The organism is Comamonas jiangduensis (assembly GCF_030162955.1).
GTDB lineage: Bacteria > Pseudomonadota > Gammaproteobacteria > Burkholderiales > Burkholderiaceae_C > Comamonas > Comamonas jiangduensis.
The window spans coordinates 1-56907 of the sequence record NZ_JARXOV010000005.1 but is presented as its reverse complement, the minus strand read 5'-3'; the positions used below and the strand labels follow the sequence as shown (position 1 = coordinate 56907).

Sequence of the window (56907 nt, the reverse complement as noted above, 5' to 3'; positions counted from 1 at the left end):
AGCCGGTAGGTGGTGCGCGCTTGCGAAGGCAGCTCTGCCAAAGACACCTCGGGAAGCGCTGTCGGCAACGGCCCCCGAGCCTGCAGTGCGGGAACAGCTGCCGCCAGTGCCACCCCCACCACCAGTGCACCCGCCGCCCGACATACCGGACGGACGATCACATTCCGCATCACGCAACACCTTTCAGAAATTCCGGATCAGCCCAGAAATTCGAGGAGCAAGTGTGACGCAGCGATATTCAAATTGCAAGAACAAAGGGCTGATCGCCATCAGCAACCAGCCCTTTTCTGCGATGGATTAACGACCGACGTTGGCGTCTGCAACCGTCAATGCCGTCATATTCACAATGCGACGCACCGTGGTGCTCGGGGTCAGCACATGCACGGGCTGGCTGGCACCCAGCAGCACTGGGCCAATCGCAATACCGCCACCCGCAGCTTCCTTGAGCAGGTTGTAGGAAATGTTGGCTGCGTCCATGTTGGGCAGCACCAACAGATTGGCTTCACCACTCAAGGTGCTGTTGGGCATCAACTTGCCACGCGCTTCGGCGTCCAGCGCCACGTCGCCGTGCATCTCGCCATCCACTTCCAGCCAAGGCGCTTGAATGCGCAGCAGCTCCAGGGTGGTGCGCATCTTCACCGCGCTGGGCTGGTTGCTGGAGCCAAAGTTCGAGTGACTCAGCAGCGCCACCTTGGGCTTGATGCCAAAGCGCATCATCTCTTCGGCCGCCATCATGGTGATCTCGGCCAGTTGCTCTGCAGTGGGGTCGTAGTTCACGTGCGTGTCCACCAGGAACACCTGGCGCTCGGGCAGCATCAAGCCATTCATGCAGGCGTACGTCGTCGCCCCCGCCTTCTTGCCAATCACCTGGTCGATGTAGTTCAGGTGCATATGGGTGTTGTGCCAGGTACCGCAGATCAGTCCATCCACTTCACCCTTGTGCAACAGCATGGAGCCAATCAGCGTCAGGCGGCGGCGCATTTCGATCTTGGCAATCGGCGCGGTAATGCCCTTGCGCTCCGTCATGCGGTGGTAGGTTTGCCAGAAGTCGCGGTAGCGGGGGTCGTCTTCCACATTCACCACATCGTAGTCTTTGCCTTGCTCCAGGCGCAGGCCAAACTTTTCAATGCGCTGGGCAATCACGGAGGGGCGGCCGATCAGGGTGGGGCGGGCAATGCGCTCATCCACCACGATCTGCACGGCACGCAGCACGCGCTCTTCTTCCCCTTCAGAGTAGGCCACGCGCTTCTTGGCGGCCTTTTTGGCCACCATAAAGATGGGCTTCATCACGGTGCCCGAGGCATACACAAAGGTCTTCAGGTGCTCGCGGTACGCATCCATGTCTTGGATGGGGCGCTTGGCCACACCGCTCTGGGCAGCTGCTTGCGCCACAGCTGGAGCCACGATCAGCATCAAGCGCGGGTCAAACGGCTTGGGAATCAGGTATTCCGGGCCAAAGCTCAGCGGCTGGCCCACATAGGCGGCTGCCACTTCTTCGGATTGCTCGGCCTCTGCCAGCGCTGCAATGGCGTGCACGGCGGCAATTTCCATCTCGGTCGTGATGGTGGTGGCGCCGCAGTCCAAGGCCCCACGGAAGATGTAGGGGAAGCACAGAACGTTGTTGACCTGGTTGGGGTAGTCCGTGCGGCCGGTGGCGATGATGGCATCGTCGCGCACAGCTTTCACGTCTTCCGGCAGGATTTCGGGGTTGGGGTTGGCCAGGGCAAAAATGATGGGCGTGGCCGCCATCTTGGCGACCATGTCTTTTTTCAGCACATTGCCCGCCGACAGGCCCAAGAACGCATCAGCGCCTTCGATCACTTGGCTCAGGGTGCGCAGGTCTGTCTTTTGCGCAAACTGGGCTTTGTCTTCGTCCATCAGCTCGGTGCGGCCTTCGTAGACCACGCCAGCGATGTCGGTCACAAACACGTTCTCGCGCTTCAGGCCCACTTTGAGCAGCAGGTTCAAACACGCCAGTGCAGCCGCCCCCGCGCCCGAGGCCACCAGCTTGATTTCTGCAATGTTTTTGCCCGCCACTTTCAGCGCATTGACCATGGCCGCAGCCACGGTGATGGCGGTGCCGTGCTGGTCGTCGTGGAAGACGGGAATGTTCATGCGTTTGCGCAACTCGCGCTCAACATAGAAGCACTCGGGCGCTTTGATGTCTTCCAAGTTGATGGCGCCAAAGGTGGGCTCCAGCGCGGCAATCACTTCCACCAGCTTTTGCGGGTCTTTTTCATCGATTTCGATGTCAAACACATCCACGCCGGCGAACTTCTTGAACAGCACGCCCTTGCCTTCCATGACCGGCTTGGAAGCCAGCGCGCCGATGTCGCCCAGGCCCAGCACAGCGGTGCCGTTGGAGATCACACCCACCAAGTTGCCACGGCTGGTGTACTTGAACGCGGCCGCAGGGTCTTTGACGATTTCTTCACAAGGCGCCGCGACGCCGGGCGAGTACGCCAGCGCCAAGTCGTGCTGGTTGGCCATGGGCTTGGTGGCAGCAATAGCAATCTTGCCGGGCTTGGGAAACTCGTGGTATTCCAGTGCAGACTGGCGCAGCAGTGCGCGTTTATCGGGCAAGGCGGGGGTGGTGTTCTCTGGCATATCGTCTCGTCTCCCAGGACGCAAAAGTGGTGATTGCACCAATCCATCTTTGCGGTGCAACCTTTGGAATTTATCGAGCCATTGTAGGTGGTTGCTATCAAAAACAGGGGGTGCTCAGGTGCTCCCTAGGGTCAAACACCTTCAACCCAGAGCACCTCAATCGTGGTTCACGAAATTCAGCAAACCGACAGCTTGCAAGTGCAGTGCCCGCATAGAAGCCGCTATGCTCGGCATCGTTAACACCACTAAACATTGATTAGGGAATCTAATGAAGCAGTCGGCACATTCTTCTGTTGCGATGTGGCGCGCCACTTTGGGCGCCGTGACTTTGGCTGCGGCCAGCCTCAGCGGCGGCGCCCACGCCGCCGACGCTTACCCCAGCAAGCCCATCACGCTGGTGATTCCTTTCTCGCCGGGCGGCTCGACCGACATCTTGGGCCGTTTGCTGGCACAAAAGCTGAGCGAAGGCATGAAGGCGAATGTGATCGTCGAAAACAAGCCTGGCGCGAACGGCACCATCGGTGTGGACCGCGTGGCCAAGTCGGCACCCGATGGCTACACCGTGGTGCTGGCCGACGTAGGTGGCATGGCGATTTCCACCAGCCTGTACCCCAAGCTGCCTTACCAGCCGCTGAAGGACTTGGTGCCCGTGAGCCTGGTGGGCCGCAGCCCCTTGGTGCTGACCGTGGGCACCAGCAGCCCGCTCAAGTCGCTGGCCGATTTGACGGCCAAGGCCAAGGCCAACCCCGCCAAGCTAAACTACCCCTCCTCGGGCACCGGCGGCCCCAACCACATGGGCAGCGAGTTGTACGCCATGCAAGCCAATGTGAAGGTGACCCATGTGCCTTACAAGGGCAGCGCGCCATCGGTGGTGTCGCTGGTGTCGGGTGAGACGGACTTCGGCTTTTTAACCGCCGTCACCATCAACGCCCAGCTCAAAGCCGGCAATCTGCGTGCACTGGCCGTAGCCCATGACAGCCGCCTGCCTGCCATGCCTGAAGTGCCCACCATGGACGAAGCGGGTCTGAAGGGCTTCACCGCCGATGCATGGTTTATGGCCGCCGTACCCGCAGGTACGCCCCAGCCCATCATTGACCGCCTGTACCAAGAGATTGCCAAGATCCTGCCGCAGGAAGACGTCAAGGCCAAGCTGGACGCCGTGGGCGTGCTGCCCGCAGGCCTGAGCCCCCAGGCGTCGAGCGAATTCCTGTCCAAGGAAATCGTCAAATGGCGTGAAGTGGTCAAGACCGCCAAGATCACGCTGGACTAAGCCTGCTGGCCAGCGGCCCAACCATCCCCTTGCCTTGCTGGGCAAGGGGATTTTTTTATGAGCATGCAGCGCTTTATCAACAAGCACTTGCAATACTTTTCACCTTCAAAGCTACGTATTACCAGCGCAAGCAGCTACTTTTTTAGATTTTTAGAGGTGACTTGGCGCCAGGCCTGCCAGCCGCTGCAGCAGCCACGATCCAAACCGCTTCCATGCTGTAGAGGTCATGCATAACTCCTTGGGCTTACGCACATCCAGCGGCAGGGCGCACGGCGCGCTGTGCCTTGTGCTCCCACAGCTTCTCGTGCACAAAGAAAAACAGCATCTGCACCGTAGGCTCCAGCAGACTCAGCGTCAGGGCCATCCACCAGTCACCCGTAACCGCATACGCCACACCCGCCGCCACCACCAGGTGCACCGCGTAGTAGCTGGCCATTTTGGCCAAGGTGCGCCAGCGCTGCAGCGGCACGCGCAGCCACGCGGTGTCATGCACAAAGTACGCCACGGCCTGCACGCTGGGCTCCAGCAGGCTCAGTGTCAGCGCAGCCAGCCAGTCGCCCGTCACGGCATACGCAACGCCTGCCGCCACCACCATGTGGACGACGTAGTAACTGCCGGTCTTGCGCAGTGCGCTTGCGTTCTTGTGCAGCAGATGATGGATGTGGGACATGGCGGGGGATGTACGAAAGAATGAGTTCAAATGATAGTTAATATCAATTCATATTTGAATTCGATAGTTTCTATACTCTGAATAATGACAAGCTATCCGCCGCAGCCGCTGCCACCGCGTGAAATTTTTTGACCCAGTCTTGATAAGTTGCAGGATTTGTCCTACGCACCGTGCTGGCAGGGCAAGATACGGCCCCCTCCTTTGCTCACGCTGGCTGCCATGTGGATCCGTTTTCTCTCTGACGACATCGCTTACGTGCCTATGCAGTGGGCATGGATGAACCCCACCTTGGTGGCCGTCAGCATTGCCGTGTCGGTGCTGACGGCCATGCTGGCACTGGGGCTGGCAGGTGCTGCGCGCCAAGGCCGCTACCGCCGCCTGTCACAGGCTGCGGGCACTGTCAGCCTGGGCGCGGGCGTATGGGCCATGCACTTTATCGGCATGCAGGCGTTCACGCCCTGCGGCTCCGGCAGCTTTGCACTGCTGCACAGCGCGCTGTCTTTGCTACCGAGCCTGCTGGCCGCAGGCTTTGTGCTGCACACCCTCACGCGCCCCGCGCTGCGCTGCAGGGATGTGATCCTCAGTGGCCTGGTGCTGGGCCTGGGCGTGGCCGCCATGCACTTTTGGGGCATGCGCGCTTCCGAGGCCACACACTACATGGACTACGCCCCCACGGGCCTGGTGCTGGCGCTGACACTGGGCATCGCCTTGGCGATTTTTTCCGTCACGGTGTACTGCCGCTTGCAGGAGATTGGCGCGAGCGCTATCACCACGGTGCTGCTCAGCGGCAGCGTCATGGGCCTGTCCACCGCCTGCCTGCACTACATCGCCATGGATGCCATCCACCTGCCCGTGGGCTTGGACCCCGCAGGCAGCGTGCCCCGTGAAAGCCCTTGGACACCGCTGACCATCGGCGCCAGCATTTGCCTGCTGCTGGGCTTTGCGCTGCTGGCGCTGAACATGGCTTTGCGCTGGCGCCAGCTTTTCTGGGACATCCGCCGCAGTGAGGCGCGATTGCGTGCCGTGGTCGACACGGCGGTGGACGGCATCATCATGATTGAAGGCGATGGCAGCATCGTGGCCTTCAACCCTGCGGCTGAACAATTGCTGGGCTGGAAAGCGGCAGACATCCTGGGCCGCAACGTCAGCATCCTGATGCCCGCGCCCCACCGCCAGGCGCACGATGGTTACCTGCGGCACCACCTGGCCACCGGCCACACCAACATCATTGGCTCGGGCCGGGAAGTGCAAGCCCTGCACCAAGACGGCAGCTTGATTGATGTGCGCCTGGCCGTCGGCCCGGTGGCACAGGCAGACAAACCCTTGTTCGTCGGCTTTTTGACCGACATGCGCCAGCGCAAAGCCATGGAATCTTCGTTGCTGCGCAGTGAAGAGCAGCACCGCACCCTGATCAGCAACATGCCCGGCGTCACCTTCCGCCGCGTTGCACAGCCGGCATGGCAGCCCCTGTTCCTCAGCACGCCGGTCGAGGCACTCACGGGCTGGCCTGCAGAAGCGCTGCTGGCACACACCCAACCGATGGAGCAACTGCTGCTGGAGAGCGACACCACCGCACTGCACCAGGCGGTCACCGAGGCGCTGCAAGCGGGCGTGTCCTACGCCTGCGAATACCGCCTGCGCCACCGCGATGGCGACATTCGCTGGGTCACCGAAAGTGGGCGCGGCGTTTACGACGCGCAAGGCCAGGTGCAGTGGATCGATGGCGTCTTGATTGACCACACCGAAGCCAAAGCGCGCAACGCCGAATTTGAAGGCACGGTGGCGGCCATCAACCGCGCCGTGGCCGTGGTCGAGTACAGCCTGGACGGGCATGTACTCACCGCCAACCAGAACTTTTTGAAGCTGTTTGGCTACACCCTGGATGAGGTGCAAGGCCAGCACTACCGCTTGCTGTACCCCCAAACCCCCGCCTTCCATGCGCAGGCTGCGCACATATGGAGCACGCTGCAGACCGGCGCTTTTGCCAGCATTGAATGCCAGGCGCTGCGCAAAGGCGGCAGCACTTTTTGGGTGCAAACCACCTTCAGCCCCATCTTGGATGCCAATGGCACCACCTTGCGCATCACCCAGTTGCTGAGCGACATCACCGCCAGCAAAACCCTGGCAGACGCCTTGCTGCAAGCCAAAGAAAAAGCCGAAGCCGCCGCTGCGGCGCGCAGCACATTTCTGGCCAATATGAGCCACGAAATCCGCACGCCCATGAATGCCATCATTGGTTTTTCAGAAGCGCTGCTGGACACGCCCTTGCGCCCCACCCAGCAACGCTATGTGGACACGGTGTACCGCTCGGCCCGTTCCATGCTGCGCCTGCTCAACGACATTCTGGACACCGCCAAGCTGGACAAAGGCGCCGTCGACCTGGAGATTACGGATTTCTCGGTGGCCGACGTCTGCAATCTGGTGATTGGTGCACAACGCATTCAGGCTGAGAAAAAAGGTCTGCAGCTGCTGCTGCACATACACCGCGAAGTGCCGCGCTACCTGCAAGGTGACGCGCTGCGCATCCAGCAAATCGTGACCAACCTGATGGGCAATGCCGTCAAGTTCACCGAGCGTGGCCATGTGCGCCTGGAAGTGGGTTATGGCCAAGGCACGCTGCACCTGCGCATCCAAGACACAGGCATCGGGATTACTGCCGACAAAATCGAACACATTTTTGCGCCTTTTGCGCAAGCTGATGCATCCACCACGCGCCGCTTTGGCGGCACGGGGCTAGGTACCACCATCTCGCGCCAATTGGCGCAGGTGATGGGCGGCGATATCCACATCCGCAGCACCCCGGGCCAAGGCACGGAATTTCATGTGCAGCTGCCGCTGCCGCAAGGCCAGGCGCCACACAACGTCGCCGCGCCCGCGCCCGCGCTCTTGACCCCCCTTCAAATTTTGGCAGTCGATGATGTACCGCAGAACCTGGAGCTGCTGCAACTGGTGCTGCGCCGCCACGGCCACACCGTGCATCTGGCCCCCGACGGCCAGGCAGCCGTGCGCATGCGCCAGACCCAGCCCTTCGACCTGATCTTGATGGATTTGCAGATGCCGCACATGGATGGCATGGAAGCCGCGCGTGCCATTCGTGCGTGGGAAGCGGACACCGGCACCGCCGCCATTCCCATCATCGCCCTGTCTGCCAGCGTGCTGGCGCAAGACCGCATCGCCTCTGACGCAGCGGGCATGAACGGTTTTGCAGCCAAGCCGCTGGAGCCCCACCAACTGATGCTGGAAATCGCCCGTGTGCTGCCGCGCCCCCCTGCCAGCCCCCCTGCTACTGCAGCTGCGCCCTTGCCTGCCGAGGCACCGCTGCCCCTGGATGGCATTGTGGCCGACTGGCACACCGGCATGCAGCTGTGGGGTGGGCAGGCCGCGCTGCGTGCGGCGTGGGCCCGCTTTATGGCAGAGCAGCACAACCGCATGCAAGAGCTGCGCACCTTGGTGCTGCACAACGATGCGGCCACGGCCGCCGCCATCGTGCACCGCATGCGGGGTGCCGCAGGCAATTTGGCGTTGCCGCAACTGCATGCGGTGCTGACCGCGCTGGAAAACGCAGCCCACCACCACGATGCGGCCGCGTTTGACCAGCAGTTGCCGGCCTTGGGCTCGGCACTGGCCCAGGTGGAGGCCTTGTTGCGCGCCACCGAAGCCAGCTTCAGCGCAGCCGCACACCCCAGCGCTTTGCCCACACCACCCCTGTCGCAAGCGGCCTTGGCCCCAGCGGAAGTGGTGCAACTGCAGGCGGCCTTGCAGGCCGTGGCCCAGTCGCTTCACAACGGCGAAATTGACAGCGCATCACTGCAGTGCCTGGACCAGTGGCTACCAGCCTCGCAGACGGCCCCGCTGCAAGCGGCGCTGGATCTGTTTGACCTTGACCAAGCGCTGCACCAGGTGCAGCTGCTGCTGGCTGCGCTTTCCGCTTTTGACCCAAGGAATGTTCCCGATGTTGCCCAGCCATGAAGACCGTAGGCCACGCCTGCTGTTGGTGGACGATGAGCCCACCAATTTGCATGTGCTGCGCCAGATTCTGGGCGACGACTATCGCTTGCAATTTGCCACCGATGGCCCCAAAGCCCTGCAACTGGTGAAGCTGCAAAAGCCCGACCTGATCTTGCTGGACATCATGATGCCCACCCTCAGTGGCTATGACGTCTGCCGCCAGCTCAAGGCCCACCCACAGACGCAGGACATTCCGGTGATTTTTGTCTCTGCACTGTCCGAAACGGGCGATGAAACCGAGGGCTTTGAGGCCGGGGGGGTGGACTACATCACCAAGCCCGTGCGTGCCCCCATCGTGCGGGCGCGCGTACGCACGCACCTGTCGCTGGTCAGAACCGAGGCCCTGCGCCAGTCGCGGCTGGAGATCGTGCAGCGCCTGGGCCGTGCCGCCGAGTACAAAGACAACGAAACCGGCATGCATGTGCTGCGCATGAGCCACTTCGCCCAGGCGTTGGCGCTGGCGATTGGCTGCTCGCCCGAATGGGCGGAGGACTTGCTGCACGCCGCGCCCATGCACGATGTGGGCAAGATTGGCATTCCCGATGCCGTGCTGCTCAAACCTGGCCCGCTCACCGAGGCCGAATGGCACACCATGCGCCAGCACGCGGCGATTGGCGCCGCCATCATTGGCGAGCACGACAGCGGCATCTTGCAGCTGGCACGCAGCATTGCCCTGACGCACCATGAAAAATGGGATGGCACAGGCTACCCCGCTGGCCTGCGGGGCCTGGAAATTCCGCTGGCGGCACGCATCGTGGCGATTGCCGACGTATTTGATGCCCTGACCTCCGAGCGCCCCTACAAACACGCCTGGTCGGTGGATGACGCCATGGCCCACCTGCAGGCCCAGTCCGGCAGGCACTTTGACCCCGATTTGGTGCCCGTCTTCCTCACGCTGCGCACAGAGCTAGAAACCATTCGTGCCCGTTGGCGAGACGAGGCGCCCGAGCCTGCGCTGGAAGACTGCCTTGGATAATGGCGGGCATGACTGTGTCTGCTTTGCCCTCACCCTGGGTGCTGCGCCCCCTGAATCCGCACGATGTTGACAGCCTGCTGCATATCCAAACCATTTGCTACGGCAACGCGTTCCTTGAAAGCCGTGAAGTATTTCGCCAGCGCCTGACGGCGCCGCACCACTGCTCGGTCGGGGTGGTGCGCGCCGGAGAGCACACGCTCCAGGCGTATCTCGCGGCCTACTGGTCCACCCTCGGCAAGATCACGCCGCTTGATGGCCCCTTCACCCCGGCCACGGCGGGCGATCCCGTGCTGTACCTGCACGATATGTCGGTGCTGCCCGAGCTGTCGGGCCAAGGCGTGGCCCGTTATCTGGTGCAGCACCTGATGCACCAAGCGCGCCAGCGGGGGCTGCGCCACGCGGCACTGGTTTCCGTGCAGGGCTCCCAGACCTACTGGGAACGTCAAGGTTTTTCTGTATGCCCCGTGCTGGATGCACAACAGTCCATGCACCTTGAAACCTACGGCGATGGCGCGCTGTACATGACAGCAGCGCTCTAATTTCTGATAGTTGCGGCGCTGACTGACAAGCGGCGCCTCCAGCGTCGCGATAATGCGCGCATGCCCAACCGATGGAAACCGAACGTCACCGTCTCTGCCGTTATTGAACGCGACCAGCGTTTTTTGCTGGTGGAAGAAAATACCGCTGACGGCTTGCGCCTGAACACCCCCGCCGGTCACCTGGACCCTGCGGAAACCCCCTTGCAGGCCTGCGCCCGCGAAGTGCTGGAAGAGACCGCCTACAGCTTCGCGCCCACGGCCGTGGTCGGCATCTACATGAACCGGTTCATCCGCACCCGCACCGGCTCCGACATTACCTACATGCGCTTTGCCTTCACCGGCGACCTGGGCCAGCACCATGCGCACCGCGTGCTGGACGAAGGCATTGTGCGCACTGTGTGGCTCACGTTGGAAGAGCTGCAAGCCACCGCCCACCTGCACCGCAGCCCCGTAGTGCTGCAGTCCGTGCGTGACTACCTGGCCGGCCAGCGCTTTGACACCCGCCTGATTCAGGCCGACCCCAGCATCTACAGCGTGCCCGAGCCCACGCCGCACACCCAGGACCTGCTGGCGCACCTGAAATAAACCATAGCTGCCTGCGCTGGTGCAGACTGCACTTCAAACACAAAATATGCGGAAATCACCATTTTGCAAGCGCCCGCCGCTCTTTTTTATGCAGCACTGGCCCAGCGCGACTGGAGCCACGTAGTAAGCGGTTAACACCCACGCCCGCCGCGCTTTCCTACCATGGAGGCAGCCCGCACCGAACGGGCCACCCCCCCCCATCCACCGGAGACCACCATGGCAGGCAAGAAAATTTTGATGATTTGCGGCGACTACTGCGAGGACTATGAAACCATGGTTCCCTTCCAGACGCTGCTGGCCGTGGGCCACACCGTGCACGCGGTCTGCCCCGAAAAAAAAGCGGGTGAGCAGATCAAAACCGCCATCCACGACTTCGAAGGCGCGCAAACCTACAGCGAAAAGCCCGGCCACAACTTCACGCTCAACGCCACCTTTGCCGACGTGAAGCCCGAGCAGTACGACGCCCTGGTCATTCCCGGCGGGCGCGGCCCCGAATACCTGCGCGGCTACGAAAGCGTGCGCGCCGCAGTGCGCCACTTTTTCGACAGCAACAAGCCCGTGGCCGCCGTCTGCCACGGCGCGCAACTGCTGGCGGGCGCCGGCGTGCTCAAGGGCCGCACCTGCTCGGCCTACCCCGCCTGCCGCGCCGAAGTCGAGCTGGCCGGTGGCACCTATGCCGACATTCCTGTCGACCAAGCCCACACCGAAGGCAACCTGGTCAGCGCCCCCGCCTGGCCCGCCCACCCGGCCTGGATGGCGCAATTTCTGGCGTTGCTCGGCACCAAAATTTCACATTGAAATTCGGCTTTTGCGCAGTGCTAACAAGCGCTGGCAGCTATTGCTTTTGAAAGCGCCTGCGCACAAACCAGCTTGACGCCACCCGCACCGGGCCACACCATGGCCCGGTTGGTTTTTCCGGGAGTGCGCCATGTGCCAAGTCTTTCTCAGCGCGGATCCGCAACTTTGGGCCCACCGCGCCCGTTCCATCCGCCTGCATGGCGTCGCCACCAGTTTGCGGCTGGAAAACCTGTTCTGGCAGGTGCTGCAAGACATTGCCACGCGTGACGGCTACAGCGTGCCCCAGCTATGCACCAAGCTCTATGACGAACTGCTGGCCGAGCGCGGGGCCGTCGACAACTTCTCCTCGTTCCTGCGGGTGTGCTGCACGCGCTACCTGGCCCTGCAACTGAGCGGTGAGATTCCGCAGGATGTGCGCATCCCCATACGCACGCTCACCCCATCCAGCCACCGCAGCCCACCTGCCCCAGCGCACACGCTGCACCATTGAGCCACCCGATGGTGCGGGCGGCGACACACCGCCGCTATTGCTAGTACGAGTGCGAGCGCCGTGGCGACTCCTATTGCGATGGCCTGCCAAAGCGCGCCTGCACGTGCCCCCAAGGGTGCCCCGCGTGCGCCACCTGAACAGCCGCACCACAGGCGGGGGTCCAGAGGGAAAAACACTTAAAAATGCTTGCACGCTTTGATAGATCAGCGTGAGCAGCTATCAAAACAAGTCATGGTGGTGGCTTGTTTTTTGCCGCGCGTCTTACGGGCTGGGTGCCTGCTCCAAGGCTTCTGCCTGCAAGAAGCGGCAATGCGGAAACCGCTCACAGCGCAAGAAATAACGCGCCATGCCAGCACTATCGGGCAAGCTGCGGCGCACCACGCTGTCGCCACAGGCCGGGCAAGGCGCGGGCTCCAGCAACGGTGCGGCCAGCGTGGGCGGCACCAACGCTGGCTGTGGCGGCGCGGCGGCCAAGTGGGCCGGCGCCAGTGCAGGCTGGCGCGGCATAGCCGGTGCTTTGGGTGTCATCCGTGGCTGGCTGGGCATGACCTTGCGGCGCGCGGTGCTGGTCGAAGGCAAGGCGTGGCGCTGCTGCAATTGCGCGACATGCGCCTTGTGCGTGCTGCGCATAGGCTCCAAGCGTTGGTGCGACAAGGCGCTGACCAGCTGCGCCACGGCAGGGGTGTCCAGCACCTCCTCGCGGTAGCTGCGAATCAGCGCCGTCACCGCCCGCCCCTGCGTGACATGGGCGGGCATGGCGGTTTTGAACTGGCAGTCGCCCGTAAACACCACCACCGAATGCAAGTGCTGCAGCGGCAGTTGCAACAGCTCTTCCAAGGCCTTGATATGGCCCCAGTTCTGGTGCAAGGGGCTGGGAAAGCTCGTGCGGTGGCGGTAGATGGTTTGTGTCCATGTGCGCTGTTTTTCGCCGCCAAAAATCCAGCCCCGCAGGTGCTTGGTCTCCAGCACAAACACGCCATAGGGTGAGATCACCACATGGTCAATCTGGGTGGTGCTGCCGTCTTGCCGCCGCAAGGTGATGTTGTGCGCGCAGTGGTAGTGCTGCGCGTCCAAATCCTGCGCCAGCCAGCGCCGCACCTTGTATTCGCCCCACCAGCCTTTGAACGCCGCCGAGCGCACCAGCACCGACAGCAGCATGGCCCCCAGCGCCAGCCCCAAGACCAGCCACATCCCACCCTGCACTTGTTGTAGTACCGCAGCCATCACTATCCTCTCTGAGTGAGCGGCAAGCATAAGGCGCATGAAAAAGGAGCCACAAGGGCTCCTTTACAACACTGCAGTCGCTCTGGGGCGTCAATTCAGCGCCATGCTCAGTTTGCGGCGGTAGCTGTTGACCAATGCGGTCATCTCATCTTGCTCGGCCGTGTTTTTGCCCAGCAACTCAATGCCGCCCGCGCTTTTGCCGGGCACCGCATCTTGCTTTTTGGGTTTGGCGGGAGCAATCAGCTCCAGGATGGCGACGAACAGCTTGCGGGCGGCCTGGTCGTTCCACGCCTTGTCGCGCATGATGATTTCCAGCAATTCGTCCATGCTGTGCGTCCACTGTCCTTCCGCCGCCAGCACCTGGGCCTTGGCAAAGCGGGTGTCAAAGTCGCGCTTGTTCTGGGCAATGGCGGCGTCGAACTGCGCCCACTCCCAGTTGCCGCGCTCGTCTTGCTGCACAAACCGCATGCACTGCAGCCACTGCTGCAGCGCATCAAACTGCAGCGGCTTGGGAATGCGCTTGAGGGGTTCGTGCAGCAAGTCTGCGGCTTGCTCGTAATCGCCCGTGGTGATGAGCAGGCGCACATAGTCAAAGCGTGCATCGTCGTTGCTGGGGTCGGCCTGCAGGGCTTCGGCCAGCTTGTGCAGCGCAGCCTGGGTGTCTCCCGACTGCAGCAACTGCTCGGCTTCATCCACCTCGGCTTCGGCGGCCAATTCGTTGGCGCTGGGTAGGTGCTTGTCCAAGAACTGGCGCACCTGGCCTTCGGTTTGCGCGCCCATAAAGCCATCCACCGGCTTGCCTTCCACCATCAGCACACAGGTGGGGACGCTGCGAATGCCAAACATGCCCGCGATCTGCTGGTTGGCATCGACATCCACCTTGGCCAGTTTGAAGCGGCCTGCGTATTCGACCTCCAGCTTCTCCAGCGTGGGCACCAGCGTCTTGCAGGGGCCGCACCATGTGGCCCAGAAGTCCACCAGCACGGGCACCGCCATCGAAGTGGCAACCACCTCGGCTTCAAAATTTTCAATGGTGATATCAATCATGGATCTGTCCCTGTGCAGTGCGCCCGGTGCGCACCGCGTTGTCGTCTGCGCCGCAGCGGCGTACAGCGCGCATTCTCTTCGCAATTGCGCACGATTCCTACACATAAGCCTGTTGCGCGGAATTTCAAGCCTGCGCCAAGGGCGACGCCCCCGCTGAGCACGCGTCCATCGGGGGATGGCCTTAAAATCGCGGGCTCCACTAGGCCGGGCGGCTTGCCCTGAAGAACATGAACCCCATCCAAGTTGGCGTGGTCATGGGTTCCAGCAGCGACTGGGACACCATGCAACACGCAGTTGCCATCCTCCAGCAATTCGGTATCGCTTTTGAAGCGCAAGTGGTTTCGGCCCACCGCATGCCGGACGACATGTTCCGCTTTGCCGAGGCTGCGGCCGAGCGTGGCCTCAAAGCCATCATCGCCGGCGCCGGCGGCGCGGCCCACCTGCCCGGCATGATTGCCGCCAAGACCACCGTGCCCGTGCTGGGCGTGCCCGTGGCCAGCCGCCACCTACAGGGCGTGGATTCGCTGCACTCCATCGTGCAAATGCCCAAGGGCGTGCCCGTGGCGACGTTTGCCATCGGCAACGCCGGTGCCGCCAACGCGGCGCTGTTTGCCGTGGCCCTGCTGGCCAATGAAGACCCCGCGCTGCGCGCCAAGCTCGAAGCCTTCCGCGTCGAGCAGACCGAAGCTGCCCGCAATATGACCCTGCCGGTGAACGCATGAGCAACACTGATGTGATCCTGCCGGGTGCCACGCTGGGCGTGCTCGGCGGCGGCCAGCTGGGCCGCATGTTTGCCCATGCTGCGCAAGCCATGGGCTACTTCACCGCCGTGCTGGACCAGGACGCCACCAGCCCTGCCGGTCTGGTCAGCCACCACCATGTGCGCACCGGTTACGAAGACGCGCAGGGCCTGGCCGAGCTGGCCCAGCTGTGCGCGGCCGTCACCACCGAATTTGAAAACGTACCCGCCGGCTCTTTAAACAAGCTGGCCGAGCGCCTGCCCGTGTCGCCCGCCGGCTCAGCCGTGGCGATCGCCCAGGACCGAGCCGCCGAGAAGGCCCACTTTGTGAAGTGCGGCGTGCCCTGCGCGCCCTACGCCGTGATCGAGACGGCCGAGCAACTGGCGGCCGTCAACGACGCGCTGCTGCCCGGCATCCTGAAGACGGCCCGCATGGGCTACGACGGCAAGGGCCAGATCCGCGTCAAGACCCGCGACGAGCTGGTGGCGGGCTGGAACGAACTGGGCCAAGTGGCCTGCGTGCTCGAAAAAATGCTGCCGCTGGTGCACGAATGCTCGGTCATCGTGGCGCGCGGCCGGGACGGCACCATCGTCCACCTGCCGGTGCAGCGCAACCTGCACCGTGACGGCATCCTGGCCGTGACCGAGGTGTATGAAGGTAATCTGCCCGCAGCGCAGGCGGAGCAAGCGATAGCAGCTGCGAAATCCGTAGCTATCGGCCTCGACTACGTGGGCGTGCTGTGCGTGGAATTCTTTGTGCTGGACAACGGCCAGTTGGTGGTCAACGAGATCGCCCCGCGCCCGCACAACAGCGGCCACTACAGCCAGAACGCGCTGGACGTGTCGCAGTTCGAGCTGCAGGTGCGCTGCATGACCAACCTGCCCCTGGTGCAGCCGCGCCAGCACAGCGCCACCGTCATGCTGAACCTACTGGGCGACCTGTGGTTCAAGCACGGCGACACCGCCCAGACGCCCGCCTGGGAGCAGATCCTGGCCCTGCCCGGCGCCCACCTGCACCTGTACGGCAAGGTCGATGCCAAGCGCGCCCGCAAGATGGGCCACCTGAACATCACCGCGGCCACGCCCGAGCAGGCCCGCGCCACTGCGTTGCAGGCCGCCGACATCCTCGGCATCCCGGCGTTTTAAGGAACTGACGTGATTCTGGATGGAACGCTGGACGCCTCGGTGCAAGCTGCTGCGCGGGCCCTGCAACAAGGCCAGCTACTGGGCCTGCCCACCGAAACGGTCTACGGCCTGGCTGCGGACAGCGACAACGACGCGGCCGTGGCGCAGATCTTTGCCGCCAAGGGCCGTCCGGCCAACCATCCGCTGATCGTGCATGTGGCAGATAGCTCGGCCATCACCCGCTATGCCCAGGCCGTGCCGGTGTTTGCCCAGCAGCTGATCGACGCGTTCTGGCCGGGGCCACTCACCTTGATCCTGCCGCGCCTGCCGCAGGCCGCCCAGGCATCGACCGGCGGCCAGGACAGTGTGGGCCTGCGCTGCCCCTCGCACCCCGTAGCGCATGCGGTGCTCAAGGCCTGCCAGCAACTGAACCCGCCGGTCTGGGGGGTCTCGGCTCCCAGCGCCAACAAGTTCGGCCGCGTCAGCCCCACCACGGCCCAGCACGTGGCCGCCGAGTTTGGCGACGATCTGCTGGTGCTGGATGGCGGCGCCTGCGAAGTGGGCATTGAATCGACCATCGTCGACTGCACGCGCGGCGTGCCCGTGCTGCTGCGCCCCGGCGCCATCACGCGCGACGACATTGAACGTGCGTGCGGCACCCGGCCACTCTCGAAAGAAGAGCTGCCTGCGCAGACCCCACGGGCGTCTGGCACACTTTTGGCCCATTACGCGCCGAACGCCAAGGTGCGCCTGATGGAGGCGGGGCAGCTGCAAGCGGCTTTGGAGGTACTGGGTGCGGCCGGCAAAAACATTGCCGTCTACCACCGCAGCCCGCTGAAAACGGCCGCCCCTGCCATCCACCTGCGCCCCATGCCCGATAACGCCCTGGCCACGGCCCGTGAGCTGTTTGGCACGCTGCGCGACTTTGACGAGTTAGGCGCCCAGCTGATCTGGATTGAGACCCCGCCCGACAGCGCCGACTGGGAAGGCGTGCGTGACCGCCTGCAACGCGCTGCGGCAGCTGGCTAACGCCAACACCCCAGTCGCGAAAAAAGCCGGTAGCACCTCAACGGTGGCTACCGGCTTTTTTTGTGTGACCTACGCGCCACGGCACAGCGCAACGGGCGCCCACAGGCAGCCCCTCTGCTCTGCGTAAGGCGCCTCAGGGGGCACCATTAATCCTGCGCCACCCAGTCCACCAAGGCATCCATGACGGGCCGCGCAGCGCCCGCGTTGGGGTGGTTGATCAGGGCCACCAGCACATAGCGCTGCCCACTGTTGCCATGCACATAGCCCGCCAGGGCGTTGGTGTCACGCAGTGACCCGGTCTTCAAATGCGCGCTGGCGCTGGCTTTGCTGCGGCGCAGCGTGCCATCCATGCCCGAGATCGGCATGGAGGCCACAAATTCCGGCATCACCGACGAGCCCCACGCTGTTTGCAGCATGCGCCCCAGCGCCTGCGCGCTGATGCGCGCATGACGGCTCAAGCCGGCACCGTTTTCTACCTGTGGCATCTCTGCCGCTGGCCATCGCAGCTGCCACCACTGTGCCAGCGCTGCGCGCCCGGCTTCCAAGCTGCCCACGCCCATACGCTCTTTGCCCAAGGTCAGCAGCACTTGCTGGGTCATCACGTTGTTGCTGTATTTGTTGATATCGCGCACTACTTCCGCCAGGGCGGGGGACTGGTTTTCCCACGCAGGTTTCAGCCCTGCTGGCACCACGCCGTCACGCACGCTGCCCGTGAGCTGCCCGCCCATGCTGCGCCACATGCCTTCCACGGCCTTGAGGGCAAAACTGTTCGGGTCTGGCAAGGCGATGGCCCAGTTTTTATCGCCGCAGCTGGCGGGGTAACGGCCGTGGAGCTCAATGCGCTGCGGGTCACTCCAGTCCGCCTGCAGCTGGCTGCGCCAGTCACCACATGCGGTGCCGGGGGGCGCCAGTGGCACACTGGTGGGTGCCTGCAGCTGGCCCATGGGCAGCTCATAGTGAATGCGTGCCACGCCCGCTGCCCCATCGGGGATAAAGCCCAGCACCTGCGTTTTGTAGTTGATCAGCAGGGCATCCGGCCCCGCGTTGTAAGGCTTGAACGGCTCACCATCAAAGGCCGCTGCATCATGGCCCTGCACCTGGAAGGCCGAGCGGTCCACCACGATGTCGCCCACAATCACTTTCACGCCCATGCCTTGCAAGCGCCCCAGCATGAGCCACAGGCGCTCGGACACCAGCTTGGGGTCGCCAGCGCCCTTGATATAGACCGTGCCGCGAAAAGCGCCGTTGTCCACCACGCCATCCAGGTACACCGGGGTGCGCCACACATAGGTTGGGCCCAGCTGCTCCAAGGCAGCGTAGGTGGTGACCAGTTTCATCACCGATGCGGGGTTCATGGCCTGCATGGCCTGCCAGGCCAGCCGTGCGGGCTTGCGGCCTTCCACCGGCGCCACGTACAGCGAGACGGCATCGCGCCCAATCTGGGCGCGCGCCAAGGCGGCTTCCACCGGGGGGGGAAGGGACTGCGCCAGCACATGACCAGCACCGGCCAGCGCCACGCTGGCCACACTCAGGCGCAGGCTGCGCCACATCAGGGTTTGCAACATAGCTGCAAAGTGTAGTGGCGGGCCACGCGGTTTTGGCGGGGCCGCTGCACGCAACACCGCCACGCGCCCGATAATTGAGCGCTTTGGCGCCTTGGCGCGCCGGGCTTACCTTTGCAGCGCGCACCATGAATTTGCTTGCTTTTGACACCAGCACCGACACCTTGTTTATCGCCATCCAGCGTGGCGACCAGCTGTGGCAACACCAGGCAGCCGGGGGTGCCAACTCGTCGGCCACCCTGATCCCCGCCATCCAGGCCGGGCTGCAGGCTCTGGATCTGAAGCTCGTCGACCTCAAGGCGATTGTGTTTGGCCGTGGCCCCGGCTCTTTCACGGGCTTGCGCACCTCCTGCGCGATTGCCCAGGGCCTGGCCTTGGGCGCGGAGTTGCCCCTGCTGCCTATCGACACCTTGCTGGCCGTGGCGGAAGAAGCCCGCCACCAACACGGCTGCACCGATGTCATGGCCGTGCTGGATGCGCGCATGTCCGAGGTCTACCACGCAGGCTACCGCTGGGCCGACGGCCTGTGGCAGGCCACGCACGCGCTGGGCGTGTGCGCGCCCGAAGCCTTGACCGTGCCCGCCCCCTTCGTGGTGGTGGGCAATGCCCAAGCCGCCTATCCAGACCGTCTGGCCCCTGCGGCCCAGCACCTGGCCGCCCTGCCCACAGCCACTGCCCTGGTCCGTCTGGCACCCACGCTGATTGCCGACGGCCACTTGATTGAAGCCTCCTACGCGCTGCCGCTGTACATCCGCGATAAGGTCGCCAAAACCACGGCAGAGCGCGAAGCCGAGCGCCTAGCCACAGAGCCACCACACCCGCACGCATGATGCACCCCCAGCTGCCCCCCGCTTCCACCAACACCGGTGCCGTGCTGCCGGATGGCTTGCCTGCGCCTGGGGCGCAAAGTCACCGGGTGGTGCCACTGACCGAAGCCCTGCTGGATGCCATCTTGCCGATTGAACAGGTGGCTTATACCCACCCGTGGAGCCGTGGCAACTTTGCCGATGCCCTGCGCAGCGGCTACTGCGCCCAGGTGCTGATGCAAGGCGAGGCCGTGCTGGGTTACTTCATCGCCATGCAGATCCTGGATGAGGTGCACCTGCTCAACATCACCGTCTCGCCCCTGCACCAGAAACAAGGGCTGGGCCGTGAGTTGCTGGACATCTTGGCCCACTGGAGCCGCCACACCGCCAAAGCCCAGTGGCTGTGGCTGGAGGTGCGTGAGAGCAACACGCGCGCGCGCCACATCTATGAACGCCACGGATTTACCCAAGTCGGCGCACGCAAGAAGTACTATCCGCTGCACCATGGCGAGCGTGAAACCGCCATTTTGATGAGCATGCACCTATGGCCCTGAACCTCGACCCCCGCCAACGCGCCATGCTGCAGGAGATGGGCATCACCCTGTGGATGCCCACCGCTGCCTCGCCTGCCGCACCTGTGCCGCAGCGCGAAGCCGTGGCTGTGGTGGCCGCGCAGGAGGTCGTAGCCCCAGCGCACCCGGCCGTGGTCCCAGCACCTGTAGGGGGGGCTTCTGCCCCTACCGCGCCATCGCCAGCACCCATGGCCCCTGCCTTGCCCGCAGTGGCTGCGGTGACGGTAACAAGCCGGGCAACCCCTGCGGCGCCCGTCACTGCTGCCGCCAACGAGGCCCTACCCAGCACCGAATGGCAGATTGCCCCCGCCGTGCAGGCTTACCCCGCCGCCACAGGGGGCAGCCCGCAGGATGCATGGCTGGTCATTTGGGAAGCGCCCAACCCCAGCGCACCGCTGGAGGGCGACACGGGCAAGCTGCTGCACCACATGCTGCGTGCGCTGTGGCTGCACCACAGCCCCCATGTCTGGATTGCGGGCGTGCAGCGCCCTGGCCATGAGGCATTGCCTGTTGCCGGGGTACCTGCGCAACCCGTGGCGTGGCAAAGCCTGTCCCAGGGCTTGGCGGCCCATGTGCAGCACACCCAGCCCGCGCGCATTCTGGTGCTGGGGATGCACGCAGCACGCGCCGTGCTGGGCAGCGAAGAAGCGCTGGGCCGCCTGCGCGCCCAAGTGCACCAGGTGCAGCACATTCCCACCGTGGTCAGCTATGACCCGGCCTACCTGCTGCGCTCTCCCCATGCCAAACCTGCGGCCTGGGCCGACCTGTGCCGCGCCCACGCCCTGCGCCCACCCTCTTCGTGATGCCTGTGTGCCGGCAGCACCTGCCGCTGCACACTGCGGGCAGCCCCGGCATAATCGCGGGCTTGTCATATTTTCGAGATATCACCGTGGAAACCTACCCTAGTTGGTAGCTTCCATCCTCTCCCAAGGCCTTGCGGCATGAGACTGGATTGGAAGCGCCCCCAATCATTCCCCGCTAAAGCCACAACAACATTTGGGAGAGCCGTATGCTCAATATTTTCTCGCTGTCCAACGGCCGTTTGGTTCAGGAAGAAATCGAATCACTGGAAGAACTGGCGCAGTTTCAGCCCATCTGGGTGGACCTGGAGTCGCCCACCCTCGAAGAAAAGCGCTGGGTCAAGCAGCACTATGGACTGTCCATTCCCGATGACGCGATGGACCTGGACATTGAAGAGTCCGCCCGCTTTTACGAAGAAGACAACGGCGAGTTGCACATCCGCAGTGACTTCTTGCTCGACGATGAAGAAGACCCGCGCAGCGTTCGGGTGGCCTACATCCTGAACCAGCACAACACCGAGCTCAAATCCTGCGGCGTGCTGTTTTCCATCCACGACGAAGACATTCCTGTCTTTCGCCTGCTGCGCCTGCGCGCGCGCCGCGCGCCGGGGCTGATTGAAGATGCCAAGGACGTGCTGCTGAAGCTGTTTGACGCCGACGCCGAATACTCTGCCGACACGCTCGAAGGCATTTACGACGACCTCAAGCACGTCAGCGCCCGAGTGCTGGACGGCAACGTGACCGATGATTACGCGCAAGAAGTGCTGGCCGATATTGCCCGCCAGGAAGACTTGAACGGCCGCATCCGCCGCAACATGCTGGACACGCGCCGCGCCGTCAGCTTCATGATGCGCAGCAAAATGCTCAATGCCGAACAGTTTGAAGATGCGCGCCAGATTCTGCGCGACATTGAGTCGCTGGACAGCCACACGCAGTTCCTGTTCGACAAGATCAACTTCTTGATGGACGCCACCGTGGGTTTCCTGAGCATCAACCAGAACAAGGTCATCAAGATCTTCTCGGTGGCCAGCGTGGCCTTGCTGCCCCCCACCCTGATTGCCAGCGTGTACGGCATGAACTTCCGCGTGATGCCAGAGCTGGAGTGGACCTATGGCTACGTCTACGTCATCTTGCTGATGATTGCCAGCGCCGTCGGCCCCATGCTGTACTTCCGCAAACGCGGCTGGCTCAAATAGCACCGCGCGCAAAAAAACAGAGCGCCTTGCGCTCTTTTTTAAGTGTTTTCAGCCGTTTTTTATATTGAAAACAAGAACAGACGCGCGCCAAGCGCTCTCTTTTTTTCATTTCGGTATCACCCAGGTTTACAGCAGCGTAGCCATCCAGGCCAGCCCTTGGCTGGTGTCTTGGCGGGGCCGGTACTCGCACCCCACCCAACCGCTGTAGCCCAGCGCATCTATCACGCTGAACAGATAGCGGTAGTTCAGCTCCCCCACATCCGGCTCCTGGCGCTCCGGCACGCCGGCAATCTGGATATGGCCTACGCGCCCCGTGGGCAGGTACTGGCGCAGCTTGCTGGCCACATCGCCTTCAGTGATCTGGCAGTGGTACAGGTCCATCTGCACCTTCAAATTGGGGGCTGCCACGGTTTGCGCCAGGCTGTGCGCCTGGTCTTGCGTTTGCAGGTAGTAGCCGGGCATATCGCGGTGGTTGATGGGCTCGATCATGATGTCCACCCCCACATCGGCGGCGGCCTGCGCCGCCCAGCGCAGGTTGGAGAGCACGCGGCTGCGCAGCGCATAGCGCGCGGCGCCATTCGGGATCAGGCCGCTCATCACATGGATGCGTGGGCACTGCAGCACTTGCGCATAGCGCAGCGCCTCCCACACCCCGTTGCGAAAGCTGTCTTCTTGCCCGTTCAGGCACAAGGTGCCGCGCATGCCCGCATCCCACGCCTGCGCCATTTCTTGCAGGTTGCGCCCCCCGGGCGGTGCGTTGAACAGCACTTGCTGCAAGCCATGCTTGTCCAGCAGCTCGGCCAGTTCCTCGGCAGGATAGGCATAGGGAAACAGGTATTCCACCGCCTGAAAACGATCTCGGGCAGCCGCTGCAAAGCGGGCCAAAAATGGCAGTTCGGTGTACATCAGGGAAAGGTTGGCAGCAAAGCGTGGCATAGGCGGATTATCAAAACTTCTGGGCGGCACGCTGTCACGCCCGTTGGGCCATTCAGTGCCGCACAGACCACGAGTACATCAAAGACTTGGCGTTCAGTGAAGGCTGCGCTGGCACAAGCTCGCTGGCAGGCCTAACCACGCTCCAGACAGAACACCGATGTGCTGGCGCGCAGATTGGGCAGCGTGCGGATGATTTTTCCTTCTTGCAGGCCAAAGGCATCCACCACATGCAGGCGGTTTTTGTGGGCCAGCACCTCAAAGTCTTTGAACGTGCCCACGCGGATGTTGGGCGTGTCATACCACTGGTAAGGCAGATGGCGCGTCACCGGCATGCGCCCGCGCAATACCGAGAAACGGTTGGGCCAGTGCGCAAAGTTGGGAAAGCTGATCACGCTCATGCGGCCCACACGCGCGGTTTCGCGCAGCATGGTCTCGGCATTGCGCAGGTGCTGCAGCGTGTTGATCTGCAGCACCATGTCAAAGCTGTTGTCATCAAAGATGGCCAGGCCTTCGTCCAGGTTGAGCTGCAGCACATTGACGCCACGCTGCACACAGGCCAGCACATTGGCATCGTCAATCTCGACGCCATAGCCTGTACAGCCCCGCTCGCGCTGCAAAAATGCCATGAAGCTGCCATCGCCGCAGCCCAGATCCAGCACGCGCGCGCCTTGCGGCACCAGTTGGGCCAATGCTTGCATCGTTGGGGTGGCAGTCATGCGGCGAACTCCTTGGCAATACCTTCAAAGTAAGCGCGCATGGCGCTCAAATAACGCGGGTCATCCAGCAAAAATGCGTCATGCCCGTGGGGCGCATCGATCTCGGCATAGCTGACATCACGGCCGTTTTGCAGCAGCGCCTGCACCATCTCGCGGCTGCGGCCCGGGGCAAAGCGCCAGTCGGTCGTAAAGCTCACCAGGAAGAACTTGGCCAGGCTCTGGGCCAGCGCAGCTTTCAAGCTGCCGCCGTACTGCTTGGCGGGATCAAAATAGTCCAGCGCCCGCGTAATCAGCAAATAGGTGTTGGCATCAAAGTAGCCGCTGAACTTGTCGCCCTGGTAACGCAGATAGCTCTCGATCTCAAACTCAATGTCTTGCGTGGTGAACTTGATGTTCGGCCCTTCGCGCAGCGCGCGGCCAAATTTTTGGTTCATCACATCGTCACTCAGGTAGGTGATGTGACCAATCATGCGGGCAATGCGCAGCCCCCGCTTGGGCACCACGCCATGGGCATAAAAGTCGCCGCCATGAAAATCCGGGTCGGTCACGATGGCGCGGCGTGCCACTTCGTTGAAGGCGATGTTCTCGGCGTTCAGGTTGGGCGCACTGGCCACCACCACCGCATGGCGCATGCGCTCGGGGTATTGCAGCGTCCAGCTCAAAGCTTGCATGCCGCCCAGACTCCCTCCCAGCACCGCCGCCAGCTGCGAGATGCCCAGCTGATCCAGCAAAAGTGCCTGCGCGTTGACCCAGTCTTCCACCGTCAGCACCGGGAAGCTGGAGCCATACACCTCGCCCGTATCCGGATTGGTGTGCATCGGGCCGGTCGAGCCAAAGCACGAGCCCAGGTTGTTCACGCCGATGACAAAGAACTTGTTGGTGTCCACGGATTTACCGGGGCCAATCATGTTGTCCCACCAGCCCTCGCTCTTGGGCTGGCCTTCGTACACACCAGCCACGTGGTGCGAGGCATTCAGGGCATGGCAAACCAGAATGGCATTGGATTTGTCGGCATTGAGTTGCCCGTAGGTCTCAAATGCCAGGGTGTAGTCGCGAATGCTTTTGCCGCTTCGCAGCGGCAGCGCATCCGGAAAGTGCATGGATTGGGGTGTGGCGATGAAGGACATAAAAAAACCCGGCATCGCTAAAAACGAGGCCGGGTTGGGATATGCGGTTTCGTCTTTAGCAGTATTTGTAAAGCGCCCGCAAGCAGAAGCAAATCAGCGCATGAGACCCATTATGCCAAACCCGGCACGCTCTGGGCGAATAAAGCTACCAGCCCCAGCACCAAGAAAATGACCGCAGAGATGACATGTACCAAGCGAATTGGCACCTTTTTGACCAGCTTGTCACCCAGCCAGACCACGGGCGCATTCGCCAGCATCATGCCCAATGTGGTGCCCAGCACCACCCACAGGTAGGCGTTGTACTGCGCCGCCAGCATGACGGTGGCAATTTGGGTTTTGTCCCCCATCTCGGCCAAGAAGAAAGCAACCACGGTGGTGCCAAATACCCCCCAGCGCGAAAAGCTCTTGACCGCCTCATCCTCAAGCTTGTCTGGAATCAGCATCCAAACTGCCATCGCAATGAACGACAGCCCCAAAATCCAGCGCATGACATCGGGGCCAATGAAGGCATTTACCCAAGCGCCCACCGCACCCGCCAAGCCGTGGTTCACCATGGTCGCGACAAAGATGCCCAGAACAATAGGCCAAGGTTTACGAAAACGTGCGGCAAGCACCAAAGAGAGCAACTGGGTTTTGTCGCCCATTTCTGCCAGCGCAACAATACCAGTGGATACGAGAAAGGCTTCCATGTGTGGGACGTAGAGATACAGGCTGGCTCAAGCGCACATTGACTACCACCGTGCCAGCCATAGGAACGGTTGCAGTCAATGGTCTTGCCCAGCTTCTGTCGAAGCCGCATGCACCATAGCGCTGAGCGCCAAGTCTGTTGATACATGCTTTTGGCGCGTTGCACGCCAAACGGACTACTCCCCAAGGACTTCGCTATTGTAGCTATTTGCAACCTCTATTACGCACGCCGCCCCCGGGAAAGCCCGCAAACTATGTTGTATAGGAGCATAAATTTGACAAAAACCCCATTGTCTGCGTGACAGCTTGCCTCATAATGGCTTCGCTCACGAATGCGATAGCACATGAGCAAGTGCGTTTGCGTCTCTAAGGTAGGTCACATCAAGTTGGCTTTCGGTTAGGGCTCCATCGCGTTTTAAGTTTTTTTCTAGGAGTCCAGCATGGGCAACAAACTGTATGTAGGCAACCTGCCTTACGCTTTCCGCGACAACGACCTCGAGCAGGCGTTCTCCGAATTCGGCGCTGTGCAAAGTGCAAAGGTCATGATGGAGCGCGACACTGGTCGCTCCAAGGGTTTCGGCTTTGTGGAAATGGGCAGCGATGCTGAAGCACAAGCAGCTATCCAAGGCCTGCACGGCCAAAACTACGGCGGCCGTGATCTGGTTGTGAACGAAGCTCGCCCCATGGAACCCCGCCCTCCCCGTAGCGGTGGCTTCGGTGGTGGCAATGGCGGCGGCTTCGGCGGCGGCCGTGGCAACGGCGGTGGCGGCTACGGCGGTGGCCGCGGCGGTTACTAAGCCAAACCTCTAGCGCTTAATCAGCGCTTTGGTAATAAAAAAGGAACCTTAGGGTTCCTTTTTTATTTGCGAAACCTATTCTTACTCCTGGCGCTTGTCATTTATTAACTATTTCACCAATAATATTTATGCAGTTATTTATTTTCCGCATTCAAATAGTTCAAATATTTTGAAATAAAAAAGCATTGGTTTAACGGCACAGGAGTACGTGATGGGTATGAAGTTGTACGTGGGAAATTTGCCCTACGGGGTACGTGATCATGATCTGCAGCAATCCTTTACGCAGTTTGGCAATGTGGTAAGTGCCAAAGTCATGATGGAACGAGACACTGGGCGTTCTAAAGGATTCGGCTTTGTGGAAATGGGCAGTGATAGCGAAGCTCAAACTGCAATTCAGCGCATGAATGGCCAGCCTCTGGGTGGCCGCAGCCTGGTGGTTAATGAAGCGCGTCCGATGGAGGCAAGCGCACCGCACGCCCAATCCTATGGAGGTAGCTTATCCCCGTCCAACGGACATGCTGGACGCAACGAAGGCAACTTCCGCAGTCCTTACGGTATAGGGCCCCGCAATCGCAGCAGCCAAGGTAACGAGCAAGGCAACCCGAGTGGCAGCCGTTTTCGCAACAGTTAACGCATCGGTACTCACAATAAAAAAGACCCAAAAGGGTCTTTTTTATTTATAAGAAAAATCTTACATTCACTCGAGACAAATGATTATTTATTTTTCCCAGGATAAATTACCCCTTTTACACGGCCATTTAATTCAATCACTTGGGATAAGTTATCGTATTGCATACGCTCGCCTGTGAATTGATTATTCCCCCGCGTAATTTCCACCGGCAAATGTGAAACAACACGCTCCTCGTTGGTCCACGCATGCAAAAATTCTCCGCTATAGCGCGTGGTCAGGCTTGGTTGCTGAGGTTGTACACGCTCGACCTTGGCATTGCCCACCAGCTGTACTTCCGAAGAGTCAGAATTGCTGATACCACGATCGGCCGAGGTAGTGGTCACCATGCCGTTGAGCGCAATGCTACGGGTACGCACCTCATCGACTTCCATGGTGTCAGTCTTCGGAAAATGGCGGGCTTGTACTCCTGTCATCACGCTTTGCAAGCGTCCTTTTCCATCAAACTGGTGTACTGAGAAGTTCTCCATGATGTAGTCTGGCGCATCCGACACCACCTGATCGACATTGCTTTGCAACGGCTTGGGGGCATTGCGCACCAGCCACCATGTGCCCATGGCTAGCATGACCATCAGCAACACGGGCAGATAGATGGAGGCTTGCTCCCACATACGCTGCAAAGTTTTTGTCATTGCTGATAAGTCTCCAACAATGCGCTGTAGCGCCCACTGGCAATCAAGAGCAAATCGCACAACTGGCGTACCGCCCCTTGGCCTGCGGCAACATCGGTCACAAAGTCAGCAATCGCTAAATTTTCTGCATGCGCATTGCTCGGCGCGCAGGCGAATGCGCAACGTTGCATCACAGGCAAATCCGGCCAGTCATCTCCCATCATCGCAGCTTGGCTCCATGTCAGGCCCAATTTATCAAGAATGGACTGCGCTGCAGGCACTTTGTCTTCTGTGCCATAGACCGCATGCTGCACACCCAGTTGCTGCAGCCGCAAACGCAAAGGCACCGAATCTCGTCCCGTCACGACAGCCGGCACAATCCCCGCCTTTTGCAGCAGCTTGATGCCGTGTCCATCCAGCGTATGAAAGCGCTTGATGGCTTCGCCATGCTCCGTAAAGTGCAGCCCTCCATCGGTAAGCACCCCATCTACATCCAAGAAGACCACACGGATAGCCTGCGCTTGCAGCAAGAGTTCTGGTGCAAAACGCACTGCAGGTGAAACAAAAGGCTTGGGCATCAGATCACCTTGGCAAGCATCAGATCGCGGATGTGCACCATGCCAACCAAGCGCGACTGCGCGTCCACCACCAAGACCGAAGTAATCCCGTGCTGCTCCATCAACTGTGCTGCATCTACGGCCAAGGCTTCTTCAGAAATAGTGCGCGGGTGCTTGTGCATCAATGCGCCCGCCGTGGCATGCCGCAGATCGGTGCCATCCTCAATACGTCGGCGCAAATCACCATCCGTAAAAATACCTTGCACGCGGCCTTCGGCGTCCACCACCGCACTCGCCCCCATATTCTTGGCGCTGATCTCGCGCATCAGGCGATCAAAACCATCTGCAACTAGTACACGCGGCACGTCATCGCCGCTGCGCATCACGTCACGCACATGGGTCAGCAACCTGCGGCCCAGCGAGCCACCAGGGTGCGACAGTGCAAAATCTTCTGCTTTGAACCCTCTGGCATCCAGCAACGCCGTGGCCAATGCGTCACCAAGTGCCAGTTGTACGGTGGTGCTGGCTGTCGGCGCCAGGTTCAAAGGGCACGCTTCACGCTCCACACTGGTGTCCAGCACCCAGTCTGAATATTTGGCCAAACTCGATTGCAAGCCTCCCGTCATGCCTGCAATACGCACCCCTTGGCGCTTGAGGGCGGGCAGCAACGACGTCAGCTCATTGCTTTCGCCACTGTTGGATATGGCCAGCACCAAGTCCTTGCTGGTCACCATGCCCAAGTCCCCATGGCTGGCTTCTGCAGGGTGCATAAAGAAGGCAGGAGTCCCTGTGGAAGCCAGCGTGGCGGCAATCTTGCACCCAATGTGACCGCTTTTTCCCATGCCCGTCACCACAACGCGACCTGGCGTTACCAGTATGGCCTGCACCACTTGCACAAAGCTCTCATCCAACCGCTGTGCCAAGGCTTGCAACGATTGAATCTCAATGGCCAAAGTTTCGCGCGCCATAGCCAGCGCTTGCGAAGCACCCAGAAGAGGTGGTGTGTGCATGGGGGTATTCATGGAGTAATTTTATCGAGGCCCGCAAGACCACTCTATGTCGCACGGACTCCTTCCTTGAAATAAAGGTGCTTGCCCGGTGTTCGCCCCGCTGCATTGATCGCTCGCGGTGCAATCAACGCAGATAACAACAAACGCTGAATGATTGCTGTGCGCAACACATACGCAAATCTGGCGCTCTGATTACACTTTTGCCCATTAGCGGTATCTGGATCTGCAGCAGACCATGGTGCCTTCCGTTTTTGCCGCACCTGCCTGCCAACGCAGGGCCTCACTTCTGCCTCTCTTTCATGCACACGACCAGCGTCAACGATTACCTTCGCCAGCACATCCGCACCGTCTCTGATTGGCCCGCACCCGGCGTGCAGTTCCGAGACATCACCCCTTTGCTGCAAGATCCCAAGGTTTTTCGCATCCTGATTGATGCGTTCGTGCACCGCTACATGGACCCGGACATGCGCCCCGATGTCGTAGCAGGTCTGGATGCCCGCGGTTTCATTTTGGGCGCAGTGATTGCCTATGAATTGAACGTAGGTTTTGTGCCCATTCGCAAAAAAGGCAAGCTGCCCTTCACCACGGTGGAAGAGACCTACGAGCTGGAATACGGCAGCGCTACGGTGGAGTTGCACACCGATGCCGTCAAGCCCGGCGACAAGGTGCTGCTGATTGATGACTTGATCGCCACCGGCGGCACCATGATGGCTGGCAAAAAATTGCTGGAAAAACTCGGTGCTACCGTCATGGAAGGCGCAGCCATCGTGGATTTGCCCGAGCTTGGGGGCTCCAAACTTTTGCAAGACACTGGCAAGTTGCCGCTGTTTACGTTGGTGGATTTTGAAGGCCACTGATCGCCTCACCTCACCCCAGCAAGCCGGCCATGCCGGCTTTTTTGTTGCCCATTGTTGACCCAACAGAACGCAACAGATACACCTCAACACAGCATCTATCATCTTGTCACGGCAAACTGCGCTTTTTTACACACTTACCGCAATCTCTCATGTCTCGAATGCCACGCAACCACCTCATGCCTGTTTCGTCCAAATGGCAAACATGGTGCATGGCTGGTGCATGGCTCTTGGTCACCGCCCTAGGCCTGCTATGCGCTGCATGGGGTTGTATGGCATTGCTGGCGCAAGCGCCCCAGCGCTACAACATCGCAGCAGCCTTGGCCTTGGTCTGGGGGTTTGCATGGCTGATTTTGTTTGGCTACGGCGCACTTCAGCGACGCGTCCTGCCCATCTTGGCTGGTGGCCTGGCCTTGATGCTCGGGTTGCTCATTTGGTGGGGCACGATTGATCCGCAGTCAGACCGTGAATGGGCCGCCGATGTGGCCCGGCTCGTGGCCATCGAAAGCGACAAGCACCAGCCCGATGTGGTGCATCTGCGCAATGTGCGCAACTTTACCTGGCGCAGCGATAGCGACTTCACCCCCCGCTGGGAAGACCGCAGCTACGACCTCTCAAAGCTGTCAAGTGTTGATGTCGCCCTGTCGTATTGGATGGGGCCGGCGATTGCCCACACTTTGGTGTCCTTTGGTTTTACGGATGGACAACACGTGGTGTTTTCCATCGAAATCCGCAAAGAGCAGCACGAGCAATTCGATGCACTCGCAGGTTTTTTCAAGCAGTACGAAATGGCGCTGGTGGCCGCCGATGAGCGCGATATCTTGGCTGTGCGAACGAATGTGCGCGGTGAGCAGGTGCACCTGTACCAGGTCAACATGACGCAAGGCAGCATGCGCGACCTGTTCATGGCCTATGCCCGCCAGGCCAGCCAGCTGGCGTTTGCCCCGCGTTTTTACAATACCCTCACGGCCAATTGCACCACCATCGTCTGGCAACTGGCGCGGCGTATTGGCCAAGCGCTGCCCACCGACTGGCGCTTGCTCGCCTCAGGCTATCTTCCCGAATATCTGCGCGATGTCGGGGGCCTGGCCTCCATGCAGCCGCTGGAGCTGCTGCGCGCGCAAGGCAACATCACCCAGCGTGCCCAAACTTGGCAAGCACCAGCGCACGGCACAGATGCTGGGCGCAGTGCCGATTTTTCGCGCCATATCCGCCAGGGCATGTAAGGCCCAGCCTTGCCACCGCAGATCGGCACCGGGCGTGTCAACGCAGACACCGCCTGCGCTCTACACTCGCGGCCTATGACGTCGTTTTCGCGCTTTCGTTGGACATTTCCTCTGCTGGCAGCCCTGCTGACAGGCTGCGCAGGGGTCACCGTACAAACTGCAGACCCCGCCCACTACCTGGCCGAACGCCGCAGTGATGTGCTGACATCGGGCGAGCTCAGCCCGGCTACCCAGGAATCGCTGCGCGTGCTGGACCTGGACCCCAAGTCCTGCTTGGCCGATGTGCCCATGTGCCACTACACCCTGTCGTCTGCCACAGGCTTGTATGCCGAGCAGCGCATGGCCTCGTTGGCAGAGCTGTGGACGCTGCAGGCCCGCAAAGCCCAGCAAGCGCCCTCTTTGCCGGGCACACGCACCGCCGACGAAGTGCAGGCGTGGCTGGAAGCCGCCCGCCATGCCTGGGCCTACTTCTTCTTTACCGAACGCAAGCCCAGTGACCGCGCTTTTGAAGACCGCCAGATTCAGGTGCGTGACTATTACAACCATGCAGTGCAACAAGCCGTCACCGGCATGTTTGCCCTGCGGCAGCACGACGACACCGCCCAGATTGAGCGCTTTGGCAACTGGCACATCAGCACCGACTTTTCCGGGGTGTGGCTGCCCGCCAACAAAAGCATTCCGCAGGAGCTGATTCCGGCGACCTCGCTGCGCTTTTCGGGCCTGCGCAACCAGTACCGCCGCAACGGCTTTGGCGCAGAGCTGGTGGCCGTGTTTCAGGACAACGCACCATCTCACCCTGGCATTGCGATGGCCGCGGACAGCGCCATCGCCGGGCCACCGCAGGCCCCTTTCCAAGAATCGCTTTTCCCGGCATTGACGGTGGTGCTGCGCTTTGCGGGCAACACCCTGCAAGAGGTGCTGTCGACCAACGTCGTGCAGTTGCAGGCGTTTGACCCGTACCGGGTGCGCCAGGTGGACATGGGCAACACCGTAGTGCCACTGGCGGGCAACTTTTCATCGGGCTACGGACTGTGGCTGGCGCGCTCAGGGTTTTCCACCCAAGCGCTGCGCACCTTGGTGGGCTTGAGCAACGGAATTGTCAAACCCACCATCTACCTGATGCAGCCCTATGACCCCAACCGCCGCACCATCGTCATGCTGCATGGCCTGGCCAGCAGCCCGGAGGCCTGGATCAACGTGGCCAATGAGGTACTGGGCGATGAAACCCTGCGCCGCAACTACCAAATCTGGCAGGTCTACTACCCCACCAATGCGCCGCTGGCGCTGAACAACTACGCCATTCGCCAGGCACTGCAACGCACGCTGCAGCACTTTGACCCGCAAGGCACGGCGCGGGCGTCGCACGACCTCACGCTGGTCGGGCACAGCATGGGCGGCGTGCTCGCGCGCTTGCTGGTCAGCAACACCGAGGGGCAAATGCTGGCCTCCGTCGAAAAGAGCGTCGGTGCGCAAACGGCCGATGACAAAGCGCTGCGCGCCAAGTTGCGCCCCTATCTGGAGTTTGAGGCCCTGCCCCAAGTCAGCAGCGCCATCTTTATTGCCGCCCCGCACCGCGGCACCGACTTTGCCAACCACCGCATTGCGCGCTGGGTGTCCAACCTCATCACCTTGCCGTTTTCCATGATGGAGCAGTTTGGCGACATCACGCGCGCCATCGCCAATGCCTCGCCGCGCATTGGCAAGCAGTCGCTGCTGCGCATTCCCAACAGCATCGACAACCTCAGCGATACGGACGACTACGTGCGCCTGGCGGCCAACCTGCCGATTGCCCCCGGCGTGCGCTACCACTCCATCATTGGCAACTACACCCCCAACGTGCCGCTGCAAGCCAGCAGCGATGGCATCGTGCCGTACCGCAGCGCACATTTGGACGGCGCCGCCTCGGAGCTGATCGTGCCGTTCAGCCACAGCGTGCAGGAACACCCGCGCGCCATCGTGGAAATCCGCCGCATTTTGCACAACCAGTTGCTACCGCAAAACCAGAAAAAGTGAGCTGCCAGCACGCAAAGCAAAAGGACTTCAAAGCTTTTTAACTTTGAAGTCCTTTTTTCATAGGCACAAGGCGCTATGTTTTTCATGGGTTCTGCGCTTTATTTCCCGATGCAGAAGCTGGAAAAAATCACGCCCAGCAAGTCGTCGGAGGTGAATTCGCCCGTGATGCTGTTAAGCGCCGACTGCGCCAGGCGCAGCTCTTCGGCCAGGATGTCCAGCGCCGGGCCGGGCACGTTCAGCTGCGCGTGCGCTTCCTCCAGGTGGGCGCCCACGGCCTGCAGCGCCTCCACATGGCGCGCGCGGGCGATGTACAAGCCCTCGGCCGCCGACTGCCAGCCGGCCACCTGCAGCAGGCGCTGGCGCACGGCATCCAGCCCGTCGCCAGTGCGTGCAGACAGGCTCAGGCTGGCCTCGCTGCCCTTGCGACCTGCCAACGGCGCCAGCGGCTGCATCTGCGCGCCGGGGGCGGCCAGGTCGGTCTTGTTCCACAGGTCGATGACGGGAATGTTCGGCGCAATCCGCTCGGCCAGCGTGGTGGCAATCTCCAGGTCGGCGGCCACATAGTCAGCCTCGCCCATGCGCGAGAGGTCGTGCAGGAACAGCACAGCATCGGCGGCAGCAATCTCGTCCCAGGCGCGGGCAATGCCAATGCGCTCCACCTCGTCCTCGCTCTCGCGCAGGCCGGCAGTGTCGATCACGTGCAGCGGCACGCCGTCGATCTGGATGGTCTGCTGCACCTTGTCGCGCGTGGTGCCGGCGATCGGGGTGACAATGGCCAGCTCGGCCCCGGCCAGCGCGTTCAGCAGCGAGCTTTTGCCCGCATTGGGCTGGCCAGCAATCACCACCTTGATGCCTTCGCGCAGCAGCGCGCCCTGCTGGGTGCGTGCCAGCACCTGGCCCAGCTGGTCGCGCAGTGCGTCCAGCTGGCCGTAGGCATCGGCCTTTTGCAGGAAGTCGATTTCTTCTTCGGGAAAGTCCAGCGTGGCCTCGACCAGCATGCGCAGGTGCACCAGCGCTTCGCGCAGCTCGCCGATCTCACGCGAGAAGTCGCCCGACAGCGAGCGGCTGGCGCTGCGCGCCGCTGCCTCGGTGCTGGCGTCGATCAAATCAGCAATCGCCTCGGCCTGCGCCAGATCGATTTTGTCGTTCATGAACGCACGCTGGGTGAACTCACCCGGCTCGGCAAGCCGCAGGCCGGGCAGGCTATTGCCCTCTTGCGCGGCTTCCAGACAACGCGCTAACAGCAATTGCAGCACCACAGGGCCACCGTGGGCCTGCAACTCCAACACGTCTTCGCCGGTATAGCTGTTCGGGCCGGGAAAGTAGATGGCCAAGCCGTGGTCAATCGGCGCACCCTTGGCGTCTTTGAAGGGCAGGTAAGTCGCTTCGCGCGGCTTCAGGTCTTTGCCCAGCAAGTGGCGCACAAAGCCCGCAATCTGCTTGCCCGATACGCGCACAATGCCCACGGCGCCGCGCCCGGGGGCGGTGGCAATGGCAACGATGGGATCGGTTTGGCGCGCAAGCATGGCTTATATCCTTGGATGAACAACTGACTGCCCATGATAGCCACGGGCAAATACACACAGACTTCAAAAACAGGAGCGCTCGGCGCCTACCAAAAAAGGCATTGCTGCACCAACCCAAGTCAAACGATGAATTGGCGCGCACAAAGCGCTCTGTTTTTAAAGCGTCTGTCTGAAAACATCAAAGGCCGCATCTGCGGCCTTTGAGGGATGAAGCAAGCCGCGGCTTACTTCTTCTTGGCTTTGACGTCTGTAACAGCAGCGTCGGCCTTCTTGAAGCTAGGCAGGTTGAACTGCGGTGGCACGCCCATGCGGGTGTTGATAACCCACTGCTGGGCAATCGACAAGATGTTGTTGGTCAGCCAGTACAGCACCAGACCAGCCGGGAACATGAAGAACATGACGCTGAAGATCAGGGGCATGAACCACATCATCTTGGCCTGCATTGGATCGGGTGGCACAGGGTTCAACGCGGTTTGCAGCAGCGAGGACAGGGTCATCAGCAGCGGCAGGATGAAGAAGGGGTCCTTGGCCGACAGGTCGGTGATCCACAAAATCCAGGGCGCGTGGCGGATTTCCACCGACGACAGCAGCACCCAGTACAGCGCGATGAACACGGGGATCTGGATCATGATGGGGAAGCAACCGCCCATGGGGTTAACCTTCTCCTCACGGTAGATACGCATCATCTCCTGCTGCATCTGCTGCGGGCTGTCCTTCAGGCGTGCACGCATCTCCATGATGCGGGGGTTGATGGCCTTCATCTTGGCCATCGAAGCATAGGCCTTGGCGTTGAGCCAGTAGAACAGGATCTTCAGGAACAGCACCAGACCGACGATGGACCAGCCCCAGTTGCCCAGGATGCCGTGGATTTTGTCCAGCAGCCAGTACAGGGGCTTGGCCAGGATGGTCAGCCAGCCATAGTCCTTGACCAGCTCCAGGCCGGGAGCCAGGGCTTCCAGCGTTTTTTCCAGCTGCGGGCCGGCAAACAGGCGGGCGTCCAGCACCTTGGTTTCACCAGGCTGCAGCGTACCCACGGGGGTAATCATGCCGGCGGCGTACAGGTTGTCGCCCACCTTGCGCGCGTAGTTGTCGCGCTGGATGCCATCGCCCAGCAACCAGGCAGAGGCAAAGTAGTGCTGCACCATGGCGACGTAGCCGCTGGTGGCGGTCTTTTCAAACTCGGCCTTGTCCTTGTCGATGTTCTTGAACTCCACCTTCTGGTACTTGCCGGTGTCGGTATAGATCGCCGGGCCGGTAAAGGTGGAATAGAAAGCATTGCCGCCGTCCAGCGCATTGCCATCACGCAGCAGCTGCAGGTACAGCTGGGGGGTGATGGCGGCAGCGCCAGCGTTCACCACTTCGTGCTTCACGCCGATGTCGTAGGCACCACGCTTGAGGGTGAACGTCTTGACCAGCTTCACGCCGTCTTGCACGGGCGATTCAAAACGCACTTGCAACTCGTTGTCGCCGTCCTTGAGCGCACGCTCACCGGGCAGCACGTTCATCACGGTCTTGTGGTTGGGGTAGTTGCCACCAATCAGCCCCGTCTGGGCCATGTACACACGCTCGGCGCTTTCGTCGAACAGCACAAAAGGCTTGGACTTGTCGGCATCGCTGCCGTACTTGAGCAGTTCAGCGTGTACCAGCGCGCCGCCCTGGCCATCAAAGGTCAGGCGCATCACGTCGGTGGTGACGGTGATGGTTTCGCGGGCCACCGGGGCGGCTTCTGCCGCGCCGGGAACATCGCTGGCCGAAGCGGCAGGCGTTGCGGTCGTCAGGGCATCGGGCACATCGGCAGGCTGCTTGTCAGCAGGCGCTGTCGTTGCCACCGTCTTGGGCGCCGATGGGAAGAACGTGGCTTGTTTGCCATTGTGGATTTGCCATTGGTCCCACAGCAAAACCATGGAAAAGCCAAATATCACCCACAGGATGGTGCGGCGAATGTCGTTCATGAAGACTTCTTTGGTGAGGAAGAGGAGGTCAAACCGGTAAACAGCTTGGGCGCTTTGTCAGGCACAGGATCATGCCCGCCATCACACCACGGATGACAGCGTACCAGTCGCCGCAGTGTCAAATACGTGCCGGCCGCTGCGCCGTGCTGCTCTAAAGCCTTGAGAGAGTAGGCCGAACAGGTTGGTTCAAAACGGCAAGCCGAGCCCAGCCACGGACTCAAAAAAAAGCGATAGCCACGCACCAAGGCCATGAGCAGGGCTTTCACCATGGGCTTATCCCGCGCCTTCTACAGCCGCGGCAGCAGGCGGTGCAAGCTCGGCTGGCGCCACAGGCTTCGGGCTTTTACGCCGCGTGGCATGCGCCAAGAGTTGCTGCAATTCGGCACGCACAGCACGCTTGAGCGGCTCTGAGGTTGCACTGATGAACTGCTTGCGGTCAAACCCGGCGCGCAGGCGCACCACATACGCCGCAGGCGGCAAAGCCTGTAGCTGGGCGTCAAATTCGCTGGCAACGGCATAAATCTGCCGCTTGATGGTGTGACGTGTTACCGAACGCTTGGCCCAGCGCTTGGGCACCAGCGCACCCAGCCACACTTGCGGTGCTTTGCACCCGGGCACGACAAACAGGGCCTGCGGTGCTTGCTCAGAGAGCGTTGCACCGGGCCCTGTTGGCTCAGCGTCCTTGACAACATCCGCACTGCTCAAGACCAAACGGTGCAGCGCAAAGTGCGGCGTCCGGGAAATGGTTCCCCCGGACATGGTTGCCTGAAATTGGGGGCGCGTTTGTAGCCGTTGCATCACAGCACTCCCTGCCTGGTTGCAGGAGATGGTGTCAGGCAGTCGGCCAAGCGAGCCTGCCTTAAACGGCCAGACGCTTGCGGCCCTTGGCGCGACGTGCGTTGATCACGGCACGGCCGCCCTTGGTCTTCATGCGCACCAGGAAACCGTGGGTGCGAGCGCGCTTGGTCTTGGAGGGTTGGTATGTACGCTTCATGTTCGTTCCTTGAGAAGGTTCAGTTTTTTACTGGCCCATGCACTCCGCATGAGTGCACACTGCCCAAATTTCCCCCGCCAAGCATGCCTGCAAATGCAGCCGACCATTGGCCAGCTGCCGCAAATAAAAGCTTCGCGCGGGGCTTATCACCCTGAACACATTCAGGGAAACCCGAAATTATCTCAGTGTTACGTCCCTCTTGCAATGCCCCTCTAAACATGGGCCAAAATACACACCCTGTGAAGCCGTGATGGAAAAGCGCCACAAATTTGTGGATAACTTTTTGAAAAGCTACAATCACAGCCCCATTCACGTTCCTCCTATCCACAAAAAGCGCACCCATTGAAATGACAGAGGAACCCTCCAACGATGCAGGTCTGGGCCTATGGCTTGCCTGCGTTGAGCAGCTCAGCCAAGACCTGCCCGAACAACAGTTCAACACCTGGATCAAGCCTTTGACCGCCGTCGTGGCCGAAGACTTCTCCAAGGTGACGGTATATGTGGCCAACCGCTTCAAGCTCGATTGGATCCGCGCCCAGTACGCTGCCCGCATCTCGGGCTTGCTGGAAGATTTGTACGGCCACCCTGTTGCACTGGAGTTAGCACTCGCTCAGCGCGAAAGCGTCATCAGAACCTATGTTCGTCCCATGCAATCCGAGCGCAGCAGCCCCGCAGAGGCTCCTACGCTGATGCCTGTGAACGCGGGCTCGGGAGAGGCTGCACCCCCCGCTTTTCGCAACCGCCTGAATTCCGCCCTGACGTTTGAAACACTGGTGGAAGGCACCGCCAACCGCATGGCACGCTCAGCGGCCATGCACGTCGCTGGCTCACCCGGCCACCTGTACAACCCGCTGTTTATCTACGGCGGCGTCGGTCTGGGTAAAACCCACTTGGTGCACGCCGTGGGCAACCAGTTGCTCAAAGACAAGCCGGACGCCAAGGTTCTCTACATCCACGCGGAACAATTCGTTTCGGATGTGGTTAAAGCCTACCAACGCCGCACATTTGACGAGTTCAAAGAGCGCTACCACTCGCTCGATCTTTTGTTGATCGATGACGTCCAGTTCTTTGCCAACAAAGACCGTACGCAGGAAGAGTTCTTCAACGCCTTTGAAGCGCTGTTGGCCAAAAAGAGCCACATCGTGATGACATCCGACACCTACCCCAAGGGTCTGACCAACATCCACGAGCGCCTGGTCTCGCGCTTTGACTCGGGCCTGACGGTGGCCATTGAGCCGCCCGAGCTGGAAATGCGCGTGGCGATTCTGATTAACAAGGCACGCGCCGAGAACGCCGAAATGCCTGAAGAAGTTGCCTTCTTTGTGGCCAAAAACGTGCGCTCCAACGTGCGTGAGCTGGAAGGCGCGCTGCGCAAGATTCTGGCTTACTCGCGCTTTAACCAAAAGGAAGTCTCCATCCAGCTGGCGCGCGAGGCGCTGCGCGATCTGCTGAGCATTCAGAACCGTCAGATCAGCGTGGAGAACATCCAGAAAACCGTGGCCGACTACTACAAGATCAAGGTCGCCGACATGTACAGCAAGAAGCGCCCCGCGTCGATTGCCCGTCCGCGCCAGATCGCCATGTATTTGGCCAAGGAATTGACACAAAAAAGTCTGCCGGAAATTGGAGAGCTGTTTGGCGGCCGCGACCACACCACGGTGCTGCATGCGGTGCGCAAGATCGCCGCCGAGCGCCAGCAGCTGACCGAGCTGAACCAGCAATTGCATGTGCTGGAGCAAACGCTCAAAGGTTGATCCAGATGCCGTGGGAATTTCCCCTCGCCCAGCCCCGCTTGACCGGGCAAAATGAGGGAGTTTGCGTAGCAAGAGGGGGCGTTAAGGTTGCGCCGCTGCCCAAACTATACAAAGAGACCCGAATCCTGAAACTCAGAGGTTGACATGATCGTCCTGAAAGCCACACAAGACAAAGTTCTCGCGGTCCTGCAATCGGTGTCCGGCATTGTTGAACGCCGCCACACCCTGCCTATTTTGGCGAACGTGCTGATCAAAAAGACCGGCAACGCCATCCAGCTCACCACCAGCGACCTGGAAATCCAAATCCGCACCACCGCCGAGCTGGGCGGTGACACCGGTGACTTCGCCACCACCATCGGTGCGCGCAAGCTGATCGACATTTTGAAGACCATGCCCGGCGACCAGACCGTGGCCCTGGAGTCGCAGCAGTCCAAGATGATCTTGAAGGGCGGCAAAAGCCGCTTCACGCTGCAAACCCTGCCTGCCGAAGACTTCCCGCTGGTGCAGGAAGCCGCCAACTTTGGCCCCGCTTTCAGCGTGCCACAAAAAGTGCTGAAAGACTTGATGGGCCAGGTCTCGTTTGCCATGGCCGTGCAAGACATCCGCTACTACCTGAACGGCATTTTGTTCGTGGCCGAGGGCAACACGCTGAGCCTAGTGGCCACCGACGGCCACCGCCTGGCGTTTGCCAGCGCCGAGCTGGATGTAGACGTGGGCGAGAAGCAGGAAGTCATCCTGCCGCGCAAGACCGTGCTGGAGCTGCAGCGCCTGCTGTCCGACGTGGGCGGTGAGAACTCGCCGCGCATCGAGATGCAGTTTGCCAACAACCAGGCCAAGTTCACCTTTGCCGGCATGGAGTTCGTGACCAAGCTGGTCGAGGGCAAGTTCCCCGACTACAACCGCGTCATTCCGCGCAACCACCACAACAGCATTACGCTGGGCCGCGCGCCGCTGCTGGCTTCGCTGCAGCGCACCGCCATCATGACCAGCGACAAGTTCAAGGGCGTGCGCCTGACGATCGAACCCGGCACGCTGCGTGTGGCGTCCAACAACGCCGACCAGGAAGAGGCAGTGGACGAACTCGACATCGACTACGGCGGCGACCTGATCGATATCGGTTTCAACGTGACTTACCTGCTGGACGTGCTGTCCAACATGTCGCAAGACATGGTCAAGATTGACCTGGCCGACAGCAACAGCTCCGCGCTGGTCACCATTCCCGGCAACGACAACTTCAAGTACGTCGTCATGCCCATGCGCATCTAACGTCTGACAGGTGCGCCCTGAGGGCAGGCGTGTTAGCCTGCCCTATTAAAAAAGTAGCTGTCAACGCTTGTTAGCAGTGCTTTTCACAACGAATTATTGGTATTTCTTAGGTAATACAAGCGCTCAAAGCTCTTGTTATTGCAGCAGCAAGGCAACTTCATGACCGACCAGATCCAGCCAGAAAACCAGAGCAACGCACCCGCAGACACGGGTTACGGCGAAGGCGCCATCCAAATTTTGGAAGGCCTGGAGGCCGTGCGCAAGCGCCCCGGTATGTACATTGGCGACACGTCCGATGGCACCGGCTTGCACCACCTGGTGTTCGAGGTGGTGGACAACTCCATCGACGAAGCGCTGGCGGGCCACTGCGATGACATTCTGGTCACCATCCATGCCGATGGTTCGCTGTCCGTCATCGACAACGGCCGTGGCATTCCCACCGGCGTGAAGATGGACGACAAGCACGAGCCCAAGCGCTCGGCCGCTGAAATCGCGCTGACCGAGCTGCACGCGGGCGGCAAGTTCAACCAGAACAGCTACAAGGTCTCCGGCGGTCTGCACGGCGTGGGTGTGTCCTGCGTGAACGCGCTGTCCATCTGGCTCAAACTCACCGTGCGCCGCGACGGCAAGGTGCACGAGATCGACTTTTCGCGCGGCTTTGTGCAAAACCGCCTGATCGAGGTGGTTGACGGCTTTGAGACCTCACCCATGCGCGTCATCGGCGAGACCGACAAGCGCGGCACCAAGGTGCACTTTTTGCCTGACCAGGAAATCTTCAAAGAAAACTTCGAGTTCCGCTACGAAATTCTGGCCAAGCGCCTGCGTGAGCTGTCGTTCCTGAATAACGGCGTGCGCATTCGCCTCAAGGACGAGCGCGACGGCAAGGAAGACGACTTCTCCGGCGCCGGCGGCGTCAAGGGCTTTGTCGAGTTCATCAACGGCGCCAAGAAGGTGCTGCACCCCACCACCTTCTACGCTACCGGCACACGCCCTGCGGACAGCTATGGCGGCATTCCTGGCACCGAAATCGGTGTGGAAGTGGCCATGCAGTGGAACGACAGCTATGCCGAACAGGTGCTGTGCTTCACCAACAACATCCCGCAGCGCGACGGCGGCACCCACCTGACTGGCCTGCGCGCAGCCATGACCCGCGTGATCGGCAAATACATTGCCGACCACGAACTGGCCAAGAAGGCCAAGGTTGAAGTCAGCGGTGACGACATGCGCGAAGGCCTGTGCGCCGTGCTGTCCGTGAAAGTGCCGGAGCCCAAGTTCTCCAGCCAGACCAAGGACAAGCTGGTCAGCTCCGAAGTGCGTGCGCCCGTGGAAGACATCGTGGGCAAGCTGCTGACCGACTACCTGGAAGAAAACCCCAACGACGCCAAGATCCTGACCGGCAAGATCATCGAAGCCGCGCGCGCCCGTGAAGCCGCGCGCAAGGCCCGCGAAATGACGCGCCGCAAGGGTGTGCTGGATGGCATGGGACTGCCCGGCAAGCTGGCCGACTGCCAGGAAAAAGACCCGGCGCTGTGCGAAATCTACATCGTGGAGGGTGACTCCGCCGGTGGCTCTGCCAAGCAGGGCCGCGATCGCAAGTTCCAAGCCATCCTGCCCCTGCGCGGCAAGATCTTGAACGTGGAAAAAGCCCGCTACGAAAAGCTGCTGTCCAGCCAGGAAATCATCACCCTGATTACGGCGCTGGGCACCGGCATTGGCAAGGTGAGCGCCGATTCGGGCAAGAGCAACTCGGACGACTACAACCCCGATAAGCTGCGCTACCACCGCATCATCATCATGACCGACGCGGACGTGGACGGTGCGCACATCCGCACGCTGCTGCTGACGTTCTTTTACCGCCAGATGCCAGAGCTGGTCGAACGCGGCCACATCTACATTGCCCAGCCACCGCTGTACAAGGTCAAGAATGGCAAGGAAGAGCTGTACCTCAAAGACGGCCCTGCGCTGAACAAGTACCTGCTCAAGATTGCGCTGAACCACGCCTCGGTCACTACCGGCGGTGCCAACCCGCGCACCATCGAAGCGCAAGAGCTGTCCAAGCTGGCCGACATGCACCTGGCTGCCGAAACCGTGATTGAGCGCCTGTCCAACTTCATGGACGCAGAAGCCCTGCGCGCCATTGCTGACGGCGTAAAGATCACGCTCGACACCTTGGACGATGCCAAGGCCTGCGCCCCTATCCTGGAAGCCAAGCTGCGCGAGCTGACCACCACCGGTGTGCCCGCAGCCGTGACCGCCGAGATCGACCCGGTGAGCGAGAACCCCATCTTGCGCATCAGCCGCCACCACCACGGCAACATCAAGAGCTCCATCCTCACGCAAGATTTTGTGCGCAGCCAAGACTACGCCGCACTGTCGGCCGAGGCCGAGCATTTTGCCGGGCTGCTGGCCGAAGGCGCCAAGGTCACCCGTGGCGAAGGCGAAAAGGCAAAGACCGAGAAAGTGAGCGACTTCCGCCAGGCCATGCAGTGGCTGATCAGCGAAGCCGAACGCACCACCGGCCGCCAGCGCTACAAGGGCCTGGGTGAAATGAACCCAGAGCAGCTGTGGGAAACCACCATGGACCCCAATGTGCGCAGCCTGCTGCAGGTGCAAATTGGCGATGCCATCGAGGCCGACCGCGTGTTCACCATGCTGATGGGCGATGAAGTCGAACCCCGCCGCAATTTCATCGAAAACAACGCCCTGCGCGCTGGCAACATTGATGTCTAAGCTTGTGTAGGTGGATGAAATAAGTGGGATTTTGGTAAGTAAAAGATGGGATTTTCAAAACATGAAATCCCAACCAGCCTCACTCCATATTTCACCGTTTACTGTCTAATAAAAAAAGCCGCTTACAGCGGCTTTTTTTTATACGTCTTCCGCTTTGCGATAAGACTGCATTTCATGAGTTGGGGTGCCTGGGAATGCGCGGCGAATCCGATGGTCCTTAACCATTGCATCTAGGTAACCACGTCGCAGAGCATCTGGATTACGCGACATTAACTCTGCCAAAACACTCAAACGGACGTAGCGCCCATCACAGATAGACAAAATTACCTCGGACATGACTTGAGGAGCGAGTCTAGGGCGCTCTCTTGGTTCCTTTGCCCGTTTTTTGAGCTCCTCTCGCAGCGCTGAACTTAATTCAGTGAGACTGTCCACAATCGGTGCATCTAATAATGGCGAGAGCAAACAACCATGCTCATCTCGTTCAGGAGCCACTGCTTTTGCTTCTGGGATTTCGACGATTGCAACCTCCGATACTACAGAGGTGTCACTATCTCCGGAGCTGTCCCCCCTACCTCCGGAGCTGGCACCGTTACCTCCGGAGCTGGCACCGTTACCTCCGGAGCTGGCACCGTTACCTCCGGAGCTGGCACCGTTACCTCCGGAGCTAATACCCGATGTGAACACCTGCTCAGGAGATACGGGTGTCGAACCAGGTAGGTGGTACACCTTCCCGCGAGATTGCCCTTGAGACAATAGCAAACCTTCACGCTCCAGTTTGGCCAGCGCAAGACTTAGGTCATGCGGGTGCTCAGTGCAGATTTCGGCCATACGTGAATGATTGACCACGCCTTCAATCATGGCCGTAGATAAAATCATTCGTTCTAGTGGCGTGACAAAATCAAAGTTTGCACCCAACCTACTCCGAAGCTCTGCCAAAACAGTAGGTGGTAGCAGGTCTAGCATGTGGAGCTCAAGAAGTGTTTGTTCTGGAGTGTCCTTTTCTCTAAGCAAAGGCTGACGCCAGTGGCGACTTTGCCAGCCACTATAAATTTTTGGCATACCCGAGCCACCTCGCTCACCTAAGCCAATGAGCAGGAACATTTGATGCAGGATGCGGTTGCGGCAATCACTTTCGCCACCACGAATCACCTGCTCCATTGGCAAACGCAAGTAACCTGGATTTCGAAAGCCGAACATGTCAGGACGCTTAACTACCAAGACTGATACCCGTCCCGTGTAATCGGCGTGTACCAGAGTGTTAACCAACGCCTCACGCAGTGCCACATGCACCGGGGTGTCGTCCTGCCTTTGGCCGTCTTTAATAGCAAAGGGAACTTTTAAGTCAGCTACCAGCTTTCGATAGACCCTCCGGTAAAACTCAAACAAATTACCTGTCCAAGTACCATCTGGCACTAAGCGGTCAATCCAACGTAGCTCTGTCTTTGCTTCTGGACGTTCTTGATAGTCGACAAAGTAATGTGGCACGGCCTCTTGAATGGCCTCCCAGCGACCGAACATCAACAAGCCCGCTAAGGTCAGCCCTTGTTCGCCAGTGGCTCTGTCACGGCGCCATCCACGAAGACTCGCTAAGAACGTAGCATCGTCCTGCTCTAAGTAAGGGTGACCTGGCTTCTCATCCTTAAGCATTTGCCGATATATATGCAGACTTTCGATATCGATGTCCTGCATATCAAAATTACTCAGAATGCGAGCGTCGCGCTCGTCTTCTACCTGCTCGGCCAACATGCGCTTGACGACCTCGTCCCCACAAATGCGGTCGCCATCGTTCAAACGTTTATAGGTATGCCCCAAGGGCTGACCGTTAAGAAAAACAGGCTTCTGATGCCGAATGGCTTGTGGAATATTCACGCACAGGATGGTTTTCCCATCCAACGTGAGCTCTTGCACATTTGCATCCGTGAGCAAGTTAACGCTGACCTTACTTGGATTGTTCAGATTGTTGAACAAGTCCATCCTGACCTTAGCTGGATTAGTAAGACCTGCGATGGAGAAAACACCCTCTTTTTCACGAACCCCTAAAAGCACCGTCCCACCACGCGTATTGGCCATCGCTGAATAGGTAGGCCAGAAGTCTTTAGGCACTTCACCCTGTCCATGTTGCCCCTGTGCCAGCTTGCACTCCAACTCATGCGTTTCTCGCAGCAATTCCAAGTCTTCTAAAGTGCGCAGGTCAAACATCAAGTGGTCTCATTAATCAGAATTTGTAGTTTTAATCGGCGCCACTGACCGTCAATCACAGCGCGTGAGCAGGCTGCTGCCTGCAATACTTTGGCACCGTTCGGAAGCCGTTTTGCAATCCAGCCCCACTGAAGAATTGCTGGATTCACTTCTAATACTCACAACCTGCTACTGCAAGTTTTTTGCTTTCTCTGGCCTATCTCCAGCAGGAGCCAATCTTATGGGCAAGCCAGACTATTTGGCCCATAATTTCAGCAAAGAGCCCCCCACATGACGTAGTGCCTCTAACCTGAGGCGCTAGCCGTCAGGTGCATAGACTTCGATGGGGAGCCACACCAGCAAGAATGAAGTACTCATAGACTTCCTAGAGATGCGAGATTTTGTACCAGTTTTTACTGACAATTTATCCCACTTAATGGTTACAAGAAACGCCTAAGTGGTTGATTCATAAGTGCAGAAAATCTTACTTATTACGCACGCCTACAGCTTGTGTAGGTGGATGGAATAATTGAGATTCTGGTAAGTGAAAAGTGGGATTTTCAAAGTCGAAATCCCGGCAATCTCCGCCAAATTTCACAGTTGTCCGCTGAATAAAAAAGCCGCATAAAGCGGCTTTTTTATTGGCGATGCTTCACTCCCTCTGAACGACCAGTTTGACGTCTCTGCGCCCAATGCTTGAAATATCTGCCTTTTCGGCTCGGCTGTGCGCAACATCCTTCCCCACCCTTTTCTCAAGGATGGAGGCGGGATTCACACGGCCACGGCCCGCGGAATTGCACCCACGTTATTTTTTTGCAGTCAGCGCAAGCTGCACGCGATTGCGTCCGTTTTCCTTGGCCTGGTACATCGCTTGATCAGCCCTTTGCATCAAGCTGTCTGCGGTCTCATCGCGCCCGCAAAACAGCGCCACACCAATGCTGGCGGTGCATGCGTGTTCGATGGCCGATGCGTCTGGCGCGGACCGCAGCACATAACGTTCGGCCAGGCAACCACGGATTTTTTCTGCCACGGCGATGGCCTGTACGCACGCTTCATCCCGCTGAGGAGGCAAGGTACGCAACAGCACCACAAATTCGTCGCCACCGATACGTGCCACGGTATCGGCGCCACGCACACAACCCTTGAGGCGTGAACCCACCTCAATCAGCAGCAGATCCCCCATGCCGTGGCCGTGTATGTCGTTCAGGAGCTTGAAGTTGTCCAGATCAAGATAGATCAGTGCACCGTAGTGATGGCTGCGCTTGCTCTCTCCCATCGCCTGATCCAGGTGCTCCAGCAGCAGCCGGCGATTGGCAAGTTGGGTGAGTGTGTCGTGGAACGCCAGCTGGCGCACTTGCTCCTCCAGGCGCTTGCGCTCGGTGACATTGCGCGTGATGCCGTGGTATCCAACCACCTCGCCTTTGGCGTTCAGGTCGGGCTTGACCAGTACCTCACCCCAGACGAGGCTGCCATCCTTGCAAAGCTGCTGGATCTCAAACTTGCGAAAGCTGGTTGGGCCCGCCGGCAGCGCTTTTTTTGCGCTGAGATTGATCGCGTGCCTGACCAGCGCACCAGCCTCTTCGGTCAGTAGCTCAAATACCGGGCGCCCGACCACCTCAGCGGCCTGAAAGCCGCGCAGGCGCTCATCCGCCGGGCTGATATAGGTGACGATGAAATCACGGTCCATCTGCCAGTGCACGTCTTCCGCATCCTCCGTGAGCAGGCGGTAAAACGCTTGGCTCTCTTGCAGCTCCCGCGTGCGCTCGGCCACCAGTGCCTGCAAAGCGCGGTTCTGCTGCTGCAGGCTCCTGATTGGATAGACTTCATCGTCGTTTGTGCCATGGAACGGCACGGAATAGCTGCAATGCGTGATCATCCATGCGCCCGCTTCCAGGCGAAATACCAGCACCAGCCTCGTCACATGGTGGGCCATTAAATCGGCGTCATTGGGCAGGTGGATACGCAAAGTCGCAGCGACAGAGACCACCTCATTGCTGAGATCCTGCAGCGAGACATCGGTCACTTCCATGCGAATGGGGCCTGGCACCTGCTCAAAATCTTGGCGGGTGATGCGGATCCACTCGTCGCGATCATGAATCAGCCGCCCCCAGCTGCCGGTGAAACCCGTGAAGTTCTGACTAAAGCGTGTCGTGAGGCGGTCATCCCTGGAGGCATACATGTCGATGTACTCGTGGAACAACCCGCGAATCATGCACTCCCGCTCCTGCTGTACGTGACTGATCGCTGTTTGGCTGGGCAATTGCATAGGGTGGTGTCTGGCACAGTGATGGAGTGAACGCTACCGAGCAATCAATAAGCTGTCTGGAGTGTCCATGTTTCCATCCTCTCACGTGTTCAGCTTCCATGGAAGCATGGTTTGCTTCAGTCTGAACGTCCTTCCCTCCACCACTTCGGTCAGGGATTTTTTTTGTTTTTTTGCGCCGGTGCTGTTGCCGTTGGCTCCTGCTGCTTCAGCCCGGAAAGTGCGCCACAAGTCGCCCTCGTGATGAATATGGGCACCTCCAAGTGCGACAGATCTCCGTTGAGCACAATGCGCGCTTTGGGTGGTTGTGCAGGTGTGCTTGTTGGTTTTTGCTGCATCGAAGTTGCACTTTCAAAAAAAGAATTTCACGCATCATGCCGCGCATGTTTGCATGGTGTCGAGCAGCTTCGCCGCCAGGGGCTGCCGTCCTCGGGCAAGCAACACCGTACAGGCGATGCCCGGTCTAAGCACCTAGGCTATGTCCGTTGCTTGGGCATTTATGCCGCATTTTTCATCTACGGTCCCGCTGCTGGTGCAGCAACTTGGACGCACGCAGCACGCCAGTTTTTACCTCAGCCGCCTCTTCTGCGCACCATCTCAAAAACAAGAGCTATCAGCGCAATATAGATAAGGCTTTGAGCCACAAAAGACTTCAACTTCTCTTGTGACAACATGGGCTGCGCCACAGCCGCTACTGGCTGGGCTTCGCTCCAGCCAGGGGTGAAACCACCGAGCCCTTCCCCCTATATCAGACACAACGCGCCGCGCCCCCACCTGGCACGCAACCTGCTTGATACCTGCATCTTGTATACATCCAGGTATTCATCATGCTGATTGGCACATTCGACGATTGGAAGCGCGCATACCACGAGGGCGCAGACCCAGCACTGCTGCTGGAGCAACAGCGCCAAGCCTTCCAGGCCGATGACACGGCCTGGATCAGCATTGCCAGCGCGGACCAACTGCACGCGCAACTACAAGCCTTGCATACGCTGGAAGCCCAGCACGGGCGGGCGCAGCTCCCCCTGTTCGGCATACCGTTTGCGGTGAAGGACAACATCGATGTAGCGGGTTTTGCCACGACGGCGGCCTGCCCTGCTTTTGCCTATACCGCACAGGTCGATGCGGTGGCTGTGCAGCGCCTGAAAAACGCGGGCGCCATCGTGCTGGGCAAGACCAATTTGGACCAATTTGCCACAGGCCTGGTGGGCACACGTTCGCCGTACGGCGTGGTGCCCAATACGTGGGATGAAACGCTGATTTCTGGCGGCTCCAGCTCGGGCTCTGCATCGGTCGTGGCACGCGGTTTGGTGCCCTTTGCGCTGTCGACCGACACGGCGGGCTCTGGCCGTGTGCCAGCCGCGTTCAACCAGATTGTGGGCCTCAAGCCCACACCCGGTGCAGTGCCCAGCACTGGTTTGGTGCCTGCCTGCCGTACGCTGGACTGCATCGGGGTGCTGGCCCTGAATGTGGCCGACAGTGCCACGGTGCTGGCCCTCATGGAAGGGGTGGATGCCGGTGACAGCTACAGCCGGCCACGCCCTGCGCTGGCCCAGCACACCCCGCTGGCGCAGCTGCGCGTGGGTGTGCCGCAAACGCGCCGACTGTCGGATGCCTATGAGGCCGCATTCCACACATTCGTAGCGCGGTTGCAACCCCAGACCCAGGCGGTGCAGGCCATGGCTTTTGATACCCTGCAGGAAGTCGCCAACCTGCTGTACTACGGCCCGTGGGTGGCAGAGCGTGTGGTGGGGGCACGCAGCATTTACGAGGCCCAGCCTGAAGCGCTGCTGCCCGTGATTCGCCAAGTGCTGGATGTGCACCGGCGCTTCACGGCGGTCGATACCTTTGCAGCGCAATATCGCCTGCAAGCCTTGCAGCAGCAGGCCGAAAAAATCTGGGAAACCGTTGATGTGCTGTGCGTGCCCAGTGCGCCGCGCCACCCCAGCATTGCCGAGGTGCAGGCCGACCCGATTGCGGTCAACTCCGAGTTGGGCACGTACACCAATTTTGTGAATTTGCTGGGCTGGTCAGCGATTGCCATTCCTGCCTCGCAACTGCCCAACGGCTTGCCGTTTGGCATCACCTTGATTGCACCCGCATGGCGCGAACCCGATTTGGTACGCTGGGCCCAGCAACTGGAGGCGCAGGCACCACTGAGCGCAGGGGTGACCGGCTTGCACAGCAAGCCCACAGCGCCTTTGCCCGCCTGGCAGGTACCCGCACAGGGGGAGACCCTGGAATTGGCCGTGGTGGGCGCCCATTTGCGCGGCATGCCGCTGAACCATGAGCTACTGGCCTGCGGCGCACGCTTTCGGGAAGCCACGCACACGGCACCCCACTACCGCCTGTATGCGCTGGCAGGCAGCGTGCCCGCCAAACCCGGTCTGGCACGGGCCGAGGATGGGGGCGCCATTGCCGTGGAGGTCTGGGACATGCCCGTGGCCAACTTGGGGCGCTTTGTCGCCGGTGTGCCCGCGCCGCTGGGCATTGGCACGGTGCACCTGCAAGACGGCCGCGCGGTGAAGGGTTTTATCTGCGAAGGCTTTGCGCTGACACAAGCCCAAGACATCACCGCATGGGGTGGCTGGCGCGCGTATTGCAACGCCAGTTGATGTACCCGGGCAGCCCACCGCCACCGTGCGCTGCCACGCTCAATTCAACGCCCAAGGAACCTTGTATGCCTGCTGCTGCCAGCCTCGCCTCTGTCGCTTATGAAACACTGCGCCAGGCGCTGGACAATTTTCAGTACGTGCCTGGAGACCGCTTCAGCGAAAGCGAAGTGGGCCAGCAGTTGGGCATGAGCCGCACCCCCGTGCGTGAAGCCCTAGTGCGGCTGCAGCGCGAAGGCTATATCTCGGTGTTGCCCAAGATGGGCTGGGTGGTCAACCAGTTGGACTTTGCGGTGTTTGAGCAGCTGTACGACGTGCGCGCCGTGCTGGAGTGCGCAGCCGTTGATTTGCTGGTGGCTGCGCCAGACCTGACGCACAGGCTGCAAGATTTGACGGCGCTGTGGTGCATTTCAGCCGCCGATCGCCTGTCTGAAAAAAGCGTGGTCTCGCGCCACGACGAGGACTTTCACATGGCTTTGCTGCAAGCCAGTGGCAACTTGGAGATGGCACGCATTCACCGCGACATTACCGAGCGCATTCGCATCGTGCGGCGCCTGGAATTCACGCGCAACTACCGCATCGATGTGACCTATGAGGAGCACAGCCGCATCCTGCAGGCATTGCTGCAACGCGATGGGCTGCAAGCTAAAGTGCTGCTGCAAAAACACATCCGTGTCAGCCGCGATGAGGTGAAAAACATCACGCTGCACATGCTGCAAAATGCCAAGCAAAAAGTGGCGCTAGCGCTTACTGAATAAGCGCTAGCAGCTACCAAAAATAACTTTTTGTGGCACTGTGGCAAGCAGCCCGCCACAGCGCTAGCGGTGGGCCAGCAAGGCATGCAGCAGCGCACCATCGGGGTGCGCCAAGGCATTCAAAATGCTGAAGTGGTCTGCCCCTTCCACCGGCAGCAGCACATCGTGGGGCAGCCCTTGGCGGTACTGTGCAAGCGCTTGGCTCTGCCTTTGCAATTGCTCCAACTCTGCCGTGCCATAGGCGGTAATGAAGGGCTGGTGCACCAGTGGCAAGCGCAAGGGGCTCAAGGTTTGCACTTCGGCATCCTTCAGCTGCAACGCCGCATTCAAATAATTGTGCTGAATGGGCCCTAAATCGTAGATGCCGCTGATGCCCAAACCGGCCACCACGCCCGGTGCATGCAGCCCCAGCGCCGTCAAATGCCCGCCCGCCGACCAGCCGCACAGCAACACGCGATCTGCGGCCCCATGCTGCAAGGCATGTGCACGCACCGCAGCAATGCCTTGCAACACCTCTTGCACGATTTGCGTAAGGCTGGCTTGCGGCGCCAAGGTGTAGCCAATCAGCGCCGCATTCACGCCGTTTTGCAGCGCTCCCTCGGCCACAAAACGGAAGGTGTTTTTGTGCCGCATTTGCCAGTAGCCACCGTGAATAAACAGCAGGGTGGCCGCCCCGCTTGCACCGGCAAAAAAATCGAATTTTTGCCGTGCTTGCGGCCCATACGCCACATCGAGATGGCCCTTGGCGTGCTGTACCAGCGCAGCACTGCGCGCTTCAAAGTCGGCCAGTTGTGCAGCGCTGTTGGCGACTGCGCTGGTGTTGTCATAGGCGGCCTTGCGCGCCGCCGCATTCAGATGCAACAGCTTATCCAGCATCAGGCGGCTTTCGCTGGGTGGGCCACATGGCTGCTGAGCATCTCCGTCAACTCCTGGCGCACCGCATTGAACTCCGGCGCGGTAATGTGGCGCGGGCGCTCCAGCGGGATGCGGTAGTCGCGCTCCACCCGGCCGGGGCCGGCGGTCATGACCACCACGCGGTCGGCCAGCAGCACGGCTTCTTCGACCGCATGCGTGACGAAGATCACGGTCAACCGGGTCTTGGCCCAGATCTCCAGCAGCTCCTGCTGCAGCACTTCGCGCGTCAGCGCATCCAGGGCGCCAAAGGGCTCGTCCATCAGCAGCACCTCGCAGTCGTTGGCCAGCGCGCGCGCGATGGAGACGCGCTGCTTCATGCCACCCGAGAGCTGGTTGGGAAAGTGGTCGGCAAACTTGCTCAGGCCCACCATGTGCAGGTAGTGGTCGGCAATCTCTCGCAGCTTGGCCTCCGGCAGCCCGCGCTGCTTGGGGCCAAAGGCAATGTTTTGCCGCACGGTCAGCCAGGGGAACAGGCCATAGTCCTGGAACACCATGCCGCGGTCGGGCCCGGGTTCGCTGATGGGCGTGTGGTACATCTTGGCCACGCCGGTGGAGACGTTTTCAAAACCACCCATGATGCGCAGCAAGGTCGATTTGCCACAGCCCGAGGCACCAATCAGGCAGATGAATTCGCCCTTCTGGATCTGTAAATTTACCTCTTTCAAGGCGTGGATAGGGCGGCCATTTAGGCTAAACACTTTGCTGACGTTGGCAATGTCCAGGATGGGCGCGGGGGTGCGGTGTGCAAGGATTTCAGACATTGTGTTGCGGGCTCCACTTGAGCAAACGGTTGTTGAGAATGACCAGCAAACGGTCGGTGACAAAGCCGGTGAAGCCGATAACCACCATGCCCGCAATCACCACATCGGTGCGCGAGAGCATGCGCCCATCCATGATGGCCGCGCCCAGGCCCTCGGGCACGCCCGTCATCTCACCCACCACAATCAAAAACCACGCAATGCCGTGGCCCAGGCGCAGGCCGTTGAAGATGGAAGGCATGGCCGCTGGCAGCACCACTTGGCGGAACATGGAGGTGCCCTTGCAGCCCAGCATGGCGGCGGCCTCGAACAGGCGCGGCTCGACCGACTTCACTCCGAACGTGGTGTTGATGACGATGGGAAAGAACGCCCCCAGAAACACCAGGAAGATGGCGGCATTGGGGCCCACGCCAAAAAAGATCATGGACAGCGGCAGCCAGGCCGTGACCGGCACCGGGCGCAGCATCTGCAGCGTAGGGTCCACAAAACGGCGTATGGCGGCGTTTTTTCCAATCACCAAGCCCAAGGGTATGCCCACCAGCGCAGCCAGCGCAAAAGCCCCGTAGACGCGCGCCATGGACTGCAGCCAGTGGGTGGGCAGGGTTTCGCTGAAGGCATCGTCATAGATGCCTCCAAACGCGAAGTCCCACAGCATCAACCCCACCTCCTTGGGTGAAGGAATCAGCATGGTGCCGCTGGCGCGTACGGCCACATCCCAGGCCAGCAGCAGCAATAGGGGCAAGACGGCAGGTACCAGCCAGGTGGTCATCCAGACTTTGGCAGCACTGGGTGGGGGCGGCAACATCAGTTCCGCCGAGGCGGAAGCCGCCGCATGGCTGGGCACTGCGGCCGTCGCCGCCGCCGCGCGCGCATGGGGGTCAAGGGTGGAAGAGGGCATGGCAAATAGTCCCGAAACTGGCAAAAAACACCATCAGTCTGGTGCGGCTGCAGCGGCCAACCCAGCCGCTGCGCGGTGGTGGATTACTGGGGGTTCAAGCCGGTGACGATGAAGCTGCTGTAGTCGGGCAGCTTGCGGATTTGCTTGCGCTCCAGCATCAGCGCGCCGTAGTACTTGCTGCGCTTGATCCAGTCTTCATCGATCTTCCACGTCAGCTCCACGTTGTCGGCCGCCAGGTTGGCCACATCGGCGGGAAAGCCCAGCTTGGCGCCCGCCATTTGCACCAGCTCTGCCCGGTGGGCCATGGCGTATTCCGAGGCTTTGCGGTGAATGTCGAGGAACACCTTGGTCAAGGCCGGATCTTGTTTGACCGTATCGGCGTGCGTGGTCATGACCATGTTCACCTTGCCGGTGGGGGTGGAGTAGGGGAACTCCAGCACCTGACCCACACCGCGTGTCACGCTGATGGAGGGGCCGGGCTCTGCACCCACATAGGCATCGATGTCACCACGCTCCAGCGCGCCCGCCATTTCGCTGAAAGATACGCGCACGGATTTCACGTCTTTGATGGTCATGCCTTCGGACTGCAGCCGGTCGTTGAACACGGCCTCCTGGGTGGAGCCGGGCAGGATGCCAACGCGCTTGCCTTTGAGCGCCTTGAAGCTGCTGATGCCGCTGCGCTTACCCACCACAATCGCCATGCCGCCATTGCAGGTGGGCGCCACGATGACCACCGGCTCACCCGCTGCGGCGCCCAGTGTGGCCGCAGCCAGGCCATAAGTGCCAAAGTCCACCGACTTGGTGACCACGGCGTTTTTGCCGTCGGTGGGCGTCTCAAACGGGATCACTTCGATCTTGTAGCCCGCAGGTGTGAACTTATCATAGAAGTAGGGCGTGATGCCATGGATCAGCTTGAGTGTGCCCACCTTGATGACCTTGTCTTGCGCATGCGCCGCAGTGGGGGCGGCCACAGACAAAGCCAGTCCACAAGAGGTCAAAGAAGCGAGCAAAAGGCGGCGAGACAACATGGCAAATCCTTTGTGATTGAAGGCCTGATAAAAACGTGCCGCGCTTGCATACAAGCAAGTACACAAGCACTTGAGACCTATCAATGCAAGCGCCATGCCAACTTTTTGACCACTGCTCGGTGTTGAAAAATAGCCTTGGTGCGCATATTTATGCACGGTATGCGTCATCCATGCACCATGGATGCGCGCCCAGCCCGCACACGTGCACCAGCGTTGCGTCAAGGTGCGCGTTTGCGAACACGTCCCACACACCGCTGTGTGCCGCATGCTTTACGGTGCCAGCGTTACGACTTTGTTTGAAAGGATGCCGACCATGACTTTCTTCACCCCCTCACGTACCCTGCTGGCCGTTGCCGCCACGTGCTTGGCGCTGAGCGCGCAGGCCAAATCTCCCGCGCAGTGGCAGGCGCTGACGGCACCGCTCCAAGTGAACCTGGAGCAAGCGATTGCCCACGCCACCCAAGCCGTGCCGGGCAAAGTCATCGAGATTGAGCTGGACGATGGCGATGGGGCCGGCGTGCGCTACGAGGCCACCGTGCTGACGCCCCAGAACGACAGCGTGGAAGTGTGGGTAGATGGCAGCAGCGGCCAAGCGCGTATGCACCAAAACGATGGCAAGGCCAAGCGCAAAGACCTTGAGCGTGCACAGGCGGCCAAGATTGATATCGTTCAGGCAGTTCAAGCTGCCACGCGCTACACCGCCGGTAAAGCCGTCAAAGCGGAGCTGGACAACCATTGGGGCACGGTCACCTACCAGGTCGATGTACTGCAGGCCGACCACACCATCATGGAAGTCAAACTCGATGCTGCTGACGGCAAAGTGCTGCGCGCCAAGCGCGATTAACCCCCTTCACCGCTAACCACCGCTTGTGCGGTTGCCTGCCATGTCCCCTGTCAAAGTTGCCCTGATTGCTTTACTCACCGCCTTGCTGGGCGTGGCGGGGGGCTATTTTTTCTATGCCAACACCGTGGCGCGTTATGACGCCACCAGCAGCGTCTGCGTGGCCATGCAAGAAGCGGTGAAAGCCCAAATGCTGACGCCCCAGCAAGTGCGCTCACTGGGCGTGCTGTCTGGCAGCACCCTCAAGCGCCATTACAGCTCGGTCGCCCGCAAACTGAGCATTGCCCCAGAGTCCGTGGCCAACGCCTCCGCACAATCGGTATGCAGCCAGTTCTTGGTGGGTGTACACCAGTCCCCCTGAGCCTTGGAGCCACACGCACTGAAGCTGACGTGCGTGGGCCCCTTGTGCGTTGTGCCGTGCGGCATCCGAAGTGGTGAGCGCACCTGCGGTACAGGTTAGGTAACAAGCGTCACCCACACCGTGCAGGCAATCGGTAGCGATCGGGCTTGGGTTTTCTAAGCCTCTTGCGCTGCGCAGGCCCCAGGCTGGGTATATTTGCAGCGCCACCTGCGGTACAGCACGCGGCAAACTCATTTTTCATGAGCAATTAGCGCTTGATTTACCTTTGATTCAGATAGTTTTGACATCAAAAACAAGGAAATACAAGCGCTAACAGCTCTTTTTTTCATAGTCCCTCAACAGGCTGCCCATGGCAGCCTTTGCTTTTCCCATGAAACCCGCCATCCGCATTGTGGACGTTGACCGCCTTGAAACATGGAGCAAATACCAGCCCGGCATGTGTGACACCTGCGGCGCCAACTGCTGCACCATGCCGCTGGAAGTGCAACTGAGCGACTTGGTGCGCCTGGAGCTGGTCGATCAATTCGAAGTCGACAACGTCGACCACAAACTGATTGCCAAACGCCTGCTCAAAGCCAAGCGCATTGACCACTACAACCCCAAGCACAACATCTTCACCATGGCGCGCCGCGCCAGTGGCGACTGCAATTTTTTGGATGCGCACACCCGCCGCTGCACGGTGTACGACAAGCGCCCCGAAACCTGCCGCCTTCACCCCAAGAAAGGGCCCAAGCCCGGCTGGTGTGCATATGGGGATGCGCGCATTCGCTGAGGTGACGCATGGATATGTCCGCCCTTTGGATGCCCACCG

The 56907-nt window shown here is 60.5% G+C and carries 52 protein-coding genes and 1 riboswitch (1 of these 53 only partly in view); of the genes, 28 read left to right on the top strand and 24 right to left on the bottom strand.

Features of this window, described 5'->3' with window-relative positions:
• Both QEP12_RS05705 and QEP12_RS05700 read right to left on the bottom strand, forming a co-directional pair.
• Positions 1-170 carry the 5' end (the start) of a guanyl-specific ribonuclease gene (locus QEP12_RS05705; RefSeq protein ID WP_284213631.1) on the bottom strand. It extends 235 nt beyond the left edge of the window, so the window shows 170 of its 405 coding nt (coding positions 1-170); the start codon lies at positions 168-170; its stop codon lies off the left edge, out of view.
• A 127-nt stretch (positions 171-297) separates the two neighbouring features.
• On the bottom strand, positions 298-2607 hold the full coding sequence (locus tag QEP12_RS05700) for an NADP-dependent malic enzyme (protein WP_219163312.1): 2310 nt from the start codon (positions 2605-2607) through the stop codon (positions 298-300).
• A 268-nt stretch (positions 2608-2875) separates the two neighbouring features.
• Between QEP12_RS05700 and QEP12_RS05695 the strand changes: the two genes are divergently transcribed.
• The gene (locus tag QEP12_RS05695; RefSeq protein WP_284213630.1) at positions 2876-3877 is read left to right on the top strand and encodes a Bug family tripartite tricarboxylate transporter substrate binding protein; all 1002 of its coding nucleotides are present in this window, start codon (positions 2876-2878) and stop codon (positions 3875-3877) included.
• 244 nt (positions 3878-4121) lie between these two features.
• Here QEP12_RS05695 and QEP12_RS17045 read toward each other — a convergent pair whose 3' ends face one another.
• Positions 4122-4547 (bottom strand): DUF2061 domain-containing protein, encoded by a 426-nt coding sequence (locus QEP12_RS17045; RefSeq protein WP_431308064.1) that lies wholly within the window; start codon positions 4545-4547, stop codon positions 4122-4124.
• A 219-nt stretch (positions 4548-4766) separates the two neighbouring features.
• Between QEP12_RS17045 and QEP12_RS05680 the strand changes: the two genes are divergently transcribed.
• From QEP12_RS05680 to QEP12_RS05655, 6 genes are all read left to right on the top strand, one after another.
• A complete protein-coding gene (locus QEP12_RS05680; protein ID WP_284213629.1) occupies positions 4767-8516 on the top strand; it encodes a PAS domain S-box protein in 3750 nt (1249 codons plus the stop codon).
• A complete protein-coding gene (locus tag QEP12_RS05675) occupies positions 8500-9531 on the top strand; it encodes a response regulator (RefSeq protein WP_246254427.1) in 1032 nt (343 codons plus the stop codon). The genes QEP12_RS05680 and QEP12_RS05675 overlap by 17 nt, the downstream gene beginning before the upstream one ends.
• Positions 9532-9539: 8 nt before the next feature.
• Positions 9540-10070 (top strand): GNAT family N-acetyltransferase, encoded by a 531-nt coding sequence (locus QEP12_RS05670; RefSeq protein ID WP_174863882.1) that lies wholly within the window; start codon positions 9540-9542, stop codon positions 10068-10070.
• A 60-nt stretch (positions 10071-10130) separates the two neighbouring features.
• Complete coding sequence (locus QEP12_RS05665; RefSeq protein WP_284213628.1) at positions 10131-10655, top strand: NUDIX hydrolase; 525 nt, start codon at positions 10131-10133, stop codon at positions 10653-10655.
• Positions 10656-10871: 216 nt separating this feature from the next.
• On the top strand, positions 10872-11453 hold the full coding sequence (locus tag QEP12_RS05660; RefSeq protein ID WP_284213627.1) for a DJ-1/PfpI family protein: 582 nt from the start codon (positions 10872-10874) through the stop codon (positions 11451-11453).
• A 130-nt stretch (positions 11454-11583) separates the two neighbouring features.
• Positions 11584-11943: a ribbon-helix-helix domain-containing protein gene (locus QEP12_RS05655; RefSeq protein ID WP_284213626.1), complete on the top strand. Its 360-nt coding sequence runs from the start codon at positions 11584-11586 to the stop codon at positions 11941-11943.
• 261 nt (positions 11944-12204) lie between these two features.
• On the opposite strand, the gene QEP12_RS05650 is transcribed toward QEP12_RS05655, so the two are convergent.
• Both QEP12_RS05650 and trxA read right to left on the bottom strand, forming a co-directional pair.
• Entirely contained in the window at positions 12205-13167 is a 963-nt protein-coding gene (locus tag QEP12_RS05650) for a nuclease-related domain-containing protein (RefSeq protein WP_284213625.1), read from the bottom strand.
• A 90-nt stretch (positions 13168-13257) separates the two neighbouring features.
• A complete protein-coding gene (gene trxA, locus QEP12_RS05645; protein ID WP_284213624.1) occupies positions 13258-14214 on the bottom strand; it encodes a thioredoxin in 957 nt (318 codons plus the stop codon).
• 227 nt (positions 14215-14441) lie between these two features.
• Here trxA and purE point away from each other — a divergent pair, with 227 nt between their 5' ends.
• Genes purE through QEP12_RS05630 form a run of 3 tightly spaced genes read left to right on the top strand, consistent with a single transcriptional unit; the run spans position 14442 to position 17107 of the window.
• Positions 14442-14936, top strand: a complete 495-nt coding sequence (gene purE / locus QEP12_RS05640; RefSeq protein ID WP_284213623.1) for a 5-(carboxyamino)imidazole ribonucleotide mutase — start codon at positions 14442-14444, stop codon at positions 14934-14936.
• Positions 14933-16099: a 5-(carboxyamino)imidazole ribonucleotide synthase gene (locus QEP12_RS05635; protein WP_284213622.1), complete on the top strand. Its 1167-nt coding sequence runs from the start codon at positions 14933-14935 to the stop codon at positions 16097-16099. Before purE ends, QEP12_RS05635 begins: the two co-directional genes overlap by 4 nt.
• A 9-nt stretch (positions 16100-16108) precedes the next feature.
• Positions 16109-17107 carry an L-threonylcarbamoyladenylate synthase gene (locus tag QEP12_RS05630; protein ID WP_284213621.1) on the top strand — a complete coding sequence of 333 codons (999 nt, stop codon included), beginning with the start codon at positions 16109-16111 and terminating at the stop codon, positions 17105-17107.
• A 146-nt stretch (positions 17108-17253) separates the two neighbouring features.
• Here the strand turns inward: QEP12_RS05630 and dacB are convergent, their stop codons facing one another.
• On the bottom strand, positions 17254-18672 hold the full coding sequence (gene dacB, locus QEP12_RS05625) for a D-alanyl-D-alanine carboxypeptidase/D-alanyl-D-alanine endopeptidase (RefSeq protein WP_284213620.1): 1419 nt from the start codon (positions 18670-18672) through the stop codon (positions 17254-17256).
• Positions 18673-18797: 125 nt separating this feature from the next.
• Here dacB and tsaB point away from each other — a divergent pair, with 125 nt between their 5' ends.
• From tsaB to corA, 4 genes are all read left to right on the top strand, one after another.
• A complete protein-coding gene (gene tsaB / locus QEP12_RS05620; RefSeq protein ID WP_284213619.1) occupies positions 18798-19499 on the top strand; it encodes a tRNA (adenosine(37)-N6)-threonylcarbamoyltransferase complex dimerization subunit type 1 TsaB in 702 nt (233 codons plus the stop codon).
• On the top strand, positions 19499-20029 hold the full coding sequence (gene rimI, locus QEP12_RS05615) for a ribosomal protein S18-alanine N-acetyltransferase (RefSeq protein WP_431308067.1): 531 nt from the start codon (positions 19499-19501) through the stop codon (positions 20027-20029). The genes tsaB and rimI overlap by 1 nt, the downstream gene beginning before the upstream one ends.
• Complete coding sequence (locus QEP12_RS05610; protein ID WP_284213617.1) at positions 20020-20850, top strand: uracil-DNA glycosylase family protein; 831 nt, start codon at positions 20020-20022, stop codon at positions 20848-20850. Before rimI ends, QEP12_RS05610 begins: the two co-directional genes overlap by 10 nt.
• Positions 20851-21056: 206 nt before the next feature.
• A complete protein-coding gene (corA, locus tag QEP12_RS05605) occupies positions 21057-22043 on the top strand; it encodes a magnesium/cobalt transporter CorA (RefSeq protein WP_219163331.1) in 987 nt (328 codons plus the stop codon).
• Positions 22044-22169: 126 nt separating this feature from the next.
• On the opposite strand, the gene otnI is transcribed toward corA, so the two are convergent.
• From otnI to QEP12_RS05585, 4 genes are all read right to left on the bottom strand, one after another.
• A complete protein-coding gene (otnI, locus tag QEP12_RS05600) occupies positions 22170-22979 on the bottom strand; it encodes a 2-oxo-tetronate isomerase (RefSeq protein ID WP_284213616.1) in 810 nt (269 codons plus the stop codon).
• Positions 22980-23110: 131 nt separating this feature from the next.
• Entirely contained in the window at positions 23111-23695 is a 585-nt protein-coding gene (metW, locus tag QEP12_RS05595) for a methionine biosynthesis protein MetW (RefSeq protein ID WP_174863551.1), read from the bottom strand.
• The gene (gene metX, locus QEP12_RS05590; protein WP_219163335.1) at positions 23692-24822 is read right to left on the bottom strand and encodes a homoserine O-succinyltransferase MetX; all 1131 of its coding nucleotides are present in this window, start codon (positions 24820-24822) and stop codon (positions 23692-23694) included. The genes metW and metX overlap by 4 nt, the downstream gene beginning before the upstream one ends.
• Positions 24823-24932: 110 nt before the next feature.
• Positions 24933-25511, bottom strand: a complete 579-nt coding sequence (locus QEP12_RS05585) for a TMEM165/GDT1 family protein (protein ID WP_284213615.1) — start codon at positions 25509-25511, stop codon at positions 24933-24935.
• Between the two features lie 90 nt (positions 25512-25601).
• A riboswitch (yybP-ykoY riboswitch) is annotated at positions 25602-25711 on the bottom strand.
• Positions 25712-25949: 238 nt separating this feature from the next.
• Between QEP12_RS05585 and rbp (QEP12_RS05580) the strand changes: the two genes are divergently transcribed.
• Together rbp (QEP12_RS05580) and rbp (QEP12_RS05575) are read left to right on the top strand one after the other, a co-directional pair.
• The gene (gene rbp / locus QEP12_RS05580) at positions 25950-26306 is read left to right on the top strand and encodes an RNA-binding regulator (RefSeq protein ID WP_219163338.1); all 357 of its coding nucleotides are present in this window, start codon (positions 25950-25952) and stop codon (positions 26304-26306) included.
• Between the two features lie 211 nt (positions 26307-26517).
• Positions 26518-26937, top strand: coding sequence for an RNA-binding regulator (gene rbp, locus QEP12_RS05575; RefSeq protein ID WP_174863548.1), 420 nt, complete (start codon positions 26518-26520; stop codon positions 26935-26937).
• 83 nt (positions 26938-27020) lie between these two features.
• On the opposite strand, the gene lptC is transcribed toward rbp (QEP12_RS05575), so the two are convergent.
• The 3 genes from lptC to QEP12_RS05560 are packed head-to-tail and all read right to left on the bottom strand — an operon-like array spanning position 27021 to position 29184.
• A complete protein-coding gene (lptC, locus tag QEP12_RS05570) occupies positions 27021-27626 on the bottom strand; it encodes an LPS export ABC transporter periplasmic protein LptC (RefSeq protein ID WP_174863547.1) in 606 nt (201 codons plus the stop codon).
• Positions 27623-28183 carry a KdsC family phosphatase gene (locus tag QEP12_RS05565; protein ID WP_284213614.1) on the bottom strand — a complete coding sequence of 187 codons (561 nt, stop codon included), beginning with the start codon at positions 28181-28183 and terminating at the stop codon, positions 27623-27625. Before QEP12_RS05565 ends, lptC begins: the two co-directional genes overlap by 4 nt.
• Entirely contained in the window at positions 28183-29184 is a 1002-nt protein-coding gene (locus tag QEP12_RS05560) for a KpsF/GutQ family sugar-phosphate isomerase (RefSeq protein WP_284213613.1), read from the bottom strand. The genes QEP12_RS05565 and QEP12_RS05560 overlap by 1 nt, the downstream gene beginning before the upstream one ends.
• 287 nt (positions 29185-29471) lie before the next feature.
• On the opposite strand from QEP12_RS05560, the gene QEP12_RS05555 reads away from it, so the two are divergent.
• The 3 genes from QEP12_RS05555 (at position 29472) to QEP12_RS05545 (ending at position 33265) form a co-directional block, all read left to right on the top strand.
• Positions 29472-30029, top strand: coding sequence for an adenine phosphoribosyltransferase (locus tag QEP12_RS05555; RefSeq protein WP_219163345.1), 558 nt, complete (start codon positions 29472-29474; stop codon positions 30027-30029).
• Positions 30030-30298: 269 nt separating this feature from the next.
• Complete coding sequence (locus tag QEP12_RS05550) at positions 30299-31252, top strand: Lnb N-terminal periplasmic domain-containing protein (protein ID WP_284213612.1); 954 nt, start codon at positions 30299-30301, stop codon at positions 31250-31252.
• 75 nt (positions 31253-31327) lie between these two features.
• Positions 31328-33265, top strand: a complete 1938-nt coding sequence (locus tag QEP12_RS05545; protein WP_284213611.1) for an esterase/lipase family protein — start codon at positions 31328-31330, stop codon at positions 33263-33265.
• 98 nt (positions 33266-33363) lie between these two features.
• Here the strand turns inward: QEP12_RS05545 and mnmE are convergent, their stop codons facing one another.
• The 5 genes from mnmE to rpmH all read right to left on the bottom strand — a co-directional run bounded on the left by mnmE (position 33364) and on the right by rpmH (position 37737).
• On the bottom strand, positions 33364-34791 hold the full coding sequence (mnmE, locus tag QEP12_RS05540; RefSeq protein ID WP_174863543.1) for a tRNA uridine-5-carboxymethylaminomethyl(34) synthesis GTPase MnmE: 1428 nt from the start codon (positions 34789-34791) through the stop codon (positions 33364-33366).
• Positions 34792-35015: 224 nt separating this feature from the next.
• Positions 35016-36743: a membrane protein insertase YidC gene (gene yidC, locus QEP12_RS05535; protein WP_284213610.1), complete on the bottom strand. Its 1728-nt coding sequence runs from the start codon at positions 36741-36743 to the stop codon at positions 35016-35018.
• Positions 36740-37012, bottom strand: coding sequence for a membrane protein insertion efficiency factor YidD (gene yidD, locus QEP12_RS05530; RefSeq protein ID WP_219163350.1), 273 nt, complete (start codon positions 37010-37012; stop codon positions 36740-36742). Before yidD ends, yidC begins: the two co-directional genes overlap by 4 nt.
• Positions 37013-37016: 4 nt before the next feature.
• Positions 37017-37541 carry a ribonuclease P protein component gene (locus QEP12_RS05525; protein WP_284213609.1) on the bottom strand — a complete coding sequence of 175 codons (525 nt, stop codon included), beginning with the start codon at positions 37539-37541 and terminating at the stop codon, positions 37017-37019.
• A gap of 61 nt (positions 37542-37602) precedes the next feature.
• A complete protein-coding gene (gene rpmH / locus QEP12_RS05520) occupies positions 37603-37737 on the bottom strand; it encodes a 50S ribosomal protein L34 (RefSeq protein WP_042412105.1) in 135 nt (44 codons plus the stop codon).
• Positions 37738-38084: 347 nt separating this feature from the next.
• Here rpmH and dnaA point away from each other — a divergent pair, with 347 nt between their 5' ends.
• The 3 genes from dnaA (at position 38085) to gyrB (ending at position 43487) form a co-directional block, all read left to right on the top strand.
• Positions 38085-39491: a chromosomal replication initiator protein DnaA gene (gene dnaA, locus QEP12_RS05515; protein WP_284213608.1), complete on the top strand. Its 1407-nt coding sequence runs from the start codon at positions 38085-38087 to the stop codon at positions 39489-39491.
• Positions 39492-39635: 144 nt separating this feature from the next.
• Positions 39636-40757 (top strand): DNA polymerase III subunit beta, encoded by a 1122-nt coding sequence (gene dnaN / locus QEP12_RS05510; RefSeq protein ID WP_219163353.1) that lies wholly within the window; start codon positions 39636-39638, stop codon positions 40755-40757.
• 159 nt (positions 40758-40916) lie between these two features.
• Positions 40917-43487 carry a DNA topoisomerase (ATP-hydrolyzing) subunit B gene (gene gyrB, locus QEP12_RS05505; RefSeq protein WP_284213607.1) on the top strand — a complete coding sequence of 857 codons (2571 nt, stop codon included), beginning with the start codon at positions 40917-40919 and terminating at the stop codon, positions 43485-43487.
• A gap of 138 nt (positions 43488-43625) precedes the next feature.
• Here gyrB and QEP12_RS05500 read toward each other — a convergent pair whose 3' ends face one another.
• Entirely contained in the window at positions 43626-45686 is a 2061-nt protein-coding gene (locus tag QEP12_RS05500) for an RNA/DNA-binding domain-containing protein (RefSeq protein WP_174863540.1), read from the bottom strand.
• A gap of 784 nt (positions 45687-46470) precedes the next feature.
• Positions 46471-47931, bottom strand: a complete 1461-nt coding sequence (locus QEP12_RS05495; protein ID WP_284213606.1) for a diguanylate cyclase domain-containing protein — start codon at positions 47929-47931, stop codon at positions 46471-46473.
• Positions 47932-48042: 111 nt separating this feature from the next.
• Here QEP12_RS05495 and QEP12_RS05490 point away from each other — a divergent pair, with 111 nt between their 5' ends.
• The 3 genes from QEP12_RS05490 to QEP12_RS05480 all read left to right on the top strand — a co-directional run bounded on the left by QEP12_RS05490 (position 48043) and on the right by QEP12_RS05480 (position 51298).
• Positions 48043-48555, top strand: coding sequence for a hypothetical protein (locus tag QEP12_RS05490; RefSeq protein WP_174862547.1), 513 nt, complete (start codon positions 48043-48045; stop codon positions 48553-48555).
• 200 nt (positions 48556-48755) lie between these two features.
• Positions 48756-50543, top strand: coding sequence for an allophanate hydrolase (gene atzF, locus QEP12_RS05485; RefSeq protein WP_284213605.1), 1788 nt, complete (start codon positions 48756-48758; stop codon positions 50541-50543).
• A 65-nt stretch (positions 50544-50608) separates the two neighbouring features.
• Complete coding sequence (locus tag QEP12_RS05480) at positions 50609-51298, top strand: GntR family transcriptional regulator (protein ID WP_284213604.1); 690 nt, start codon at positions 50609-50611, stop codon at positions 51296-51298.
• A gap of 60 nt (positions 51299-51358) precedes the next feature.
• Here QEP12_RS05480 and QEP12_RS05475 read toward each other — a convergent pair whose 3' ends face one another.
• The 4 genes from QEP12_RS05475 to QEP12_RS05460 all read right to left on the bottom strand — a co-directional run bounded on the left by QEP12_RS05475 (position 51359) and on the right by QEP12_RS05460 (position 54894).
• Entirely contained in the window at positions 51359-52171 is an 813-nt protein-coding gene (locus QEP12_RS05475; protein ID WP_174862549.1) for an alpha/beta hydrolase, read from the bottom strand.
• The gene (locus QEP12_RS05470; RefSeq protein ID WP_284213602.1) at positions 52171-52971 is read right to left on the bottom strand and encodes an ABC transporter ATP-binding protein; all 801 of its coding nucleotides are present in this window, start codon (positions 52969-52971) and stop codon (positions 52171-52173) included. The genes QEP12_RS05475 and QEP12_RS05470 overlap by 1 nt, the downstream gene beginning before the upstream one ends.
• Positions 52964-53866 (bottom strand): ABC transporter permease, encoded by a 903-nt coding sequence (locus tag QEP12_RS05465; protein ID WP_284213601.1) that lies wholly within the window; start codon positions 53864-53866, stop codon positions 52964-52966. Before QEP12_RS05465 ends, QEP12_RS05470 begins: the two co-directional genes overlap by 8 nt.
• Positions 53867-53949: 83 nt before the next feature.
• Positions 53950-54894, bottom strand: a complete 945-nt coding sequence (locus QEP12_RS05460; protein WP_284213600.1) for an ABC transporter substrate-binding protein — start codon at positions 54892-54894, stop codon at positions 53950-53952.
• Positions 54895-55207: 313 nt separating this feature from the next.
• Here QEP12_RS05460 and QEP12_RS05455 point away from each other — a divergent pair, with 313 nt between their 5' ends.
• The 3 genes from QEP12_RS05455 to QEP12_RS05445 all read left to right on the top strand — a co-directional run bounded on the left by QEP12_RS05455 (position 55208) and on the right by QEP12_RS05445 (position 56868).
• The gene (locus QEP12_RS05455) at positions 55208-55738 is read left to right on the top strand and encodes a PepSY domain-containing protein (protein ID WP_284213599.1); all 531 of its coding nucleotides are present in this window, start codon (positions 55208-55210) and stop codon (positions 55736-55738) included.
• 40 nt (positions 55739-55778) lie between these two features.
• Entirely contained in the window at positions 55779-56096 is a 318-nt protein-coding gene (locus QEP12_RS05450) for a hypothetical protein (RefSeq protein WP_219163367.1), read from the top strand.
• Positions 56097-56466: 370 nt separating this feature from the next.
• Positions 56467-56868: a YkgJ family cysteine cluster protein gene (locus QEP12_RS05445; protein WP_174863185.1), complete on the top strand. Its 402-nt coding sequence runs from the start codon at positions 56467-56469 to the stop codon at positions 56866-56868.
• The last annotated feature ends 39 nt before the right edge of the window (positions 56869-56907 follow it).

Coding starts and splice junctions, on each gene's coding strand:
- QEP12_RS05700 (WP_219163312.1), bottom strand. CDS start 2,607: ATGCCAGAGAACACCACCCCCGCCTTGCCCGATAAACGCGCACTGCTG.
- QEP12_RS05695 (WP_284213630.1), top strand. CDS start 2,876: ATGAAGCAGTCGGCACATTCTTCTGTTGCGATGTGGCGCGCCACTTTG.
- QEP12_RS17045 (WP_431308064.1), bottom strand. CDS start 4,547: ATGTCCCACATCCATCATCTGCTGCACAAGAACGCAAGCGCACTGCGC.
- QEP12_RS05680 (WP_284213629.1), top strand. CDS start 4,767: ATGTGGATCCGTTTTCTCTCTGACGACATCGCTTACGTGCCTATGCAG.
- QEP12_RS05675 (WP_246254427.1), top strand. CDS start 8,500: ATGTTGCCCAGCCATGAAGACCGTAGGCCACGCCTGCTGTTGGTGGAC.
- QEP12_RS05670 (WP_174863882.1), top strand. CDS start 9,540: ATGACTGTGTCTGCTTTGCCCTCACCCTGGGTGCTGCGCCCCCTGAAT.
- QEP12_RS05665 (WP_284213628.1), top strand. CDS start 10,131: ATGCCCAACCGATGGAAACCGAACGTCACCGTCTCTGCCGTTATTGAA.
- QEP12_RS05660 (WP_284213627.1), top strand. CDS start 10,872: ATGGCAGGCAAGAAAATTTTGATGATTTGCGGCGACTACTGCGAGGAC.
- QEP12_RS05655 (WP_284213626.1), top strand. CDS start 11,584: ATGTGCCAAGTCTTTCTCAGCGCGGATCCGCAACTTTGGGCCCACCGC.
- QEP12_RS05650 (WP_284213625.1), bottom strand. CDS start 13,167: ATGGCTGCGGTACTACAACAAGTGCAGGGTGGGATGTGGCTGGTCTTG.
- trxA (WP_284213624.1), bottom strand. CDS start 14,214: ATGATTGATATCACCATTGAAAATTTTGAAGCCGAGGTGGTTGCCACT.
- purE (WP_284213623.1), top strand. CDS start 14,442: ATGAACCCCATCCAAGTTGGCGTGGTCATGGGTTCCAGCAGCGACTGG.
- QEP12_RS05635 (WP_284213622.1), top strand. CDS start 14,933: ATGAGCAACACTGATGTGATCCTGCCGGGTGCCACGCTGGGCGTGCTC.
- dacB (WP_284213620.1), bottom strand. CDS start 18,672: ATGTTGCAAACCCTGATGTGGCGCAGCCTGCGCCTGAGTGTGGCCAGC.
- tsaB (WP_284213619.1), top strand. CDS start 18,798: ATGAATTTGCTTGCTTTTGACACCAGCACCGACACCTTGTTTATCGCC.
- rimI (WP_431308067.1), top strand. CDS start 19,499: ATGCACCCCCAGCTGCCCCCCGCTTCCACCAACACCGGTGCCGTGCTG.
- QEP12_RS05610 (WP_284213617.1), top strand. CDS start 20,020: ATGGCCCTGAACCTCGACCCCCGCCAACGCGCCATGCTGCAGGAGATG.
- corA (WP_219163331.1), top strand. CDS start 21,057: ATGCTCAATATTTTCTCGCTGTCCAACGGCCGTTTGGTTCAGGAAGAA.
- otnI (WP_284213616.1), bottom strand. CDS start 22,979: ATGCCACGCTTTGCTGCCAACCTTTCCCTGATGTACACCGAACTGCCA.
- metW (WP_174863551.1), bottom strand. CDS start 23,695: ATGACTGCCACCCCAACGATGCAAGCATTGGCCCAACTGGTGCCGCAA.
- metX (WP_219163335.1), bottom strand. CDS start 24,822: ATGTCCTTCATCGCCACACCCCAATCCATGCACTTTCCGGATGCGCTG.
- QEP12_RS05585 (WP_284213615.1), bottom strand. CDS start 25,511: ATGGAAGCCTTTCTCGTATCCACTGGTATTGTTGCGCTGGCAGAAATG.
- rbp (WP_219163338.1), top strand. CDS start 25,950: ATGGGCAACAAACTGTATGTAGGCAACCTGCCTTACGCTTTCCGCGAC.
- rbp (WP_174863548.1), top strand. CDS start 26,518: ATGGGTATGAAGTTGTACGTGGGAAATTTGCCCTACGGGGTACGTGAT.
- lptC (WP_174863547.1), bottom strand. CDS start 27,626: ATGACAAAAACTTTGCAGCGTATGTGGGAGCAAGCCTCCATCTATCTG.
- QEP12_RS05565 (WP_284213614.1), bottom strand. CDS start 28,183: ATGCCCAAGCCTTTTGTTTCACCTGCAGTGCGTTTTGCACCAGAACTC.
- QEP12_RS05560 (WP_284213613.1), bottom strand. CDS start 29,184: ATGAATACCCCCATGCACACACCACCTCTTCTGGGTGCTTCGCAAGCG.
- QEP12_RS05555 (WP_219163345.1), top strand. CDS start 29,472: ATGCACACGACCAGCGTCAACGATTACCTTCGCCAGCACATCCGCACC.
- QEP12_RS05550 (WP_284213612.1), top strand. CDS start 30,299: ATGGCATTGCTGGCGCAAGCGCCCCAGCGCTACAACATCGCAGCAGCC.
- QEP12_RS05545 (WP_284213611.1), top strand. CDS start 31,328: ATGACGTCGTTTTCGCGCTTTCGTTGGACATTTCCTCTGCTGGCAGCC.
- mnmE (WP_174863543.1), bottom strand. CDS start 34,791: ATGCTTGCGCGCCAAACCGATCCCATCGTTGCCATTGCCACCGCCCCC.
- yidC (WP_284213610.1), bottom strand. CDS start 36,743: ATGAACGACATTCGCCGCACCATCCTGTGGGTGATATTTGGCTTTTCC.
- yidD (WP_219163350.1), bottom strand. CDS start 37,012: ATGGTGAAAGCCCTGCTCATGGCCTTGGTGCGTGGCTATCGCTTTTTT.
- QEP12_RS05525 (WP_284213609.1), bottom strand. CDS start 37,541: ATGCAACGGCTACAAACGCGCCCCCAATTTCAGGCAACCATGTCCGGG.
- rpmH (WP_042412105.1), bottom strand. CDS start 37,737: ATGAAGCGTACATACCAACCCTCCAAGACCAAGCGCGCTCGCACCCAC.
- dnaA (WP_284213608.1), top strand. CDS start 38,085: ATGACAGAGGAACCCTCCAACGATGCAGGTCTGGGCCTATGGCTTGCC.
- dnaN (WP_219163353.1), top strand. CDS start 39,636: ATGATCGTCCTGAAAGCCACACAAGACAAAGTTCTCGCGGTCCTGCAA.
- gyrB (WP_284213607.1), top strand. CDS start 40,917: ATGACCGACCAGATCCAGCCAGAAAACCAGAGCAACGCACCCGCAGAC.
- QEP12_RS05500 (WP_174863540.1), bottom strand. CDS start 45,686: ATGTTTGACCTGCGCACTTTAGAAGACTTGGAATTGCTGCGAGAAACG.
- QEP12_RS05495 (WP_284213606.1), bottom strand. CDS start 47,931: ATGCAATTGCCCAGCCAAACAGCGATCAGTCACGTACAGCAGGAGCGG.
- atzF (WP_284213605.1), top strand. CDS start 48,756: ATGCTGATTGGCACATTCGACGATTGGAAGCGCGCATACCACGAGGGC.
- QEP12_RS05480 (WP_284213604.1), top strand. CDS start 50,609: ATGCCTGCTGCTGCCAGCCTCGCCTCTGTCGCTTATGAAACACTGCGC.
- QEP12_RS05475 (WP_174862549.1), bottom strand. CDS start 52,171: ATGCTGGATAAGCTGTTGCATCTGAATGCGGCGGCGCGCAAGGCCGCC.
- QEP12_RS05470 (WP_284213602.1), bottom strand. CDS start 52,971: ATGTCTGAAATCCTTGCACACCGCACCCCCGCGCCCATCCTGGACATT.
- QEP12_RS05465 (WP_284213601.1), bottom strand. CDS start 53,866: ATGCCCTCTTCCACCCTTGACCCCCATGCGCGCGCGGCGGCGGCGACG.
- QEP12_RS05460 (WP_284213600.1), bottom strand. CDS start 54,894: ATGTTGTCTCGCCGCCTTTTGCTCGCTTCTTTGACCTCTTGTGGACTG.
- QEP12_RS05455 (WP_284213599.1), top strand. CDS start 55,208: ATGACTTTCTTCACCCCCTCACGTACCCTGCTGGCCGTTGCCGCCACG.
- QEP12_RS05450 (WP_219163367.1), top strand. CDS start 55,779: ATGTCCCCTGTCAAAGTTGCCCTGATTGCTTTACTCACCGCCTTGCTG.
- QEP12_RS05445 (WP_174863185.1), top strand. CDS start 56,467: ATGAAACCCGCCATCCGCATTGTGGACGTTGACCGCCTTGAAACATGG.